General features: G+C 61.8%; 44 protein-coding genes and 3 pseudogenes (2 of these 47 running past the window's edge). 14 read left to right on the top strand and 33 right to left on the bottom strand.

Translation table 11 applies throughout. The annotated features are described in order from the left end of the window. Positions 1 to 186: pseudogene (locus O2K97_RS15720) on the bottom strand (mechanosensitive ion channel family protein) (its annotated part extends 60 nt beyond the left edge of the window); the annotation flags it as partial. Between the two features lie 314 nt (positions 187 to 500). Here O2K97_RS15720 and O2K97_RS08285 point away from each other — a divergent pair. Both O2K97_RS08285 and O2K97_RS08280 read left to right on the top strand, forming a co-directional pair. Then, complete coding sequence (locus tag O2K97_RS08285; protein WP_419466059.1) at positions 501 to 1,712, top strand: mechanosensitive ion channel; 1,212 nt, start codon at positions 501 to 503, stop codon at positions 1,710 to 1,712. Between the two features lie 942 nt (positions 1,713 to 2,654). After that, positions 2,655 to 3,682, top strand: a pseudogene (locus tag O2K97_RS08280) (IS3 family transposase); the annotation flags it as partial. A 423-nt stretch (positions 3,683 to 4,105) separates the two neighbouring features. Here O2K97_RS08280 and O2K97_RS08275 read toward each other — a convergent pair. From O2K97_RS08275 to O2K97_RS08260, 4 genes are all read right to left on the bottom strand, one after another. Beyond that, positions 4,106 to 4,429: a helix-turn-helix domain-containing protein gene (locus O2K97_RS08275; protein WP_269218891.1), complete on the bottom strand. Its 324-nt coding sequence runs from the start codon at positions 4,427 to 4,429 to the stop codon at positions 4,106 to 4,108. 220 nt (positions 4,430 to 4,649) lie between these two features. Continuing rightward, a complete protein-coding gene (locus tag O2K97_RS08270) occupies positions 4,650 to 7,181 on the bottom strand; it encodes a hypothetical protein (protein WP_269218890.1) in 2,532 nt (843 codons plus the stop codon). A gap of 302 nt (positions 7,182 to 7,483) precedes the next feature. Next, the gene (locus O2K97_RS08265) at positions 7,484 to 8,755 is read right to left on the bottom strand and encodes a DUF2130 domain-containing protein (RefSeq protein ID WP_269218889.1); all 1,272 of its coding nucleotides are present in this window, start codon (positions 8,753 to 8,755) and stop codon (positions 7,484 to 7,486) included. 103 nt (positions 8,756 to 8,858) lie between these two features. Beyond that, positions 8,859 to 9,647 carry a thermonuclease family protein gene (locus O2K97_RS08260; protein WP_269218888.1) on the bottom strand — a complete coding sequence of 263 codons (789 nt, stop codon included), beginning with the start codon at positions 9,645 to 9,647 and terminating at the stop codon, positions 8,859 to 8,861. A 135-nt stretch (positions 9,648 to 9,782) separates the two neighbouring features. On the opposite strand from O2K97_RS08260, the gene O2K97_RS08255 reads away from it, so the two are divergent. From O2K97_RS08255 to O2K97_RS08235, 5 genes are all read left to right on the top strand, one after another. Then, the gene (locus O2K97_RS08255) at positions 9,783 to 10,460 is read left to right on the top strand and encodes a vWA domain-containing protein (protein WP_269218887.1); all 678 of its coding nucleotides are present in this window, start codon (positions 9,783 to 9,785) and stop codon (positions 10,458 to 10,460) included. 86 nt (positions 10,461 to 10,546) lie between these two features. Next, positions 10,547 to 11,215 (top strand): PP2C family serine/threonine-protein phosphatase, encoded by a 669-nt coding sequence (locus O2K97_RS08250; protein WP_419466058.1) that lies wholly within the window; start codon positions 10,547 to 10,549, stop codon positions 11,213 to 11,215. Then, positions 11,212 to 13,413, top strand: a complete 2,202-nt coding sequence (locus O2K97_RS08245; protein WP_269218885.1) for a helix-hairpin-helix domain-containing protein — start codon at positions 11,212 to 11,214, stop codon at positions 13,411 to 13,413. Before O2K97_RS08250 ends, O2K97_RS08245 begins: the two co-directional genes overlap by 4 nt. A gap of 1,611 nt (positions 13,414 to 15,024) precedes the next feature. Continuing rightward, entirely contained in the window at positions 15,025 to 15,525 is a 501-nt protein-coding gene (locus tag O2K97_RS08240; RefSeq protein ID WP_165116550.1) for a hypothetical protein, read from the top strand. Between the two features lie 112 nt (positions 15,526 to 15,637). Further along, positions 15,638 to 16,111 (top strand): hypothetical protein, encoded by a 474-nt coding sequence (locus tag O2K97_RS08235; RefSeq protein WP_269218884.1) that lies wholly within the window; start codon positions 15,638 to 15,640, stop codon positions 16,109 to 16,111. Positions 16,112 to 16,359: 248 nt separating this feature from the next. Here the strand turns inward: O2K97_RS08235 and O2K97_RS08230 are convergent, their stop codons facing one another. After that, positions 16,360 to 17,007, bottom strand: a complete 648-nt coding sequence (locus O2K97_RS08230; protein ID WP_269218883.1) for a hypothetical protein — start codon at positions 17,005 to 17,007, stop codon at positions 16,360 to 16,362. 426 nt (positions 17,008 to 17,433) lie between these two features. Here O2K97_RS08230 and O2K97_RS08225 point away from each other — a divergent pair, with 426 nt between their 5' ends. Next, positions 17,434 to 17,835 carry a hypothetical protein gene (locus O2K97_RS08225; protein ID WP_269218882.1) on the top strand — a complete coding sequence of 134 codons (402 nt, stop codon included), beginning with the start codon at positions 17,434 to 17,436 and terminating at the stop codon, positions 17,833 to 17,835. A gap of 98 nt (positions 17,836 to 17,933) precedes the next feature. Here the strand turns inward: O2K97_RS08225 and O2K97_RS08220 are convergent, their stop codons facing one another. The 16 genes from O2K97_RS08220 to O2K97_RS08155 all read right to left on the bottom strand — a co-directional run bounded on the left by O2K97_RS08220 (position 17,934) and on the right by O2K97_RS08155 (position 36,356). Continuing rightward, entirely contained in the window at positions 17,934 to 19,721 is a 1,788-nt protein-coding gene (locus tag O2K97_RS08220; RefSeq protein WP_269218881.1) for an ABC-three component system protein, read from the bottom strand. Continuing rightward, positions 19,718 to 19,963 carry an ABC-three component system middle component 6 gene (locus O2K97_RS15655; RefSeq protein WP_331276127.1) on the bottom strand — a complete coding sequence of 82 codons (246 nt, stop codon included), beginning with the start codon at positions 19,961 to 19,963 and terminating at the stop codon, positions 19,718 to 19,720. Before O2K97_RS15655 ends, O2K97_RS08220 begins: the two co-directional genes overlap by 4 nt. After that, positions 19,960 to 20,856, bottom strand: a complete 897-nt coding sequence (locus O2K97_RS08215; RefSeq protein WP_269218880.1) for an ABC-three component system protein — start codon at positions 20,854 to 20,856, stop codon at positions 19,960 to 19,962. The genes O2K97_RS15655 and O2K97_RS08215 overlap by 4 nt, the downstream gene beginning before the upstream one ends. Before the next feature lie 857 nt (positions 20,857 to 21,713). Continuing rightward, on the bottom strand, positions 21,714 to 22,157 hold the full coding sequence (gene gspM, locus O2K97_RS15715; protein ID WP_419466113.1) for a type II secretion system protein GspM: 444 nt from the start codon (positions 22,155 to 22,157) through the stop codon (positions 21,714 to 21,716). Positions 22,158 to 22,228: 71 nt separating this feature from the next. Continuing rightward, positions 22,229 to 23,263, bottom strand: a complete 1,035-nt coding sequence (gspL, locus tag O2K97_RS08210) for a type II secretion system protein GspL (protein ID WP_269218879.1) — start codon at positions 23,261 to 23,263, stop codon at positions 22,229 to 22,231. A gap of 56 nt (positions 23,264 to 23,319) precedes the next feature. After that, complete coding sequence (gene gspK / locus O2K97_RS08205; RefSeq protein WP_165116536.1) at positions 23,320 to 24,276, bottom strand: type II secretion system minor pseudopilin GspK; 957 nt, start codon at positions 24,274 to 24,276, stop codon at positions 23,320 to 23,322. Positions 24,277 to 24,317: 41 nt separating this feature from the next. Continuing rightward, the gene (gene gspJ / locus O2K97_RS08200; protein WP_240893512.1) at positions 24,318 to 24,869 is read right to left on the bottom strand and encodes a type II secretion system minor pseudopilin GspJ; all 552 of its coding nucleotides are present in this window, start codon (positions 24,867 to 24,869) and stop codon (positions 24,318 to 24,320) included. Positions 24,870 to 24,910: 41 nt separating this feature from the next. After that, a complete protein-coding gene (gene gspI, locus O2K97_RS08195; RefSeq protein ID WP_165116532.1) occupies positions 24,911 to 25,279 on the bottom strand; it encodes a type II secretion system minor pseudopilin GspI in 369 nt (122 codons plus the stop codon). Continuing rightward, on the bottom strand, positions 25,272 to 25,673 hold the full coding sequence (locus tag O2K97_RS08190) for a GspH/FimT family protein (protein ID WP_241004619.1): 402 nt from the start codon (positions 25,671 to 25,673) through the stop codon (positions 25,272 to 25,274). Before O2K97_RS08190 ends, gspI begins: the two co-directional genes overlap by 8 nt. A 43-nt stretch (positions 25,674 to 25,716) precedes the next feature. Further along, positions 25,717 to 26,169 carry a type II secretion system major pseudopilin GspG gene (gene gspG, locus O2K97_RS08185; protein WP_269218877.1) on the bottom strand — a complete coding sequence of 151 codons (453 nt, stop codon included), beginning with the start codon at positions 26,167 to 26,169 and terminating at the stop codon, positions 25,717 to 25,719. 13 nt (positions 26,170 to 26,182) lie between these two features. Continuing rightward, positions 26,183 to 27,400: a type II secretion system inner membrane protein GspF gene (gspF, locus tag O2K97_RS08180; protein ID WP_165116528.1), complete on the bottom strand. Its 1,218-nt coding sequence runs from the start codon at positions 27,398 to 27,400 to the stop codon at positions 26,183 to 26,185. Then, positions 27,400 to 28,953 (bottom strand): type II secretion system ATPase GspE, encoded by a 1,554-nt coding sequence (gene gspE / locus O2K97_RS08175; protein WP_269218876.1) that lies wholly within the window; start codon positions 28,951 to 28,953, stop codon positions 27,400 to 27,402. Before gspE ends, gspF begins: the two co-directional genes overlap by 1 nt. Beyond that, complete coding sequence (gene gspD, locus O2K97_RS08170; protein WP_269218875.1) at positions 28,950 to 31,067, bottom strand: type II secretion system secretin GspD; 2,118 nt, start codon at positions 31,065 to 31,067, stop codon at positions 28,950 to 28,952. The genes gspE and gspD overlap by 4 nt, the downstream gene beginning before the upstream one ends. Further along, positions 31,064 to 31,819, bottom strand: a complete 756-nt coding sequence (locus O2K97_RS08165; RefSeq protein WP_269218874.1) for a type II secretion system protein N — start codon at positions 31,817 to 31,819, stop codon at positions 31,064 to 31,066. Before O2K97_RS08165 ends, gspD begins: the two co-directional genes overlap by 4 nt. Positions 31,820 to 32,106: 287 nt before the next feature. Next, positions 32,107 to 34,689, bottom strand: coding sequence for a TonB-dependent receptor domain-containing protein (locus O2K97_RS08160; RefSeq protein ID WP_269218873.1), 2,583 nt, complete (start codon positions 34,687 to 34,689; stop codon positions 32,107 to 32,109). A 149-nt stretch (positions 34,690 to 34,838) separates the two neighbouring features. Continuing rightward, positions 34,839 to 36,356 (bottom strand): hypothetical protein, encoded by a 1,518-nt coding sequence (locus tag O2K97_RS08155; protein ID WP_165116520.1) that lies wholly within the window; start codon positions 36,354 to 36,356, stop codon positions 34,839 to 34,841. 343 nt (positions 36,357 to 36,699) lie between these two features. On the opposite strand from O2K97_RS08155, the gene O2K97_RS15710 reads away from it, so the two are divergent. Next, the gene (locus O2K97_RS15710) at positions 36,700 to 37,527 is read left to right on the top strand and encodes a recombinase family protein (protein ID WP_370458444.1); all 828 of its coding nucleotides are present in this window, start codon (positions 36,700 to 36,702) and stop codon (positions 37,525 to 37,527) included. A 114-nt stretch (positions 37,528 to 37,641) separates the two neighbouring features. Here O2K97_RS15710 and arsH read toward each other — a convergent pair whose 3' ends face one another. From arsH to O2K97_RS08125, 6 genes and pseudogenes are all read right to left on the bottom strand, one after another. Further along, on the bottom strand, positions 37,642 to 38,388 hold the full coding sequence (arsH, locus tag O2K97_RS08150) for an arsenical resistance protein ArsH (RefSeq protein WP_165116516.1): 747 nt from the start codon (positions 38,386 to 38,388) through the stop codon (positions 37,642 to 37,644). Continuing rightward, positions 38,385 to 38,636: pseudogene (locus O2K97_RS08145) on the bottom strand (ArsC/Spx/MgsR family protein); the annotation flags it as partial. The gene arsH and the pseudogene O2K97_RS08145, both read right to left, overlap by 4 nt. After that, a complete protein-coding gene (locus tag O2K97_RS08140) occupies positions 38,600 to 38,800 on the bottom strand; it encodes a recombinase XerD (protein ID WP_165118647.1) in 201 nt (66 codons plus the stop codon). The pseudogene O2K97_RS08145 and the gene O2K97_RS08140, both read right to left, overlap by 37 nt. A 193-nt stretch (positions 38,801 to 38,993) precedes the next feature. Further along, on the bottom strand, positions 38,994 to 40,664 hold the full coding sequence (locus tag O2K97_RS08135) for an alkaline phosphatase D family protein (RefSeq protein WP_269218872.1): 1,671 nt from the start codon (positions 40,662 to 40,664) through the stop codon (positions 38,994 to 38,996). A 10-nt stretch (positions 40,665 to 40,674) separates the two neighbouring features. Continuing rightward, positions 40,675 to 43,188, bottom strand: a complete 2,514-nt coding sequence (locus O2K97_RS08130; RefSeq protein WP_269218871.1) for a TonB-dependent receptor — start codon at positions 43,186 to 43,188, stop codon at positions 40,675 to 40,677. Between the two features lie 513 nt (positions 43,189 to 43,701). Beyond that, a complete protein-coding gene (locus tag O2K97_RS08125) occupies positions 43,702 to 45,141 on the bottom strand; it encodes an IS1182 family transposase (RefSeq protein WP_217431904.1) in 1,440 nt (479 codons plus the stop codon). 346 nt (positions 45,142 to 45,487) lie between these two features. Here O2K97_RS08125 and O2K97_RS08120 point away from each other — a divergent pair, with 346 nt between their 5' ends. Then, entirely contained in the window at positions 45,488 to 46,138 is a 651-nt protein-coding gene (locus tag O2K97_RS08120) for a hypothetical protein (RefSeq protein ID WP_269218870.1), read from the top strand. A gap of 29 nt (positions 46,139 to 46,167) precedes the next feature. Here O2K97_RS08120 and O2K97_RS08115 read toward each other — a convergent pair whose 3' ends face one another. Then, positions 46,168 to 50,232 (bottom strand): Eco57I restriction-modification methylase domain-containing protein, encoded by a 4,065-nt coding sequence (locus tag O2K97_RS08115; protein WP_269218869.1) that lies wholly within the window; start codon positions 50,230 to 50,232, stop codon positions 46,168 to 46,170. Between the two features lie 469 nt (positions 50,233 to 50,701). On the opposite strand from O2K97_RS08115, the gene O2K97_RS08110 reads away from it, so the two are divergent. The 3 genes from O2K97_RS08110 to O2K97_RS08100 all read left to right on the top strand — a co-directional run bounded on the left by O2K97_RS08110 (position 50,702) and on the right by O2K97_RS08100 (position 52,889). Continuing rightward, on the top strand, positions 50,702 to 51,439 hold the full coding sequence (locus O2K97_RS08110; RefSeq protein ID WP_269218868.1) for a hypothetical protein: 738 nt from the start codon (positions 50,702 to 50,704) through the stop codon (positions 51,437 to 51,439). Between the two features lie 194 nt (positions 51,440 to 51,633). Further along, positions 51,634 to 52,386: a TIGR02391 family protein gene (locus tag O2K97_RS08105; RefSeq protein WP_269218867.1), complete on the top strand. Its 753-nt coding sequence runs from the start codon at positions 51,634 to 51,636 to the stop codon at positions 52,384 to 52,386. Positions 52,387 to 52,643: 257 nt separating this feature from the next. Then, positions 52,644 to 52,889 carry a hypothetical protein gene (locus O2K97_RS08100; protein WP_265151394.1) on the top strand — a complete coding sequence of 82 codons (246 nt, stop codon included), beginning with the start codon at positions 52,644 to 52,646 and terminating at the stop codon, positions 52,887 to 52,889. Positions 52,890 to 53,375: 486 nt separating this feature from the next. Here the strand turns inward: O2K97_RS08100 and O2K97_RS08095 are convergent, their stop codons facing one another. The 3 genes from O2K97_RS08095 to O2K97_RS08085 all read right to left on the bottom strand — a co-directional run bounded on the left by O2K97_RS08095 (position 53,376) and on the right by O2K97_RS08085 (position 54,616). Next, the gene (locus O2K97_RS08095; protein WP_269218866.1) at positions 53,376 to 53,774 is read right to left on the bottom strand and encodes a hypothetical protein; all 399 of its coding nucleotides are present in this window, start codon (positions 53,772 to 53,774) and stop codon (positions 53,376 to 53,378) included. A 114-nt stretch (positions 53,775 to 53,888) separates the two neighbouring features. After that, positions 53,889 to 54,101 (bottom strand): hypothetical protein, encoded by a 213-nt coding sequence (locus tag O2K97_RS08090; RefSeq protein WP_265151396.1) that lies wholly within the window; start codon positions 54,099 to 54,101, stop codon positions 53,889 to 53,891. Positions 54,102 to 54,424: 323 nt separating this feature from the next. Next, positions 54,425 to 54,616: a hypothetical protein gene (locus O2K97_RS08085; protein ID WP_265151399.1), complete on the bottom strand. Its 192-nt coding sequence runs from the start codon at positions 54,614 to 54,616 to the stop codon at positions 54,425 to 54,427. 1,628 nt (positions 54,617 to 56,244) lie between these two features. On the opposite strand from O2K97_RS08085, the gene O2K97_RS08080 reads away from it, so the two are divergent. Next, positions 56,245 to 57,066, top strand: coding sequence for a hypothetical protein (locus O2K97_RS08080; protein WP_269218865.1), 822 nt, complete (start codon positions 56,245 to 56,247; stop codon positions 57,064 to 57,066). A gap of 92 nt (positions 57,067 to 57,158) precedes the next feature. Here O2K97_RS08080 and O2K97_RS08075 read toward each other — a convergent pair whose 3' ends face one another. After that, positions 57,159 to 57,671, bottom strand: the 3' portion of a protein-coding gene (locus O2K97_RS08075; RefSeq protein WP_269218864.1) for a hypothetical protein. The gene runs 255 nt beyond the window's last position; the window shows 513 of its 768 coding nt (coding positions 256–768); its start codon lies beyond the right edge, outside the window; it ends in the stop codon at positions 57,159 to 57,161.

Raw genomic sequence — 57,671 nt, 5'->3', positions numbered from 1 at the left:
GACCAGGGCGGAAACGAAGTCAGCCAGGGTCTCGTCAGCGGTGTGGTGGTAGGGCAGTCGGTCGACAGCTCTGTGCACTAGACGGGCCAGACGCTTTGATGCCCATAGCGTCACCGCCAGGATGAGGAGAGCGACGAGGAGGCGAACGGAATAGACGCCGACGGCGCCGGCCAGTTCACGCGCCATGGTCGCGTCACCGGAAAAGGCGCTTTGCACGGTCCCCACAAGACCCGGGTCGCCGGCAGCGACTGTCGTCATGCAAGGCTCCCTAGGTTGCCCACCGGTCAAGCCTGACGAAGGTTCTCGACGGCGGATCAGGGCTGTGTCCCGGACGCGACGGAACTTGCGGCGAGCTCACAGGTTTTACCGAATGGAACACCCCGCGAAGGCGCCGGGTTTGAGAGGGCTCTATGCAAACGACAGACTACGATTTCATCAGCTGGAACGCGCTCGTTTATGAGTGGGCGCCCAAGGCGATCGGCGCCGTCCTGATCCTCTTCGTGGCCTGGTTCATCGGCAAGGCGGTCAAGTGGGCCCTGGCCAAGGTAATCAACCGCATTCCCGGCGCCGCGACGGCTACGGCGAGCGACAATCCCAAACACTCCATCGGCGCCAGCCTCGGCGATGTGGCCTTCTGGCTGATCCTGCTCTTCGGCGTCGTCGCCGCCCTCGGCGTCCTCAATCTGGGCCAGGTCGTCACCCCTCTCAACTCGCTGCTGAATCAAGTCGCCTCGTTCGTTCCGAGCGTTCTCGGCGCGGTGCTCATCTTCTTCATCGGCTTCGTGGTCGCAACCTTGGCCAAGCGCGTCGTTGAGGCGGCGCTGCAAGCCGCCAATGCCGACCGCTGGCTTGAGAAGTCTGGATTGACTAAGGCGACCGGATCGACGGGCGTAAGCTCGGCGATCGGCACCCTCGTTTTCGTCCTAATCCTCATCCCGATCACCATTGCCGCCCTCGAGCAGTTGGGCATCGAATCCCTGACCATCCCGGCGGTCGCCGTTCTCTCGACCGTCCTCGCAGCCATTCCTCACGTGCTCGCCGCCGCGATCGTTCTGGCCGTCGGCTGGTTCATCGGCCGCTGGGTCGCTCAGCTGATCGAGCGCGTCCTCCCTGCGACCGGGTTCGACCGCAGCATCTCGAGTCTGACCTCGCTGACAGCTTCGACTTCAACACCCGCGGCGCCGAATCCGGCCACGGCTCCCTATGCCGGTGACGTCACTCCTGCGACTGCGCGGGCTCTTGGCGGCGAGGTGTCGAATCCGATGACCCCATCCGGCATCGTCGGCAAGATCGCCATGGTCGCCATTGTCGCCTTCACGGCGGTGGAGGCGGCCAAGCTGCTGCAGTTCGGCACAATCGCCGTCACCCTCCAGGAAATCTTGGCGCTTGCCGGCCATGTCATCGTCGGCGGGATCATCATCACCGCCGGCGTGCTGATCGGGGGCGTTCTGGCAAACCTGATTAACAAGGGCACGGGCGGCGCGGACGGGTTCGCCTCCACCTTGGTGCGCTGGGCGACGATCGCTCTGGCTACCGCCATGGGCCTGCGGTTCATGGGGATCGCAGACGACATCGTGCTTCTGGCGTTTGGCCTGATCCTGGGGGCCGCCGCTATCGCCGCGGCTCTTGCCTTCGGGCTTGGTGGACGGGAAGCTGCGGGCAAGGTGGCCCAGATGTGGGCGGACAAGGTCACCAAGACGCCACTCCAATAACATTCCGTGTTATCGCCTACAGCGGGGCGGGCGCCAGCCGGCGTCCCGCCCCCCCGCCCCACCCTCGGCATCTTTTGGGAGGAAAGTCGTCCCTGGTGTCCAGCCTGACGTGTAGAGACCTTGAGCGCGCAGCGCTTGATCTTCTTCTTCAACATCTCAGCCTGAGCAGCGCAGGCTCTCCTGGGGGCGACCGGGATTGTGTTCTCGTTTTTGCCCGGTCTTTGAATGGCAGCCAGCTGGATGCCTCGATCCGCTATTTCGGACAGGCAGGCTCACCGGCAACATCGCTTGCGACCGAAATTCTGACCGAAGTTCTAATTGAGCGGCTGGCCCTCGACGGAATCGAGGCTGCAACAGGCGCGCCGAGAGCCGAACTAACAGACAACCGCGCCGGGTCGCCGGGCAGGCCGCGGGCTAGCTCCGCGGGAGCGACGCGATCAGATTTGTGATCATATCAAGATGGTAAGGCTTGGCGATGAATTGGCCATCGTCGGGGATGTCGGCGGGGGCCGTCGCCGAGCCGACACAGGAACGAGTAGAGGCACGCGCAGTTGGCCTGCCATCCCTATGTACGAACTTCGCTATCGCTACGGCGCCTCCTCCGAACCGGCGATCGAGCACGCCGACCTGAACGACGACGGACAGGCGGCGGTACGCGCCGTGCGAGAGTTGTTGGGAATGCCGAGCCGTCACGCAGTTGAGGTCCGGCGCGAGGGGGTCCTTATATTCTGCCGGACTCGAACCCGCCTCGTCCAGGAGACGACGGATTCCGTCTCAAGTGCAAAGTCACGCAATCGGCGGGAACCGACGCAATAGTCCAGGGGCCAGTGAGTTGAGCTAAACCTTGCCGAGCCGCTTTATCGCGGCGACAACAGGCCGCTCTCCTTCGCAATAGTCGTCCCAGGCGGAGAGTTTCTTAACCAGGCCCGGGACCGTGCGAACGGGGTGCTAGCGACGGGGACGTCGCGGCGCCCCACAACGCAGGCGTCGTCCCCGTCGCCGTCGGATCTGGCGGCTGAGGTGGCCCGGTTGCGGCGGGAGAACGGTCAGCTTCGGATGGAGCGGGACATCCTAAAAAAAGCCGCGCTCATCTTCGGAGCGACCTCCCGATGAAGTTCGGGTTCGTCGATGGGCATCGTCAGGTCTGGCCGGTCCGCGTGATGTGCGCGGTCCTCGGCTTGTCGTCCAGCGGATACTACGCCTGGCGCGGTCGCCCTGAGAGCCCAAGATCTGTCGCCAATCGCGAGCTGACCGAGAACATTCGCCTGATCCATGCCGAAAGCAGCGGCTGTTACGGCTCACCGCGTGTCCACGCCACCCTGCGGCGGCATGGGCGTCGGGTCGGTCGATCCCGCGTGGAGCGGCTGATGCGCCGCGCCGGCCTGCGGGGACTGGCGGCCCTGCCGCGTCGCGCCCGGACGACGAACAGCCGTCACGGCTATCCCATCGCGCCCAACAGGCTGGCCCGGAACATCGAGGCGGCGGCTCCCAACCAGGTCTGGCTCGCCGACCTGACCTACATCCCGACCGGCGAAGGCTGGCTCTACCTCGCCGCCATCCTCGACATGCACACCCGCAAGATTGTCGGCTGGTCGATGCGCCAAACCCTGCACACCGAGATCGCCCTCGACGCACTCAACCTGGCTGTCGAACGCCAGCGGCCCGCGACTGGGCTGATCCATCATTCGGATCGCGGGATCCAATATGCAGCAGAACCTTACCGCTTGGCTCTCGCCCGATCCGGCATCACCCCGTCGATGAGTCGCAAGGGCGACTGCTGGGACAATGCCCCGATGGAGAGCTTCTTCCACACCCTCAAAGCAGAGCGTGTCCATCACCGCGTCTACGCAACCCGAGACTAGGCCCGGCGAGATCTGTTCGGATACATCGAGGGCTTCTACAATCCCCGTCGCCTGCACTCGTCACTGGGCTATATCAGCCCCGCCGAGGCCGAACGCAGAGCGGCTTAACCCCGTCCACTTTGCGGGGGAAGATCAAACATCTGAAGGCGCGCCTTGAGATGCGTCTGGCTGACTTCGCCACCTTGCGGATCATCAAGCACCAAGGCCGCGGCGACCAGCTTCCAAGGCACAGCCACCGTATTAAGGCTTTGAAGTTCAAAGCTCCGAAATCATGCTGAGCAAAGACTTCTGCGTCGGTTTGAGGCCCCTCGTCGCGCGAGGCGCACCCGGTCAAAACCGTGAGGCACAGAGCGAGGGTGAGGTGGGCTCTCATCGACTATCACCCTGACTGAGGAGCAGGCCGACCGCCATCTTAAAAACTGCTCATCGTATGTCGACGACTGCCAGCCCCCTCTTGATCGGGCTCCTCCGTTTTTCCGTATTTGGTCTACCGCTCGTCGCGGATGTGAACTGCAACCGCTGCTCCCTCGCCTACTCGAAAGCCTCAATCATCGAGGTCACCGCATCTCGCTGATGCGCATTCAGTTTCGACCACGCCCTGATCAATCGGGCAGTTCCAGGAAGATCCTCACGCTCTTCCCCAACCAGCTCAGCGACATCACAACGCAACGCTTTCGCTGCGAGTACGAGCTTCGATGCGGCGACGCGGTTTTTACCAATCTCGTATTTCTGAACTTGCTGGAACGTCACCCCCATCGCTTCGCCCAAACGGCGCTGCGTCATTCCAACAGCTTCACGGCGATCGGTAATCGCTTTGCCAATGGCGACGTCCAGTCGCTTTTCATAGTCGCTCATGACCACAAATAGTCTCCAAATTCGGAGCCTCCGCAAGAGCCGATCTCCGTACGGCAATGGCGCTTTGCACCGGCGGCACGACCTGTGATCGAAAGCCGCGTCGCCGCTCTCAGTGCCTTTTTCTACATGTGCACTGAGAGAGCCTGACGTGTCGCTGCCGAGCTTTCTTCAGGAGATCGACCGTTCCCCAAAGCATCGGTCATCGCACACTCTGTCTGCGCTATTCGCGCTCGGACTGCTCCAAATCCAAATCGTAACCGTCTCGCAGCTCCACCATGCGCGCCACACGTCCGCTCGCGTCGACCTCAGCGCCCGGCAGTCCGCCCAGCGCCCGCAATGCAGCTTGCATCATCGGCCGATAAGGTCGGGCCAGCGCCTCGTCGAGCACCGTCCTTCCCCCATCATCCAGCTCATTGATGGGCGCGAGCCCGGCCTCAACAAGCACCGCTGCACTGTCGGGATTGCGGCACCCTGCAGCGACGATCTTCTGCGGCAACCAGCCGTTCAGCTGCGGATCAAGCGGATAGCGCGCATTCACCCCGTATCGAACGAGCAGCCGTCCGGTTGAAGGTTTGCAGGCGTTCCCCAACCCTGACCAGGCCTGCCAAAACCGATCAGGCCGGACAGCGCGACTGGGGTCGAATCCACTGGTGACAATCAGCTCAAGCACATCGTCAAAGCCAAACCCGATGGCGTGCCAGAACAGCTCTTCCAGAGACGCCATGCCGTTAGCCTCTTTGGCCAGCACAGGAATGACGAGTTGCAGGGTCTCAAACTGCTCAGAAGACGGCCGACTTGGGAACATGGAGACGTCGCGGCTCTCGTCAGTCAGACCGACAGACAGACTTCCCGACATCCCCTGCGACGTTGCGATGCCCTTGAGACCAACCGCACCGCGAGCGGACAACTCAGAAAGCAGTCCGGCATCGCGTCGCTGGATTGCCGTCTGCAGCGTCGTCAACTGACCACTGCTGACAGAGGCCGTCGCATAGTCGGACACCATCGCTTGCGCGTGAGCTTGGGCTTTCAGCGAGCCTTGATAGGGTTGCGGATCGGTTTGACCGTTAAGAAGAAAACGCGTGGTCTGCGGTCGAGCGCCCAAATCGAGAAGACGTCGCACCGTGGCCGAATCCGCCTTAGTCACCGCCCGCTCTAGAAGCGTAGGTTTCGCATCTTCGACCAGGTCTGAAGCGTTTGACGCACCCCTGACAAAGCCTGTGAAATCGCCCTTCTCAAGCTGGTCGACGAGCGCCAATCGGCGTCGACCGGCTTCCTCGACACAGCCTAGCAGCGCAGCGTCGTCACCTCTCGCTGCAGCGTTCACACAGCTTGCTGCGCGATCGGCGGTCAGGAGGTTTAGGTCAGCGCCATATTGGAAAACGAAAGCCAGGGACTCGGCATGCTGGTTTTCGGCAGCAGCACGCCATACGCGCTCTTCGGTCTGTGAACGCGCCGCCGAACCGCCCTTGCCAACGACCATCGCCATCGCGAGATCGCTTCGCCCCAAGCTCCATACCTTCATCAAACCCTGCGCTGCGGCGGGTCCGTCCACCATCGGCGCTAGTCGTCGTGCGAGCCCGTCATCGCCTTGCTCAATCGCTCTAAGAAATGCTGGAAACAGACCGCCCCCGCCACCGTCGGCGACCGCTTGCCCAATGAGATCCTCACGTCCCGTCGAGATGAGCAGCCCGACCCAATCGCATTCGGCTGCCGGTGCGGGATCATCAACAAAGGCGTAGAAGGGCTGCTCACACAACTGGGTTTGCCCCGTCATCTTCGCGCCATTTGCAATCAGGGCAGCGATCAAATCCGGGCGACGGCGCTTCAGAGCGAGCGCCAAGGCCGACGGGGCACGCGCGTCTTGTGGCTGGTTGGGTTTTGCGCCCGCAGCCAGCAAGCGCAACATCATTGGCTCGTCATCGGCGTCGGACGCCCACTCGAGGGCGGTTCGATTGAAGACATCCGTGGAGTTGACATCGCCGTTCGGCGGGGTCGACTGCGCATCTCTAGCGCGCGCGTATTCAGACCAGTTGGTGATCGGTCCGACGTATCGCGCAGCAGGTTTGCCAAGACCCACCGCGCAGATGTCGCGATAGGGAAACGAGGGGGCTTGAACGACGGCGCGGTTGTAGGCTGCAATAAAGCCGATAGCGGCTTGGCTATGCTCGCTATCACCCGGACGAATGACGTCTTGATTGACGTGCCAAGCTCCAATCATGTCGCGCGACCATGATCGACATTCTACGCCAGGCAGTCGCCACCCTTGCGGCATAGGGCCGATGGAGTTGAAGACGCCTAGGCGAAAATCGCCACGCGCCGCAGCGGTCATCGCCTCAGCGACGGGATCTCGGCCGTTCAGCCGGTCGATTTTCCTCGACAGCGCAGCACACCGGTCGTCGGATCCTTCCCCGCAGTCTGGCAGCGGCATGAAATGCCAAGTCTTGGCTTCGGACCACGCTTGAGACAGCTCATAAAACGGTGTGTCACCACCACAGGCCGAAACGGCTGACGGTGAAGTTTCCCCAACTCCATTGCTCCAAACCATCAGCGCGGGATCGCCATCGAGCGCGCGTCCGCAAAGCTCGGCCTGCTGCATGATTTGCTTCAGAGGGTTTTGCTGCTGGATCACCAATGGGACCACACGACCCGGCGCGCCGTTCAGGCCTGGAATATATTGGGTGAGCACAAGCGGCTGCGCACCGCCGACTGAAGCGGCACGCAGTGCATCAGCACGATCGACATCGATCGGCATCCCCATCAGTCCAAACCGGTACTGCAGCGATTGAACGGCGCTAGCGATCGATGAGTCGGCAGCGGACATCTCAGAAGGCGCGGGGGCAAGAGCCGCACGCACGAGCGAAACCACGCCGGCGCCGTCATCCTGTGAAGACGCACCCGTGCTCGCACAGCCGCTCACGAATAAGCAGAGCCCGATAACGAGCCCCTCGCCAAACCTTACGCTCATTAATTTCACCCCCTCAGGCGCACTTTCGTCCGATCGTAGCTCGGAGAGCTCGGCCTTGTTCGCCAGCTGCGCCTATCTCCGTTTCTACCTCAATCTTCGTCGTCCGGACCTTCGAGCAATGGCGCTTCCAGAGCTTCGATCTCCAGCATCGACCGGCCAGCGATCCCCTGCAAATCGCCGTAGAGCCCAGCCGTCGAGTCCAGCACCGTATGCAGCTGTTGCTCGCGTTTAGCCCATCGTTTCATCGTCGCTTTGCGCTCGCTAGCGAGGTCATCCTGCATCTCTGAAAACTTCTCGACGACCGCTTCGATACGGTGCCGAAAACGAGGGCCGGTGAGATAGTCATACATCAGCGCTGACTTGGTCTGTTGCCCCTCCCCGGCCGCCCGCACCCCGTTCATGAGCACGAGACTTTCTCGCAAGCTCATCGCGACGGGCATGGCGCACTTAGGCCCGGTGATCCAAACCCCCTCCATCTGCCCAAACGTCTCGATGTCCTTTGGCAACGCGTGAGAGACGATCAGCGCGAGGTCGGCCTTCGCCGCCCGCAGGTCACCCTTCAATTTGCTGAGCCAGCCATCGCTCCACGTGCGCGTGCGCTTGGTTTCCCACAGGATGGACCCGCAAACCTGGCCGGCTGGATTGACCACGCGCTGAAGGACATCGCCCCCGAACTCACCCTTTCCGACCGGTTCGATCTGATCGAAAGGGAAGCGCGCGCGCAGCATGTCCTCGAGCATCAACTCCTGCGCTTCCCCCTGAAGCTGCTGAGACCCCTGCTCTGCCTTCTTTTTCAGCTCTTCGATCTTCTGCTGCATCGACGCGATCTGCGTGTCGCGCTCTTTGACCTTCAACGAAAGCGCGTCTTCGGCTTCCTGCTTAGCCGTCACTCGAACAGCCTCCAGCCCCTCATTGACCTGTCGCTGCACCGCGAGATCCATCTCTCGCAGCTTGTCATCGAGCTCGCGCTGCTTCTTCAGCATTTCAGCCTCCGCAGCCTGTGACAGCCTCAGCTTCTCTTCGCGACTGGCCAGCATTTCCTGGAGCTCCGCGAATTTGCGATCACGCTCTTCGATGTCCGCCGCCACGATCCGTTTCGCCCGCTCAGCCTCATCCGTCGCAATCTGCTTGCGCGCATCGTCCATGCGCGCAGCCACCGTCGCCTCGATAGCCTGACGCTCCAGCTCCACACGCTTCTTCTCAGCTGCGATGTCGGCCTGGACCTTTTCAACCAGCCGATCTTTTTCGTTCAGCTGTTCGACAAACTGACGACGCGTTTGTTCAACGAGAGGACCGGCTAGGGATTCCGTCAGCTTGATGTCTGACTTGCAACTGGGGCACGTAATCGTGGGTTCGTTCATCGTCGTATTCCTCCCGTCGGCCTTCGACCGTTAACGTTTCGAATCGAGGGCTAGCGCGACGATACGTCAGAAGCGGTCGGAGCGGTTGTGCTCTTCGCGCGGTCTAATGGGCGGTCCCACACAGCATTTCGCATGGTTCGCCGTCACTGTTTCCGTCCAGCGATGCCACCCCGCACTGCGTGAGATAGAAGTAGGCTTCCGCACATGAGCTCATTTGGCGACAATAGCGTTTGCCAGAGCAGCTGAAGCTTTCATTCGCCCGCTCAGTGACGATGCTTTGGCGTGGGGCAAGCAGTGAGCGAACCTCACGCGAGCCGTCGGTTGGAATATTATCGTCACCCTCGCGTTTGCCCTTTCGCCATTCCCATGGCTCAACCGTCTCAGTATCGCTGAGCGACCACAGCCCCAGCCGATCCTGGCGAGCCCTCGCTTCAACAGCGATCAGTGTCTGATCATTCAGATACCTTCTGTAAGCCCACGCGGCGCCCTGCCCGACCATCGCGCGATTGACGTCTTCACCGTCGGCAAAGACGCGCGCCACGATACGATCATAGCGATCAGTGTCGGTCTGCTGCAGCGAAACCGCTTTGCCGAACACGAGCGATGATAACGTCTGCTTCGCGCGCGCACCCCATGGCTGCCCACGTTCGGGCGCGTCGATTTCGGCAAGTCTGATTGTGTGCTGCTGATTGCCTTCATCAAGCACCGTCAGCGTGTCGCCGTCGGTTACGCCGACAACGCGCGCGCGAAAGGTCACGGCGGGCTCGGAACGCGGAGTGATGCCGATGACGTCTGTGGTTTTCTGCGCCAAGCCCCCAATCTGGTCGCATGCGGAACCGGCGAGCGACGCCAGTGCGAGCAGCAGTATCAGGGTGTTTGTCGTGATCTGCACTGAAGGCTCGCACCTGCGAAAGAATTCCAGCCGTTCATCCTAGCGAGCAATGAAACGCAACCAGGCGACGATTCCGCCCTAGCTACCCCAAACGCTGACCGCTACAAATCTCGTCCGATTGTAGGGGGTTTCATAATGACCGATTTCGAACAGCAACCGTTCGCCGACGCAGAGTTTGCTGAGAACCCCGAACAACGGTGCCCCTGCCTGCTCCTGCTGGATACCTCTTACTCGATGACGGGTGAGCCGATTCAGCAGCTCAACGAGGGCCTCCTTTCGTTCAAACAAGAGCTGCTCGAAGATAGCCTAGCCGCCAAGCGCGTCGAGTTGGCAATTGTGACGTTTGGCCCGGTGAACACCGTGTCCGACTTCTCGACAGTCGACGCTTTCTATCCACAGAACCTTATAGCATCAGGAGCGACCCCCATCGGGGAAGCAGTTGCACACGGTCTCCAGATGCTTCGCGACCGCAAGGACAGGTACAAACAGAACGGGGTCAAATACTACCGTCCTTGGGTGTTCCTTATCACTGACGGCGCACCGACCGACAGCTGGCATGAGGCCAAACGGTTGGTGCACGAGGGCGAGGAGAAAAAGGAATTCATGTTCTACGCGGCGGCTGTCGAAGGCGCTGATATGTCCATCCTCTCCGAGATCGCTACGCGTCAACCCCTCAAGCTCAAAGGTCTAGCGTTCCGCGAGTTGTTCGCATGGCTCTCAAGCTCACTGAGCGCAATGTCTCGCTCGAACCCTGGTGATCAGGTCCCCCTTGAGAATCCGACAGCGCCTGACGGCTGGGCAGTGGCCGGCTAACCGTGTCGGCATGGCGTTGGGCGGCAGCCTCTACCATCGGCACGTCGCATCTAAGAACGGGATCGCCTCGACAGGACGCGTACGGCGTGCGCCGCACGGCTGACGGTCGCATTTGCGCCGTCGTCTCCGACGGCGCAGGCAGCGCCACGTACGGCGGCCCCGGTGCTTGGATTGTTTGCCGAGAGTTCCTTGCGCAAGCTCAAAGCTGGTCAACAAATTCACCAGGCCTTCCCGAAGATCAGATTATCTCCGACTGGGTCGACGCCATCCGCGATCGGATCTCACGAGCCGCAGAACGTCGTGCGTCCGCGCCACGCCAATTCGCAGCGACCCTAGCGGCGGTCTTTGCGACCGATAGCGAAGCGCTGGTCATTCAAGTGGGGGATAGCGTTGTCGCCGGCAGAGCTGATGGAAACTGGACAGTCCCTCTTTGGCCGGAGTCTGGCGAGTACGCCTCCACAACCTACTTCGTGACCGACAGCCCGTCTCCTCGCCTCAATCTCGCACGAGAAGCCGTCAGCTTCGATGGATTCGCGTTATTCTCAGATGGCATCGAGACGATTGCGCTCGACCATAGTGAGCAACAGGCGCACCGGCCGTTTCTCGACCCCATGATCAAGGCGATCGACAACGCACCAGGCAGCGGACGCCTCGCTCCCTTGTCAGGGCAATTGGCCAGCTATCTAGACAGCGATCGCGTGAATGATCGCACGGACGACGACAAGACGCTTATCCTGCTGTCTCGTCGGCCATGACCAAGACCATTCGCGTCGGGAATACGACGTACCAGTTAGATAAGAGGATCGGCAAAGGCGGCGAGGGCGAGGTCTACGCGGTCGCTGGAAAACCTGATCAGGCCGCCAAGCTCTACAATGCCGCGCTTGCCGGAACGCGGGAGGAGAAGGTGCGTGCGATGGTCACGCACGCGCTCGCAAGATCGACGGAGCTGGTCGCGTTTCCCTCTGACGTAGTGACAGATCACAAAGGTCGCTTCCTAGGGTTCATCATGCGCCTCGTGAGCGGGTACCGCCCGCTCCACGAACTCTACAGTCCGAAGTCTCGCCGCTCACATTTTCCAAGCGCCGACTATCGTTTCGTCGTTCGAGCAGCGGTGAACCTAGCGAGCGCTGTCGGGAAGATACACACGACCGACTGCGTCATCGGAGACTTCAATCACTCCGGTGTGCTCGTGTCGACGGACGCGACGGTGGCGCTGATCGACGCTGATAGCTTTCAGTTCACGGCGGCAGGAACATCCTATCCCTGTGTCGTCGGCGTTCCCGATTTCACCCCACCAGAGCTGCACGGTCGAAGCTTAGCAACAGTCGCTCGGACCCACGCGCACGATCGTTTTGGACTAGCCGTCGCCATCTTCCATTTGCTCGCGATGGGTCGACATCCGTATGCTGGTAGGTCTACCGGTTCTGAGTTGGGCATCGGCGAAGCGATCGCGCAGAACAAGTTCGCCTTCTCAAGAGTCCGCTCAGCGCAGACGCAGATGGTTCCGCCACCTGCCACTATAACCCTTGCGGACTTGCCTGCGCCGTTATCGGATGCATTCGAGCGCGCATTCGGCTTGAACCCTAACGATCGCCCTGACGCTTCAACATGGGTCTCGGCGCTTAAAGGCCTCGAGACCTCGCTGAGTCATTGCAGTAGGGTTCGCTCTCACTACTACCCGAGCGCCGCCGGTCAGTGCTCTTGGTGTCGGATCGCAGAGCAGTCCGGGGTGGACATGTTCCCGGAACCTCTAGGTGCCGGTCGAACCCATGCGACTGGAGGCCCATTCGACGTCGAACAAATCGCCGCAGCTCTGCGCCAGTTTTCCCTGCCCGCTTTAGAGACGCTTCTTCCGCAATGGGCTGGTTCGATCGACCCTGCGAGCGACCGACTTAAACAGGCGAAGGCCTCCCAGTCCACGAACAGGATGTTCGGCGCTGGTATCTTTGCTGCGGCCATTGCTGGCTTCTACTATTTCCCCGCCCTATTTCTTCTTTGGTTTCCCGTGCTCCTGTGGGGCGTGCGGATGGCGTGGACGGGCGCCAAACCCCGGTCCTCGACCTTCACGGCCGCCTTTAATACAGCCGAAACCCAGATGCTCCAGGCCGCTCAGGCCTTTCTTCAAGGGCTGGGTGCAGGTGAACTCTATAAGGTTCACGAACAGGCCGACCGGGATCTATCAGAGTATCGGGCGCTCAACACGAATCTCACGAGCGAGCTTGCAAAACTTGAGAGCAGCAGGGAGGCACGCCAGCGGAACGCCTACCTCGACCGTTTTCATCTGAGACATGCCGACATCGCCGGCATCGGCCCAGCGAAAAAGGCCACGCTGATGTCCTACGGCGTCGAGACCGCAGCGGACCTAGTAAGAACCAAGATCGTTTCAGTCCCAGGTTTTGGCGACGCTACAGCCCAGCGATTGCTGGCCTGGCGGAGCTCACACGAGATGCGCTTTCGGTACAATCCAGACGCTTCGGACGCTCAGGCCGAACAGGCGCTTCGTGGCAAGTTCGCTGCCCGAAAAGCAGACCTTCAGCTTCGGCTCCTTTCCGCGACCTCCGCGCTGAAGACGGGGAAGCCGCAGCTTCTAGAAAGGGCAAAACGTCCTGACCATCGCTTGTCGAGCGCCCAAAGAGAGCTAGCGCGTGCTGAACACGAGCTTCGTGAGATCGGCGCTTCAGTTCCGGCCAGGCGGCCGATCCAAAGCTTTGTCACCCCACCAAGCGCGTCTCGACCTGCGAGCTACGGCACGCCTACTTCCCCTGGCGCGACGATCCGAACCACGCACGCACGTCCGGCTCAGACGCCTTCTAATTCGAATAGCAAAAGTGGCGTGAGCTGCCCCAAGTGCGGCTCGCGCATGATACGTCGAACGGCTCGGCGGGGACGAAATGCGGGTGGGCCGTTCTGGGGCTGCTCGCGCTACCCCCGATGCCGTGGCACTCGGAACTGATCCGAATAGTGCATTTGTCTTCATCTGCACTGTGAGGTCACCACAGCATGCGACCGGTCGACCTTGGGGCCGGCGCTATCCTCCACATCCCAATAGGGCCGCCTTTCGCGATAGCGGCTGCGGCCCTAGGGTAACGGCGGTTAGGGTACTGGGAGAAGAACGTTGGGAAGAGACAGCTATCGCGGTGGATCCACGCTTCTGAAAATCTGGCCTACCGCTCGCAGCAAGCCGAAAGCCGACGGTCTTCTAACGCGCGAGGTCAGCTTCGAGAGGTACGGGACCGAGCCGGCGACTCCCCTCCTCCCTCCGAAGACAAGTTCTAAGAAGCGAAAACCTAAGACCGTCCAGCCCAACTCAGCACCCACGCCAGCCTCGCTGACCTCGCAACGCCCAAACGCGCGTCCAGTCGATCGCAGCGTCACGCGCGCTAACGAGACGACCAAGCGAGAGTATGGCGCAGAAGAGGTAATGAGCTATTTGATGGACAGGCACCCAGCCTGTCCCAAGATCGTGCGAAAACGTATCGTAAAGATAGCTACGCAGGGACGCTGGACAGGCCTCACCCTGGCCCAAGCGGTATTTCGTTCGGCAGACCACTACGTACTAACTGAAGTCTGCGGGGTTCATAAACTCATCGAATGCGGCATTGATCACGTCGCAGCCAATCGGTTAGCCGAGCCGCAGCGTCGAATTGTCCTGAGTCTTTGGGGCTTCTAGAGCGGCTTGCAGGCCTGCACGCGCGCCCTATTACCGGGGATGTGCGCTTCAAACCACCAACTGATCGTATTGCAAACGCGGCCCTCGTAACGTCAGTAGTCGTCAAATGCGCCGAGCGTTCGGGCGCATCGGTCCGCCGCTGTCGCAGCAGCATCCTCCCCTGAGCTCAAGCGGGGCCAGGCGTCGATCTCTCGGAAGTACTCCTCTCCCATCGTGACGCACTCCCTAAAGCTGCCAGCCTTTCTCAGGATCGTGGCCGCTGGAGCGTCGCGGCTAGGTGGCTCCAGGCTTTCCGATTGCGGCGCCACAACGGGTCGGACAGACGCTGGAGACGTTTCAGAGCTCGTCGTGGTCGCGCCGGCCAAGAAAGACACAACCGCGACGGTAAGCATTGCGGCCCCGATGAAAGTTCGTCGCAGCCACTTCCCCCACTCGCTGCGCTGAAGCACCTTCACACGACGGTTGAGGTCAGCTTCCCGTCGCTCCAAAATGCCTTCCCGTTGAGCTATCTCCCGCTCCCGAGATGTCAGATTTTCATCACGCCAGGATTTCTGAGCATCCCCCAAAGCGTCGTTCGCTCTTTTCAGCGTCCCCCCAATCTTCGGCAACATAAGCTCCCCCTATCAACGCGCGAAGCGCACTGACTAGTGCGCGTTTCTAGTCCCTCCAATAGCGCTGACGCTCGGGCACCGTCGAAGCTACTGGTTCGTTCGCGACAACTCGGTGCACTTTTCAAGATCTGCACTAAGGCCGACCGCTGCTCCATTTCTTCCCATCCCTAAACCCCCGGATTGGTCCATCCATCGTATTCCCGATTCGTGGAGCTGGAGCCGCAATCACCGGGACACGCAGGCCGTGCCCGCTTAAGCTGCGGAATCAGTTAGGTGGTAGGACATGGCGCTGTCGATGTTTGAGCGGGCGAAGAGATCATTAGCCCAAGCGGTATTGGTGGCGACAGCGTTCGGCTGCGCCGCGACTACGCTGCCAACGCGGGCGAACGCTCAGGAGACACAGGTGTACCGAGGTGCCCCTCGTCTGCCCGACTTCCAAGGTGCGGACCGCAGGTTCGGGACTTACAGGACCCGCATCAGCAATGAGATGCGAACTGGCCCGAACTTCGCATGGCGGTACGCTGTCGTCGAAATCGGATGCGGCACGTCTTGTCGCTTCGTGTTCGTCGGAGACGTCTCGACAGGGCGGGTTTACGATTTTCCGTACGGCGGGGAAGAATTCTACATGCTCAACCTCCGCTACAATGTGAAAGAAAACTACGTGACCGCCCGTTGGATTTCCGACGGCGTGTGCATGGAAGATTTTCTCGAGTGGGACGGTGCGCGCTTTACGTCGGCAAATAAGCGCGTTGTCGGACCGCGTACGATTTGCGAAGCGCTCTAACAGTCGGGCTCTCAGGGTAGGTCGTGGGCTCGACCGCCGCAGTAGCCATGCACATTCGGTTGCGCACTCCCGGCGCGTTGACCGGCCCACATCTGTCTAAGGAGCGACCATCATGAAGCTGACTTTGCTGATAGCTTTCCTCCTCTGCGCTCCCACCCTAGCGTTGGCGCAGTCCAGTTCTGCTCCCATCATTGCAAGCGGAGCGTGCGATGAGCAGTCGGGCGTCACTATCGATGAGGGCGACCTAAGCCGGCTGTACTGCGACACGGTGGTGATCATGCGCAGCGAACGGGGGACCGTGCTGATCCAGTTCACAGACAAGCAAGGTGATGACGGACGAATTCTCGGCTTCGCCGGGACCATCGAGGGCAGGCAAGGTTTTGGTGCCGACGCTACGCAAATGATGGCGGTGGAGAGAGTTTACCTCGGCGGAGCCGATCCGGTCCCGACCGAACGTGGCAGCTGCATCATGAACTGGACAGGTCTGCATAGAACTGGCGGACGTTTGACCAGCGTCGTATGCGGCGGGCGAGGCGAGGCCGAGGGCTCAGACATCATGGCCATGGCTGCGCTAGAAACCCGGTAACCTTCACACGCGCACGATCGAAACGCAGCCGGCGGCAGTCGATAGCCACTTCGAGTTCGCCTGGGCCTTGAGCAGAACGCCAAAGCCGAGGGCCCCTCTTCTCCTCCACCTCAGTGCACTTTTGGTATTCTGCACTGAAGGACGAGCGGCAGCTTTGCGCCAGCAACGGACATTCGCACCGGCCCCGAAAGCGGACGCTAAGTGGGCCGTTTGCGAAGGTGGCCGGTTCCAATGGATGCGCTCCGCGATCAAGCGGACAGCCGCGATATCAGCAACGCGTACTCGCCATTGGACAGCAACAAGGCACCATCTCCGGCCTTTTCGACCAGTGGATTGGCGTGAAGAAGACGTATCGCGTCGGAAGCCTTGGGCAACGCGGGGCCATCCGCAGTGTCGCTCAAGCCCGGACAGTCGAGACGCCCGGCCGGGAGCGCCGCCCCACCGCTTTTTCGGAGCTGACCCTCTCCCGTGTATTGGAATGTCAGGTCGACCTCAGGGCAATCCCGAACCCGGAGCCGATTTCCCTCGATGACTATGCGGGTGGGCACTTCTGAAAGGCCGATCCCGGCCGCGCCCCCGCCCGGGGGAAACCAAGAAACTTCGAGCATTTTCCACGAGCCCTGAAGCTCGGCCATCGAAGCTAGGTAGGAGAGGCGACGCACGGACGGGCGCTCGAGGATCAATTCGTCTTGCCCCGCGCGCAAGCGCAAGCGATCGACACTGACGAAGTCGACACTCGGGTTCCGGTCGAAGAAGCCGAAGTAGCGCACCTCCCGCGGGCCACGCTCCGGTCCGCACCCGATCTGCGTCTGAACGCGGTCGCCAACCGGCTCCGCAATAAAGCGCCCGTCGGTGACGCGACCCAGTCGGCCAGTGTAGTTGCACTCGATCCTCAAGGCGACGCCGTCCCTCCCAAAATCGGCGTAGGCGGCGCGCCCAGTTCCGGAGAGCCGTCTGGGCCGATAGCCTTCGAAACTGACGACGTCCCATTGGCCAGTGACATCTGTTGTGGCCGCAATCGACGCGGGGGGCGGAACCGGAGGCGTCGGTGCGTCTTCGGGGCGACCTGCTGCCTCACTCACTGACTCTGAGTTCGGGGCGCACGCGGCGAGAGCGAGGACCATAGCTAAGACCGTCGGACCCAATCCTTTATGCGCTCTGTCGCTCATGACAATCCTTTCGCTGCCGCACTACCGATGGGCAGTATGTCGGCCTTCTCAGATTACTCTGTTTCCTTGGTCCCGCAAACCTTCGCCTGCCGGCATATGCTGCCTTTCCCTCGCCACAACCGCTGTCCTTTATGAGGCCAAAGGAGACTGCTCATGTCCTTGCGTCTGCTCGCCGCCCCCACCGCCTTGATCGCCGCAGCCGCGGGCGGCGCGGCCTTGGCCTGCAGCTGCATCGGCTATCCTGACGCCGCGACCCAGCTGGCCGAAGCCAGGCTGATGGTAGTGGCCCGCGCTGAATGGACGAAGCCGGAGCGTGGCGCGGCCCATGCGGGCCAAAAGGTCACTCGCTTCCGTGTCGTGCGTACCATTAAGGGCGAGACGCGCCGGGCTTGGCAGATCGCACATCATGTCGATGGCGCGACGTGCGGCGTCACCTTCGAACCGGGCGAGGAGTACGTCGTCATCGCCGGCGCTTGGGAGGGCCGCATGAGTACTGGCCTATGTCAGCAGGCCCGGTTCCCGCTCGCTCACTATGAGGCGGCCGCTCGCCGCTGAAGGCCGCATAGCGCCAACAGTCGACGTTGCCATGTCGCCAGCTAGCCGACGTTCTGGATACGGATGGCGGGCGGACTTTGGCGGCACCTACGACGAAATTATTCGTCGGCTTCGTCCTCCGCTTCCACATCAGTCGCGAACTTGAAGCCAAACAGCCCGCCCTTTTCAGAGTCGTCGAGTTCGGGCTTCACAACGAAGTTGCGGAAGGACGTTTCGCCTTCCCGTTCAGCTTTCTCAAGATCGTCAGAATTTATCGTGATGATGTACTGGCCGCCCACGGCCGCTAGGCGATCGTGAGCCGTTTGAAGCGCAGTCGCGACTTGGCGGCCGTCAACGCCGTCGAAGATGTGGCTGTCATGGATGAGGAAACCGGGCCATTCACCCCGCTCTGAACAGACCGTCGCGAGCATCAGGTCGAAGGTGAATATCTGCATCTTCCCAACGCCGTCACTGGCAATGTCCGGGCGGTGGATGAAGACGCCCAAGCCGTCGGCAGTGGCCTTGATCTCCAGACTTGCCGGCTGGTCGTAAAGGCTGCCGGAAATCTCGTCGAAGACGGTGATTGCTCGGTCGACGGCCGACGCGCGTTCCGCCAGATCGTGGGTGATTTTTCGTTCGGCCTCAGCGCGTTTGACCTTCAGATCGGAGCGCAACAGGTCAATCTTGCTATGGAGCTCAAGCTGAGCTGTCAGCTGCTGATGCTCCGAGCGCAGCTGTATAAGCTGAGCATCCATCTGGCGGTAATGCGATAGCGCCCCACCGCTGTTGATCGTCGTAAGCAGTTCATTCCGACGCCGCTGCGCGACGGCGATCGTCTGGCGCCTCTGGGTTGACCGCGCCCGCGCATCATCAAGTTCCGTTTGGAGGTGGAGGTGCCTGTTCCTGAGGATCGCCCGGTGAAATTCCTCGACCTTCTCGTACTTCGCCAAGCTGACGCCGGGCAGAACGACGCCCGCCTCGGCATAAACCCGCTGGAGATCGGTAAGCTCAGGCGGTCGTTCGTCGGCCAGTGCGCGTTCCAGATTCGAGATAATCTCCTGGTCTAGGAAGTTCGCGTTGGTGAGGTCCTCGATCTCCGCCTGGAGTCGGTTGGCATCGGCAACGAGCTCGTCATAAGCAGAGACGATTTGGAAGCCTTGCAGATCCGCTTCCAGCTTATCGATCTGGCGAGCGATCCTCGCAGCTCTGGTGCGAAGCTTGCCGGGGGTTCCTAGGCTTTCTTGGATGAGATTAGACTTTAGCAGCCGCGTGAGGTTCGCCTTCTCGCGCTCAGCGTCCTTGACCTTGTGAAGCTCGACAATGCCTTCACGGTCTAGCCCCAGCAGAAACGCCAGTGGCACCTGCCAACCAACGGCTCGTTGGCTGCCGACGTTCTTACGCCAGTCGATGTAGCCGTCGTTGCGCTGCCGACGGGCGAAATAGGGGAAGCATGCTCTGAAGCTGAGCCAAGCCGCACGCTCTTGCGAGACCGGAGGCAAGCCGAAGGTCATGCGGCCCAGCAAATCCTTCCAGTTGTCATCGGAGATTGTGACAGTGCCGTCCTCGGCGATGTCAGGCTGGACCGGCCAATGCTTGAAGTCACCGACAAGATCGATCGTGCCCGGGCTTGCTAGCGATCTGGTGGCGCTGATCGGATGCGCGCCGAGAGTAAGGTCCAATGCGAAGGAGGCATCAGCGAGCTCTGCCGCAGACAGCGGTGAGCTCGACTCCTTCGAACCTCCTAGGACGAAGTGAATGACGTCCAACAGGCTGGACTTGCCCGCACCGTTCCGCTTTCCGCTTGCACCAGCGGCCGTGGTCCGATTGACCAGGACGATGTTGAGTCCGGTGCGAAACCGGAGATTTTTGAAGCTTGGAATCGTCGGGCTTCGAACGCCGGTGATCATTGCGTCGACCTTCGAACCACGCCCCGATTGAGCGAGACCGCACCCATCATGAACAAGAGGTCGAGGGCAAGTATGAACCAGTCGTAGCTGATCGGCGCGCGAGGATCATCGGTTTCTCGCCTTGCCCTCACGGAGTCCCACAGACTGGAGACCGTCTGGGGGGCGTCCAGCTGTTCAAGCAGGTGTCCACCGACCGAAAGAAGGGCGCGTTCCGTAGAAAGATGCTTTGCAGGAAGGATCATTGGATTGTCGGCGCGTCTTCGAAGATGTCGCAGCGCTCGAACAGATAGGAGAGCACGGCCAATCCAGCCGCTTGCTGCTGCGGAGTGCCGGACGTTCCGACGAGCCGGTGCAAGTAGCCGAAGATCGTGTCAGGCGGTAGGCGCAGCGCGTTCAGCTCCGCGTATCTTTCGCGGAATGTCTGCGCAATTCGCTCCCCCTGCTGGGGATTGAATTGGCTGTCGATGAATGACTCAACGAGCCGCTCCTTGCGCCGACCGGCGCGAAGTAGGTCGGCGGCTTCGACGGACAGACGGTTGTGCTCAAGCTTGGTGGGAGACGGAGCTCTTGGTTCTATTCCAATGTCCGGCTGCCCGAGGGCGATCGCGTCAATGACTGGCTGCAGATCACTGTAGCCCAATCGCTCAAATATCATCGCCGTGGGCGCTGGGCCGAACAGCGCGGCGGCATGGGCGCGGCTTAACAGCGGCACGAGCGCTAGCAACTCTGGCTCGGACCAAGGAGCGAGGCGGACATTTGGGTTGGCGGTCCGAAGCGTCTGAAACAGGTTCGTCACTTGAGGGGGGAGGCCGTCTCCGTCGTTGTGGACGAAGTGCCAAGATTGCATCCGCGGCCAATGCTTCACGGCACCCGCGAAGTCGGCGTTGACCTTTTTCAACGCCTCGGGCGCGCTCATTTCACGAGGTGCGTAACACTGGAATACGCTGCCGGTGCTGATCCGCCAACCGTCACATTTCCAATCGCCTACATTGCCATAAGGACGGACTTCTTCGAAGTCGTCGCCCCATGCATAGCCGGCGAGCTTGACGAACCAATCTTGGAACTCAGTCCCACGCTTCTCGAGGAAGTGGGTGCGGAAGATGACCCCGTACCAGAGACGCTCCAATTCATCCACTTCGCGCTCCCCCGATTTTTATTACGCAGAGCGTACAGGAGGAATGCCCGCCACCTCAATACGACCCGCGAAAGGCCCCCCCGCGCGCAAATAGGAAGCCTGAATGCGCCGGCCATCGCCTAAGTGCATATCCCGGAAGAGGACGTCCCGGACGTCAGCAATGAGTCACAAGCGGCCGATCCCCCTCCCCTACCCTCAGTGGACTATTCGCAATCCACACTGAGCGACGGCTTTGCGCCAGAAGCGGACATGCACTGACCGCCAGAAACGCGACACTCAGCATTGCCTACTCGGCTCGACAACGTCCGCTTTCCGGTCGGAACCATTTGGACACTCCAACCGGTGGATGACATATTGGGGGGCAATCGTTCTGGATCTCTCAAGTCCAACTTGAACTGTGGAATTCATGCTTCGACAACCCGGTTCGGAGTTATTTTGCTACCTAGTCGAAGTAGATTTAGCCTCAGTGCTTGATGATATACTCATCAAATGAGGAAACGTTCCCTGCCGTAATGGCCCGAATAGACCCTCGTCTGACAGTCATGTGTCCGCAAGCTAGGGGCTTTTGACGTGTTCTCTCGCGCTTCCCAGCGAATTTTGAGGTAAGACCCACGCTTACGTTTTGGCTAGAGCTTTTCAGACACGCGAACCGCGACAAGCCTTCTCGATCTGCACAATGGAGAATTAGGTGAGAAACATGCGGTAGGGAGAAGTCCCTAGCCGATGTTGGTGGGACGCGTCGGGGAGCTTTCGGGAAGAAGCACACTATCGGCTTCTGCAGTACTTGCCGTGAGGCTAACAAGGGCTGCAGCCATTGCTCAGCCGGAGGGCTGGCGGATCAATTCTCCGCAGCTCACTTAATGCAAAAGTTTAGCTTTCGTTGGATTTAGAGTGATTTCTCTAGATCGTCTCGCGTTCGAGACGGCGCAAATCCGCCATCGACTTGCAAGGTTGCGTCCGCATTCTCGACTACTGCCAAGCGCGACACTTCCAGCCCATGCTCGTCCTTCAGCGCTGCAAGCCACGGAAAAATCTGCGCGCTGGTCGTCGAGGGGGTCCATTCCGGTCGTGACCACGAGCCCGGCAACTTCTGCGCTTTGGCGGATCACAGGCTCAATGTCGGCCGAAGACCCCTTTGAGCCTTCCCGACCCAGATCGCGGGACAGCCGCCTTACGCCAGCGTCAACCTTCAGCAAAGTGATGCGCGCCTCCTCACGCCGCTCCGCTGCAGCCTCGCGCCAGGACCACATTGGGCGCACGACAACCAACCAAATCAAAACTCCAGCGATCAGAAGGACCATGACAGCCAGCATCTGCCGCTCACGGTCCGTACGAGACCACCACCAGCGCGTGGCTGGATCAAACACGGCGCTCATATCGCAGTTCCTATCTGGACTTCGCTGACGACGCGGCCCGCATCATCGACCGTGCTTTGGTCGCTCATCACAAGGCCGACGCTCGCAACTGCCCGCTTCATCGTATCGAGGTCTTCGTACGCGGGATAGCTCACAGTGGCTCGCCCACCCCCTTCGGGATCGGCGGTAAAACTGTCGAGTTCAGCGCCGTCGACAGCTTCTACAGCCGCAAAGAGCGCCGCCGCAACGCCGGTTATTCCGCCTGGGGGCGATGACATGAGGCGACGCTCCAGAGCCGCCCTGGGGTCGGACGACGCCGCGAGATCAGCGTCCGTCCGCATCAGTGTCGCACGGGTCTGATCCTGCATTCGCTTCGCCATCAGGTCGTCACGCGCCGCCATGGCCAGGGTCAGGATCAACGGCGTCAACACCAGGACGCCTGCAAGCGCCGCAACCCGCCTCCAACCGCCACCCACCGAAGCGCTGCGGCGTTCAATCAGATTGACGATAGGCCGCAGCGACGCCTGGATCGTCAGCCGTTCGACGTCTTCATGAATGTTCGGAACGACAAGCCGGCGCTCCCCGGTAAGGAGTTCGACCATATCGGGCTGAACCGTCGCGGCAAGGCCCTGACCACGCAGCGCCACATTGGGCGGGAACGACACCGCCACGACCTCCTCGTCCGATAGCGGCGCGGGAACGGCGAGCATGTCCGGCAACAGCACGTCGGCGGTGACACCGAGCGCATCGCAATAGTCCAGCCAAACCCGGCGCAAGGCCGGGTCGAACATGACGGCCATCTGGGCCTCGCCCTGAACGGCTTCGCCTAGAGCGACCTCAAGGCTTTCTGGCGGCGACCCGAGTTGGTCCCGTAAAGCCCAAAGGACTGCTGCGCGTTTCTGGACGTCGCTACCAGCCGGCACAACCACCCACCGGACGAGGACATCGGCGCCCGGCGCAATGACGACCGTTCGCATGGCCAAGGGCTTCTCGACCGGATCGACCGTCATCAGGCCGCGCTGCAAGACCGCGCCGTCCGGCGCAACGACCATGAACGGAGCCGGTTCGGACGCCAGGGCCGGGATCAGGATTAGGCGCGTATTGGAACTCATTCGTCGAGGGTCCAGCGTTGGATGACGGTTTTGGCCCCGCCCTCGGGGGGGGCGTATAGAAGGGCGGTGCGCACGGCGCGAGAGCCGCCGTAGTCGACATCGATCCGCAGATCGAAATAGCGTGTGAGAAGGCTCGTCTGTTCACGCGCGTGCGGAGAGGCCGCAGAGCCGAGAAGCGCAGGCTGGCTCCAGAAAGCGTCGACGCTTGGCCAGCCGTTCCGGGGCCGCGCCTCGATCGCGGCGCGCGCTGCCGTAAGGCCGATCTTGCCGTCCAACACCATCACCAGCAGGGGCGCCGCCTCCGGCTGCAGTGTGTTGACGTTGAGCACACTGGGCCGAGCAACCGGCAGAGCGCAGACGAAAGGTCGCAGACGGCGGTAGGTTTCGGCGTCGAACCCGCGGATCGCGCGAAGTTCGCTGACCTCGGCCAGCATCACGCCGCCGGTTCGATAAGGGACGGCCGAACCGGCGTATGCGCCGTCCTCTGCGCCCGCCGCTCGTGTCGCCGGATCGACGTCCAGCCAGTCCACCAGACCGTCCGCAGCGGCGAGCGCCGACCCTTCCGTCAAACCGAGGCTTCGTCCGAGGGCGATGAACTGCGCGATCCCGGCAGGGCTCGCCGTGAGATCCTCCCCCTGACCCTCAACCACGCTGTTAAGATTGAAACAGTTCTGACCGTCGCGCACGACAGCACTCAGATTTCCACCATCGATCGGAAAGCTCAGGAGGCGACCGTTCCATTCAGGCTCCAACGGCGTCCTGGTCGGCCCTGCCGCGATGAGTTGCTCAATCTGACGCAATGCGAGCAACTCGGCGCCGTCGGCATACAGCTGGGCTTGGGCTTGGCCCTCGGCGTTTGAGGCGCGCCTGACCGAAAAACGCACGTCATCTAGGACGGCGACAGCCACGACCGACATCACCGCCACCAGCAGCAGCACGGTGAGCAAGGCCATGCCTTCGCGACGTCCTGGCGCCTTGGTTACACCTCGTGAGCTCATCGACCGCCCACCAGAAACAGCTGCTCGACCTCGCCCAGACCCTTCAGCGTCATCACCAGACGCACCGCGTCCGGCATCGGCTTGTCTGCACTGGAGATAAAGGCCGGCGCCTCGACCCCGTCCCTGATGAAGCTGATCTTGAGAGCCGATACGCCGCGATACAGCACCTGAGCCGATCCGGCGCGCGAGCCGTCTAGGCGCGGCGCAACCCTGCGCTCCAAGCGGTCGTCGACAAGGTTGTATTCGACCCGTTGAAGCGAGGCGCGCGGCTGTTCGCCAGGATTGGACCAGCCCGCTCTCACCAGGATCAGGACCGGGGCGCCCGGCCCCGTTGCACCGACGATGGGCTGTTGTTGCGGTCGCCCCGTCGTGCCCCGCGTGCGACGGGCGGCGGCCTGGCCGATATCCGATCTCAGAAGCGCCCGCATACGCTGCAGGTCGCCTGTACGGTCCGTTTCAGTTTTGATAGCGAAACGGTTGTCGATGGTCTGTGTCAGCACCGTCGCCCCTGCTGCGGCGATCAACGCGAAAATCAGCAGCGAGATCATGACTTCGACCAGACTGAAACCGGCCCGTTCTGAAGTCCGCCTCATGAGGCCCGCGCGCGCAAGGCCGTGCGGTCCGCTGCCTGGCCTTCATCACTTGCAACGCGTACCTCGACCCGCTGCAGATCTGCGACATCGGTCGGCGTCACGGTCCGTGTCCAAGTCCAGTCGCGGCCGGCCAGATGGGTGCGTCCGTTAGATACGCCATCGCTGAGCGAAGGCGCGATCAACGCCTCAATAACCAAGTTGTCCGCCACAACGCCGCCGAGAGTTCGGCTTTCGACCCTCGCCGCCGAGCGCGTGTTCTCCCCCGCCAGGTTTAACAGAGCCATGGCGGACAGCCCGAAGACCGCCAGTGCGACCAGCATCTCGACCAGGGTGAAACCACCACGCAGGGCATGTCGATCAGTCATCGATACTGACCTCGCCGGCGCCGTCCACGATCACGACGCGCTGTCGGCCCTCGCGTCTGAGCGTCAGTCGATAGGGCTCCGCCACGCCTGTCGGATCGAAGACGATCCTCAATGTATTCTGGCCCGGCTCAGCGATGGTGCCCGTTTCCCAAGATACCGATTTGAACGGACCCTCTTGGAGCCGCGTCCATTCCCGACCATCGAAGGATTGGAATCCATAGCCTGACGTCGTCGTCTCTACGGCGATCGGTCGGTTAGTGAGCACGGCCTCGTCGCGCGCGCTCATCAGCCGCGCGGCATAGCGCTCGGCTTCTGCGCTGACGGCGGGCCTTGGATCGGGCGCCACCATCACGACGGCGGCGCCGGCCATCGCGATGATGGCGACCGTCATCATCAGCTCGACCAGGGTGAAGCCACCGCGCGACCTGCGACCTGGTCTAGCTCTGCCAGTTGCCAAGGTCCGAATCCTCACCCTCGCCGCCCTCCTTGCCGTCCGCGCCCCAGGAGAAGACGTCAAATTGACCGCCATGCGTGCTGGGGCGGCGATACTGATAGTCGCGGCCCCAGGGATCCTTCGGCAGGCGGCGTACATAGCCGCCTTGTCGGTAGCGGTCGGGCTGCGACAAGCCTTGGGGCGCTGTCACGAGGGCCTGCAGGCCCTGGGCGTTATCCGGGAAGGTGAGGTTGTCGAGCCGATAGGTTTCGATCGCCTGTTCCAGCGTCGAGATATCGGCTTTGGCCTTTCCAACCATGGCCTTGCCTTGGGCCGGCAGGACATTGATGGCGACAACTGTCGCCAAAAGACCGATGATCACGATCACCACCATCAGCTCCACTAAGGTGAAACCGGCGCGTCGGCGGCGTTGCGCCTGTTTTTGGTCCTGGGTCATATCAAGCAACTCCTCACCCCATCGCCAGGGTATTGATCTGAAGAATGGGCAGCAGGATCGACAACACGATCAAACAGACGATCCCGCCCATGACGACGATGATCGCCGGCTCCAGCAGGCTCAGCATCACGGCCGTGAACGTCGCGAATTCGCGCTCGAGATAGTCGGCGGCGCGGTCCAGCATCGGCTCCAGACGCCCGCTGCTCTCGCCGGAGGCTGTCATGTAAACAAGAATGGGCGGAAAAACGTCGGCTCGGCGCATAGCGCTGGACAGGCCGCCGCCTTCGCGCACCGTATCCGCCATCGTCTCGGTCGCGCACCTCAGCGCCCGGTTGGACACGGTGCGGGCGGTAATGGTCAGACCCTCCAAAACCGGAAGCCCAGCGGCGATCATCGTCGACAGTGTCCGCGCCATCTTTGCGCCATGCAGATCGCGGGTCAGTCGCCCCACCAGGGGCAAGCGCAGTTGAAGGCTGTCGATCGTCAGTCGGAAGGACGGGTTCCGCCATAGCGCCGCAACACCGAGCGCCCCGATGGCGATCACGAGCGCGAACAACCAGCTCCAGTTCTGCATCAGTTCCGATACCCCGATAACCAGGCGCGTCAGCAGCGGCAGGGTCTGACCCATGCTTTCGAACTGATCGACGACCTTCGGAACGACGAAGGTCATCAGGGCCCCGATGACGCCCAGCGCGACGACGGCCAGTACGAGAGGATAGACCAGGGCCGTGATCACCTTGCCCCGAACCTGTTCATCCATTTCGAGCCTGTCGGCTAGGCGCTCAAGGATCGACTGAAGCGCGCCGGACGTTTCGCCCGCCGAAACCATCGCGCGATAGAGCGGCGGAAAGGCCCTGGGTTCTAGGGCCATCGCATCCGACAGACGCCGCCCGCTCATCACTCCGCCGTGCACGGTCTCCAGGATCATTCGCACCATGGGCCGATCCGCCTGAAGCGCGATCGTGCGCAAGGCTTCTTCGATGGGCGCGACCGAAACCAGGGTCGCCAGTTGCCGTGTCGTCAGCGCGAGGGCTTTGGAACCCAATCGCCCGGGCTTGCCGGAAGGCGCGCGTTCGACGCGGGACGATGCGCTGGTCGAAGGCGTGATGCTCAGGGGAACAAGTCGCTTTCGATCCAAGGTCTTTCGGACAGCGGCATCGTCCGTCGCCGCCACAGCGCCCGTGACGGTTCGGCCCGCCGTGTCGACAGCCACGTAGTCGAATAAGGCCATCAGGCCGCGACTCCTTGTGGCGACGCTGGAATCTCAAGGTGTGCGGCGTCCTGCGGGGTTTCCTGCCGGGCGACACGGACGGCTTCCTCGACAGAAGTGACGCCGGCGACGACAAGTTCACGGGCGCTCTGGCTCAAGGTGCGCCCTCCCCCGTCCGTCGCCGCGAACGCGACCGCGGCGATCTCCTCTTCTCCAGCCTCGGAGGCGATCAAACGCCGGACGCGATCGTCCACGCGGACCAGCTCGTAGAGACCTGTGCGTCCGACATAGCCCGTTTGGTTGCAACGCGCGCAGCCATGCGGTCGCCACACCATCTGGCCGACGGCGACTCCCGCTAGTTTGGCGGTTGCGACATCTGCTGGTTCCGGACGTCGACACTCGTCGCACAGTCGTCGCACCAGCCGTTGGGCGACGATCAGCCGAAGAGTCGAGGCCAATAGGAAGGGTTCCACGCCCATGTCGCGCAGGCGCGTGATGGCGCCCGCCGCGTCGTTCGTATGGACGGTTGTCAGGACAAGGTGTCCCGTCAACGCCGCCTGAACGGCGATGCTGGCCGTCTCGGCGTCCCGAATTTCACCCACCATGACCACGTCCGGATCTTGGCGCAGGATGGCGCGAAGTCCGGCGGCGAAAGTCATCCCCACCTTGGTGTTGACTTGGGTTTGGCCCACGCCGTCGATCGCATATTCGACCGGATCCTCCACGGTCAGAATGTTGCGGGTCGCATCATTGAGCAGGGAAAGACCCGCATAGAGGCTGGTCGTTTTGCCCGATCCCGTGGGTCCGGTCACCAATATGATGCCATTGGGCTCTGTCAGCGCCGCCCGAAAAGCCTCAAGCACTGGCGGATCCATGCCGAGTCGATTCAGATCCAGATCGGCCTGCGCCTTATCGAGAATGCGCAGCACGACACGTTCTCCGCCCCTTGAAGGCAGTGTCGAGACACGAACGTCCAAGGTCTTGCCCCCTAGGGCGAGCGGAATCCTTCCATCCTGCGGCACGCGTTTTTCGGCGATGTCCAAACGCGCCATGACCTTGATGCGCGATACCAGAAGCGGCGTGATCCGCGGGTTTAGACTGAGAGCCCCGCGCAGCACGCCGTCCACCCTCATCCGGATCGTCAGCTCGTTTTCAAACGGCTCCAGATGGATGTCGGAGGCTCCCGCCCGGACCGCTTCGGCAATCACGCCGTTGATCAGCCGGATCACGGGGGCGTCGTCGGCGGTGTCCAGAAGATCGGCGGCGGCCGGCATGTCGTCGATCAGACTATCCAGACCGCCGGGCATGCCGCCGCCCGGCAGACCCAGATCATCGCCGTCGCCGGTCACTAATGGGTCGCCCGCATAGATCTGCGACAGATAACGATCGAACGTCGCCTGATCCATGTGTTCAATCTTGAGCGGACGCCCGAGCACACGGCGAGCCTCTATGAGACACGCCGGGTCGGCCCCTTCCCTCAAGCCCACCGAGGCGACTTCGCCGGCCTCGAGCAGGACCACGCCGCTGCACTTGGCGAAACCATAAGGCAGCGTCGGATTGATCCGCGTAATCATGGGCGACCGCCAGGGGGCGGAGCGCCATCCGCGACAGGTTGCAGGGGCGCCCCTGCAACCGATGCGACAGGGGGGGCGCCGACTGGAAGCTGTTCAGGCGGCGTTGCGCGCATATACTCACGCAACATTTCGTCCAGGCTGGGCTCAACACCTGGCGTGGCGTTCATTTGCTGCCGGCGCATATAACCCCAACGATCAGCGGCCAGCCTTTGGGCGTCCGCCTCCGACCTCACGATCGTCGGACGGATGAAGATCATCAGGTTGGTTCGGCCTCGCTGACGGCTGGAGGACCGGAACAGAGCTCCGATGCCGGGCAGGTCGCCTAGCCCCGGGACCTTGTCGATCGACAGCCTGTCATTCTGGTCGAGCAGGCCGCCGGCGACCGCAATCGCCCCGTCATCGACGACCATGGTGTTCTCCAACTCTCGCTTGTTGAGGACGAGATCGGACGAAGAATTCGTCAGGACGCCATTGATGCTCGACACCTCTTGACGCACGTGGAGTGTGATCGAGCCGCCTGCATTGATCTGAGGTCGAACGGTCAACTTAACGCCGATGTCCTGGCGCTGAGTCGTTCGGAAGGGATTGGAGTTGCCGTCGAGCAGCGTCTCCCCCGTCGTGATCGGCACCTCCTGTCCCACCAGGATTGTGGCCTCCTCATTGTCGAGGGTCATCAGCGACGGCGTCTGCAGCAGGTTGGAGCCTTCGTCAGTCTTCGCCGCATTGATGATAAAGCCGAACAGGCCGTCGCCGATGCGGCCGCCACCGCCGCCGACAAAACCGTTCGCACCCAGCAGACTGTTAAGCGCCAACCTCTGTAGCTGATCACGGACGGTCGCATCCTTAGGATCGTCCAATTGACCGGCGACCGCGCCGCCTGCGATCGGCGCCAGAGGGGTCGACCGATTGGGATAGTTTGTCAGCCCTGCGGGATTGCCGTCTTCCCCCGCTAATACCCATTGCACGCCAAGCTCGCGGACCGCCGCATCGCTCAGTTCCACAACGATCGCCTCAATCAACACTTGCTGGCGACGAGCGTCGAGCTGGCGGATCACTTCGGCGAGCATCCGTTGCGTATCTGCTGAGGCCGAAATCACCAGGGCATTTGCACCGGGGAAACGCGCGATCGTGGCTTTTTGACCAGGCAATACGGTGGTCGGCGCCGATGCTGTCGTGTCCACAGCCGCCGCCTGACCGACTCCGCCCGACCGGGCCTGGCTTGCAGGCGCGGCATTGGCGCTGGCTGCCGTGACTTGCTGACCCACGATCTGCTGCAGGACGGGCAGAAGCTGTTCTGCGTTGGCGTGTTCGAGGAAGACCACCTTGACGTCGTCCGCCGATTGGGCGCGCCGGTCCAGGTCTTCGATCAGCGGGCGAACGCGCGCGACGGCTGCAGGATCTCCGCGCAGGATAACGGAGTTGGAGCTCTCGACCGGCGTCACGGACACCATGCCTTGTCCGGGCTGTCCGCCCGGCGGTGCAAGAACCGTCTGAAGGACGGCCGCAATCTCACGCGCCGAGGAGTTCTGCAGCGTCAAGACATCGAATGTCCCACGATCCACGTCGATGCGGCCAATCAGGGCGCGAATACGCGTCAGATTGTCGGCAAAGTCCGCAACGACCACGCTGTTGCCGGCGGGGTTCGGCAAGACCTGTCCCTGGGCCCCCACCAATGGTCGAATGGTTTCCGCCGCCGAGGCAGCGTCGATGTTGCGAAGCTGGAATACCTCGGTCGAGAACCGCTCGGTTCCGACGGTCGACGGGCCTTGCGCCGCACCGGCCGCTGGACTGATGCGGTATGCGCCTGACCCTGTCGGCGTCACGACCAGACCGTTGGCGCGCAGTGTCGACAGGAAGACTTCGAACAGCTCGGCGCGACTTAGTGGCTTGTCACTGGTCACCGTGACGGTCCCTGTCACCGCGGGGTCGACGATAAAGGTCCGCCCGGTCATTCGGGCGACATCTTGAATGAACGCGCGGATGTCTGCGCCTTGAACGTTCATGGTCTGCCGGCTGGCGGATTGGGCGATGGCGGGCGAGGCTGCGATCGGCCCCTGTACGAGCAATATCGCCGACAAAACGCCGACAAGAAGGTTGGAACTGCGTCGGTTCACCGAGTTGTCCTTATGGTGGTCGTCTGCACTTGGCCGGCTCGCTCGAAACGGACTTCGGCATTTGCGCTATTGGCAAGCTGGCCCCGGAGGGCGGCGATCCGGTCGAGGCCGGTCAGTTCATTTCCGTTGACGGACAAAATCACGTCCCCCGACTGGAGACCCGCTGCGGCCAGATGGTCGCCGGAACCCGAAACCGTGAAGCCCTTGATGGCCATTCCCTGCATCCGGGGACGCAGCGAGGCCTGGGCCATCAGTCTAGACGGATCAACGACAGCCACGGGGGCAGAGGGCGCGGAAGCGGGCGCTATAGGACCGACCACCTGTTCGCCGGCTGGCGGCGGAGGCGGAGGCGGCGCCCCAACGGGCACTTCAGAGAAGATCAGGCGGCTGACAGACTGCCCCCGCGCCAGGGTCACATAGTTCTGACCGACTTCCTTGAGCACCAAACCGGGTTCGACTTCCTCGCCAACCCCTACGGAAATCTGCCGGCCATCAGCCAGGCCGATAATCGCGGATCCGTCCCCTGAGCCGCCACTGCGCACGCCGAACAGGCGAAGCTGGGTCGCGTCAGTGTTCGTCACATCAGCCAGGCTGCTTACATCGCCTGTGCGGAAAAAGGCATCGAAGCGTTGAAATATGCTGGTGTCGGCAGGCTTGATCGGCGGCTGCGGCAGCGGGGCCATGGATGGCGCCCGGGGATCGACCACGATCCACACCAAACGCCCGGCTTGAACTAAAAGCAAGGCGACCAAGACAGCCTCAGCCGCCAATCGTAGACGCGAGCCGCGGTTAAGAACGCGCGCAGACTGCGCAGTCGCGGATGTCCACTGGCGAAGTTTAGAGATCACGTTTGCGCGCCCGACACATGCCGTCGCGTCCAATGCGCGCGGCAAGTTCACGCTCCTAGACCAATCGGCGAGAGGCGGCTTCACTGGTATGCGACATCCGCGAGAACGTCGTGTGACACTTACGGTGCATGCGGATAGATTGTCGTAAAAACGCCAGGGGCCGACTGGATCGACCCCTGACGCTCTATGCCTTAGAAACGCGCCGTCAGGCTGACCGAAGCGCTGGATCCGAGATCGTAGTTGTTGATACGGATCTTGCGGCCCTGTTCCTGATACTCGTCGTAGTCGGTGCCGAGGAGATTGCGCAGCTCAATAGCAAATCCGAGATCTTGACCGATCACGCTGAAGTCCTTGCGGTACACCAGATCGAGAAACACGCCAGGATCCTGAATCAAGTCCGGCTCGCCAGGACGGCCACGCGCCGAGGTCCTTTTGGAGACGTAGTTCACGATGATCGTGGCTTGCGACCTCGCCGTATCGTCTTCCCAGCCGAACTGCAGGTTCGCGACATGGTCCGACTGGCCTTGAAGGCGGCTGCCGTCAATGACGTAGAAGGAAGCCGGCTGAGCGACGCCGAGGCTGGACTGGGTCGTGACGGTATCCCCGTCTTCGACCTTCACCTCAGAGTTGGAATAGGTGTAGTTGCCGGAAACAAGCCAGCGTTTGCTGGAAATGAAGGACAGGCCGTTGTCCGGGAACTCCCAGAACTTCTTCGCCTCCAGTTCGACCCCCTTAACGATCGCCTTCGGGGCGTTGATGAACGTCTGGGATATGCTGGCGCCCTGATCGACGACGCTGGATTCAACCGGCTTGTCCAAATCCTTGTAGAAGAGCCCGAACGTCACATACTGGTTGCGAGCGAAATACCATTCGTACCGCGCGTCCAGGTTCAGGAACTCGGTGTTCACCAAATACGGGTTCCCGATGAAGGTCCTGTCGCTCTCTACGTCGGTGTATTGCTGCGGCGCCAGTTCGCGGAACTGGGGCCGCCCGATGGTCTTAGACGCACCGAACCGCAACTGCATGTCTTCGGCGAAGTTCCAGGTCACAGTCGCCGCCGGCAACACATAGCTTTCGTTGATTTCAGTCGGAAGAAAGCCGGTCGCCCCACCGAAGAGGTCGAACGGATTGACGCTTTGCTTGCCGTCTTCGAACCGGACGCCGAGGTTTAGGTTGACCAGAGGTATGACCTCGGCCTCGACCTGACCGTAGACGGCGTTGACACGCAGTTTCGCATCATATGCCGAAGCGCCGTTCGAACCCGTGATTTCTTCCAGCTGAAGCGTCGACCCGATGTTGAAATCAGAAAACAGGTAATCGACGCGCGAAAGCTGTTGTTCCGGGGTCAAGCCGTTGGGGGCGATGAAGTGAAGCAGACGCTGCTGCGACGAACGGTCATTGTCGCTGCTCGCCACGCCTAGGGTGAACTTGGCTTCACGCGCATCCGAAAGCGGCAGAGTATAGCTGACGTCCGCGCCGCCCGAGATGATGGTGTCGTCCAGGTTGCTGAACGAAATACGGTTGGTCTGGATGTTGTGGATAATATCGCCAGTTGCGTTCTTGCCGTAGCCGAACTGGGTCTCATACGGCGCATCACGCGAGGTCTTCGCATAGGCCACACGCCAGGTGAAATCCCACGCGCCTAGCGTGTGATCGCCGGACAACTGTGTGGTGAACAGCTGACGGGCGAACCATTCGGTGTAGTCGGTACGGCGATAGGCGCCGCCGCCCAAGTCGTCAAATCCAGCGACCGAGCGGGCTTCCTTTGTCGTGGTTCGGACGTAGAAGTTGGTCCACTTAATCTCGTTGTCGTCGTCGGCGAGGCTGAGCGAGCCGAACAGATTGAGACCGATATTGTTCTCGTTGGAGCGGAACACGTAGTCGTCAGCCAGCACTAGCTGACCGCTGTCGATACGACCGGATTGTCGCACGCCCTGGCGACCCTTCCAGCTGTTGTCATAGCCCGCGACGAAAACGGCGCCCAGCGTCCCCCACGGGGTCTGCATGGCGTTGCCGCCCGTCAGGCTGAAGCCAAGGTTCGCAGGTGTCTGCTCTTTCTGGAGAAGTCGCAGTGGAGCGTTCTCGAGCGACTGACCAAGGGTCCGAAGCTGAGCAGCCGTGTAGTTTGGCCCGACCTGAATCCGATTCCCCGATTGGAACGCGAGGTCGATGCCGCCGGGCAGACTGCGGGTGCCGTCGTCGAAGCCGGTGAAGTCCGTGCGCGATCCGAAATAGATCAGGTTGTTTCGGCCGGTGAACTCCGTATCCGCGCCGACAGACGCCTTCATCGTGAAGAAGGCTTCGGTCGGCGCTGAAAGAGTCTGAAGATCTATGACGCCGCCGCCGAACTCACCAGGGAAGCTGGCCGAGTAGGTTTTTTGAACAGTAACGCCCTTCAGAATGTCGGACGGGAACAGGTCCAGCGGAATCACGCGTTGAAGCGGCTCAGGGCTGGGCAGAGGTGAGCCGTTGAGCAGGGCGGACGAGTAGCGCTCACCCAGACCGCGGACATACACGAACCGGCCTTCGACGACCGACAGGCCGGTCACGCGCGTCAAGGCTGCGGCGGCGGAAGAATCGCCGGTGCGTTGCAGGTCTTCGGCCGTCAGGAAGGCGGCCACTTCCGGGCTGGCGCGGTTCGGCTCAGGGATGAAACGGCCAAGAACCACAATCTCATCGACGGTGGACGGCGTCTGATCGATGTCGGTTTGCGACTGAGCCGCCGGGGTCTGCTCGACCGGAGCCGAAGGGTTTTCGGTTTGTGCGAGTGTCATGCCAGGCGCGACCATCGCGCTTGTGGCTAGCAGGACCCCTGTCAGGGTCAGAGTAAGTGTCTTCATGATCTGCGCCTTGAAGGGGGGTGTGACGAAAGCAGGCGAAATGGGACGGGGACCCGACTGGGTCCCCGTCCGCCTTTTCGTCATCAGCAGGTCGAACCGGCAGCCAAACCGCAGGTCCAGCCGAGGTACCAGGTGTCGGCAGCGTTTCTGACGGCGCCGATGTAGGTGACCGAGGTGAAGAACGGATACAGCGCAGGCGCATTGGCGGCCGTGACCGCTGTCTCATTGGCGCCGTTGATGAAGGTCAGACCGTTGTTCGTCATGGTCGCCCCCGCCGGGGCCGTCATGGTCGACGTGCCGGTTGCGGTGTTGTTGACGTTGGTGGCGTTAATGAACACCGCCTCCGTCGCAGCCGCGTTCACGTTGCTGTCGTTCTCATAAGGACGCGAGCACGCGAAATAGACCGAGCGGAAGATCGGCGCATTCGTCACCGTCTGCGCGTCGTCGATGTCGAGGCAAGCCGCCGCCGAGGTGGTCGGGTTGGTGAAGACCGAGTTGATGATCGACGGCGACGTGCCGGTGTTCAGTGTAATGATCGCGTCGGCCGCCACAGCGGCGTTACGTCCCACGATGGTGAAGTTCGAAACCTTCGGCTGGGCGAAGTAGGTCGTACCCGACGGCGCGGCCGACCATTCGAAACCACGGCTGCCGTTGGTCACGGCCGTTGGCTTCTGGGTGATGATGCCGAACTGCGCGCCACCGCGCCAGCCGGTGTCGGTATCCAGACCATCATCGTCCGCGCCGTTGATGACCAGATACCTGAGGTTGACGTTGCCGCCGAAGATTTCGATGCCGTCGTCCGACGAGTTGTAGGACTGGAAGTGATCGACAGTGGTGCCCGATCCGACGCCGGCCAGTGTTAGGGCCTGCAGCTCGTTATTCGGCGAGATCTCGAAGCCAGAATAGTTGACCTGAACATAGCGAAGGCGGCCCGAGTTGTCGGCCGGGCTGTTGCCGCCGTAGTTGGCGCTGGTGCCTTCGATCTGACCGACGCAGGCTGCGTTCGGCGCCGTGACGCCCACGGGGCAGACGGCAGTCGGCGCGCGACCGGCGATGACAAGGCCACCCCACTGCCCTTGCGACGTCGGGGTCGTGGCGCCTTCGACATTCTGCCGACTCGTAAAGATGATCGGGCTGGTCGCGGTGCCTTCAGCGAAGATTTGCGAGCCGCGATTGACCAACAGATAGTCGGTTCCGCCAGAAGCGAAGACTTTGACGCCGGCTTCGATGGTCAAGATGCCTTGCGTCGAACCTGGAGTCGGGGCGGCGGCGTCAGGTCCTCGGTCAGTGCCGACTTCCGTGCGACCCGAGATCGAATAGATGGTTCCCGCGCGCAGCGGTACGGTCAGCGAGCCGAGAATCTGTTGCGGTAGTTGGCAAACCCGCAGCGTGCCGTTGGCGATCAGGCCGACATTGGCAAATCCCGTGGGGCAATCGCTCGCCGGAGTACCGTTGCCAGGAGGCGGGTTGGTCGTTCCGCCGCCGCCGCCGCTCCCGCCGCCGAAATCGCCTTCGCCCGGCGAGGCGACCTCTGCGGAGCCGCATGCAGCAAGAGCCAGAACGCAGGTTCCAGCCAAAAGGATATTGGTCAAGCGAAGCATAGAGATCCCCTAGGATTGTCCGCGGGTCACTGCGCATCGGTTTGACGCAGTCCAGCACCCCTCCTTATCGACCTATGCTTTTATTGTAATAGACTCATGACACGATGTTGACAGATTCTATTTTCCGTCTTGGGCCTGATCATTTTAATTTGTAATCGTTGCCACCATTGGCACCGTAAACCACAATAAGGCTTGCCTCAATTTCCGAATATTCCGTCTACTGTGGAATCTTTTCATATTTGTCACAAGATTATTTTTAGCAGCATGTCGGTGCGACAATATTGATCAGGATCAATCGGTCGTTCCCTGTTGTAAGCTGAAAATCCACTTATCGAACGCGGCGATGATTGACCCGATAACGTTTTCTGCGACGCCAGTTCTCTTGAGATGCTGTGTGTGGTTTACATCCGACGAAAAAGATCGGTCTTTTATACCCCTTCCGCTCAAACAGGCTGCGGCGAATAATAATTTCGTTATTGTTCGAGAGTACGGTTGTTTAGACATCCCTACAGACCGAAATATAGTTCGCAAACGGGTGATAAGCGATCTCAAACGGAGCGTTATAGGCGCGATTATTGCTCCCAGTCTTTCGACCGTCGCGCGCTCGCACTCTGAACTTCAAGACTTAGCGAGCGCTATTGGCCTTGCTGGCGGGCGCCTAATTTTGACTGACGATAACCTGGATACTGATCGTTCCGGCGCTCAGGCGTTTGCGAACGTCTTGCTGGCGACTGCGATGTGGCGTGCGTCAATCAACGGCAGCGACGCCAGAAATCAACTTATCTCTTACTCTCCCGCCCCGGTTCAGCGCGTTGCGGCAGCACCATTTGGGTTTTGGTGGAGCGACGGCCGTTTAGAGCCTCACCCCCTTGAGGCGCCCATCCGCCTTGAGATGTACACCCTTTTCGCCTCCCTCCGGGACTTGGCCGAAGTCACGACGTCTTTGAACAGTCGAGGTCGACGACTACGCAGGAAGAAGCGCTTCACCCCTGCGGAGGTCAAACGGATAATTCAAGATCCAGTGTCTATGGGGTTGTACCGAGGGAACTGTAAACACCACCATAACGTGGATGCTCAAGCAGCTGCCAGCTCAGTTTCCGTCCATCCAATCGTCACAAAAGAACTCTGGTCGGAATGCAATAATCTCATCGATTCTATCAGCCGCGCTTAAGACCAAATAGTGTTACATCCATCCAGCTATTACACTGATTTGTTCGGAACAGGTCTTTAGTAGAGTACGTGCTGGTTCAGCTTTTAGGCGCTACAAAATTGCTGGGGAAGGCGCTCATTTTTCTGCGACCGCGATTGCTGAAAGATCCGCAGCGGCATCAGCCGGTAATCCGCCAGCCTTTCGCTCGGAATAGCGGTCAACGAGCATGTGGGCATGAGGTCGGGTCAGGACCGTGAACCGCACCAGTTCCTCCATGACATCGACGATGCGGTCGTAATAGGCCGACGGCTTCATCCGGCCTGCATCGTCGAACTCCGTGAAAGCCTTGGCGACGCTGGATTGATTGGGGATGGTGATCATCCGCATCCAGCGCCCGAGCAGGCGCAGGGTGTTGACGGCGTTGAAGCTCTGGGAGCCACCAGACACCTGCATGACGGCTAGGGTGCGGCCCTGGGTGGGGCGCATGCCGCCGATGTTGAGCGGCAGATGGTCGATCTGAAGTTTCATGATCCCGGATACCTGGCCGTGGCGTTCGGGGCTGCACCAGACCATGCCCTCGGACCACGAGGCGTGCTCACGCAGCTCGTGCACGGCGGGATGATCGTCGCCCGCCACCTGATCGGTCAGGGGCAGGTCGGACGGATCGAAGATGCGGGTCTCGCACCCCATGTGGCGAAGCAGGCGGGCCGCCTCCTCGACGCAGAGGCGTGAGAAGGACCGCTCACGCAGCGAGCCATAAAGCAGCAGGATGCGGGGCGGGGGATCACCGGCTTCGAGACCCAGCGCCGGCGTATTCGAAAGATAGGCCGCATCGAGCGCCGGCAGATGGCTGGCATCAGGCAGATCGCGAAGGCGGTTCATCTGCGCACACGGCGCCCGTCGGCGTCGATAACGACTTCGCCATCCTCCTTGGTAAAGGGTTTCAGTCCCTCCTGGGGCAGCAGGTCCAGCACCGTCTCGGACGGGCGGCAAAGTTTGACGCTTAGGGGCGAGACGACAATGGGGCGGTTCATCAGGATCGGATGCGCCGCGATGGCGTCCAGCAGCTGGTCGTCCGACAAGCTTGTGTCGCTCAGGCCGCGGTCGGCGTAGGGCGTGCCCTTTTGGCGTCCAATGCGATGTTGAACATCGCAAGATCCCGTATCGATCCAACGGACTTCAGGTGCTGACGGATCGCCCAGATGTGCTTTGGCTTGAGTGGGGCCTTCGCACCGGTCATTCGACCAGCGTTCCAGGGTTTGCGGGGTAAACGAAACAGATCGGGCTGGCTCATGGCCACCTCCCACGATCAACACCCCCCTCCTCAAAATACGCTCCAAACAACCTAGATGCGCCAGCAGCGGACATTGGCGCCTTCTCGAGACGCAGACGTCAGCTGCGTTGCTCCAGGGCAGGCTGCAATCTTCGCGGCCTCCAGACGGGCCCGCTACAACAGAGGCGCGCTGCGTTGTTGCACACTGGAGCGCTCAGAGTTCTGTCAGGCCGCCCGTCGGCGAGACAGCAAAGGCCTTCGCCCTCTTCAGCTCATAGGGTTTGGCCGCGATGGTGGACACGGCGCACAGCTCGCCCACGACCCGATCCTGCGTGATATTCAGCATCACATAACCCTTCGATGTCTGGTCGCAGAACCTCACCTCGGGATTGGCCGCCGACAGCGCGGCACCCAGCGGCAGGCCGCCCACATGGTCCCCCGGCGAAGGGCTGGAGATTGAGGATGTGCCGAACTCCACCGCCCGGCGCGCGCCGTCCTTGTCGTGGAGTTCGTTGACCCAGAAGGCGTGACTGTCGCCCGACAGGACGATGGGCGCGACGTCCGCCGCCGCAAACGTCTCGTACAGACGCTCGCGCCCGGCCGGATAGCCGTCCCAGCTGTCCAGATTGAACGGCAAGCCCAGCTTGAACAGCTGTATCGCCGCCGCGACCTGCGGCCGAGCGTCTTCCGGCAAGGAGGCGACCATCTGCTGGAGCTGCTCCGGCGGCATCATGCGCGAGATGTCCGGTCCCTTGACCTTGGCCATCACCACCTGATTGCCGATGATCTGCCACGGACGACCGGCCGCCTTGGAGCGGCTTAGCGTCTCGCCGATCCATTGACGCTGGCGCTCGCCTAGGAGATCGCGATCCGGCGCCTGACGCAGAGCTTCGAACGCCGCGACGTCCGGCCCGCCCGCCGCCGTCTTGGGCATGTCTGCGAAGGTCATCTGCTCGCCGCGCGCCAGCAGCCGCGTCTCGACCATCGCCAAGGTGGCCAAGTCGCCGAAATCGAAGCTGCGGTTGATCGCCGCGTTGAGCGCGCCCGACTTGGGCTCGCGGATCGGCATCCATTCGTAATAGGCGCGAAGGGCGGCCGCCTTGCGGGTCGCGAAGTCGCCCTCGGTCTCGGGCTGGTGGTTCTCCGCGCCCGTCATCCAGGCGTCGTTGGCCACCTCGTGGTCGTCCCATACGCAGATGAAGGCGGCGCGGGCGTGGGCGGCCTGAAGGTCGGGATCGGTCTTGTATTGGGCGTGCCGCGTCCGATAGTCGGCCAGGCTGACGATCTCGTGCGCCGGCTGCGGAATCCGGTTCAGGGCCGCGCCCGTACTCATGCCATAGTCGGACGGCTCGGCCCCGTATTCGTAGATGTAGTCGCCCAGGTGGATGACGGCGTCCAGCCGGTCCCGCTTAGACAGGGCGTCATAGGCGTTGAACAGGCCGCCGGGATAAAGCTGACACGACACGACGGCCAAGGCCAGATCGGCGGTCGCCCCCTCCGGCAGGGTCCGCACCCGGCCGACCGGCGAGATCACGCCATTGGCGACGAAGCGATAGAAATAGTCGCGTCCCGGCTCCAGGCCCTGGCCGTCCAGATCGTGTTTGACGGTGAAATCCCGCTCGGCCCGCGCGCGAAGACCGGTCGAGCGACGAACGATGTCGCCGAACCCGGCGTCATTTGCGACTTCCAGCACGACGGCGACCTCCCCGACCGACGGATCGGCCGGGGTGACGCGGGTCCAGAAGACGGCCGAGCGCGTGTCGGGATCGCCGCTGGCCACCCCGTGCAGGAAGGCGACCGATCCGGTGTTGGCGTCCTGCGCAACGGCGGGCGACGCCGCCCCCGCGCCGAGCAACCCAAGAAGACTGCGGCGATCCATGTTCATCGTCGAACCCTTACAGCTTGAGCTTGAATATGAGGCCGTACGACGCGGGCCGTCCGGCGATGAAGGTCGGCATGCCCAGGCCGTCGCCGGTGTTGCCGGCGTCCTTGATGTAGTCCTCGTCCAGCACGTTCTCGCCGAAGGCCTCGACGCCCCAGGCGCCCGAGTCGGGCGTGTAGCGAACGCGCAGATTCAGCAGGCCGTAGGCGTCCTGATACTCGTCCTGGATCAGGTCGCGCACGATGTTGCGGCTCTGAAGCGCCGGGATGTCATTGTCGTCGCTGAAGAAGACCTTGGACTGCCAGGTGTAGGTCGGCTGGACCACGATCGCGCCGCCGGACACCGGCAGACGCCAGGTCGCGCCGATCGAGACGGCATTGTCCGGCGACAGGCGGAACTGGTTGCCGTCATAGATGCCGTTCTCGAACCGCGAGTGGTTGTAGGCATAGGTGGCGAACAGGTCGAAGTCCGGCGTGACGGCGAAGTTGGCCTGGGTTTCGAAACCATACGACTTGGCCTCGCCGGCGTTGGTGACGATGAACGTCGTGCCTTGCTGCACCGTCGTCTGGAAGTTTTCGTAGTTGTACAGGAAGACCGCGCCGTCGATCCGCAGGCGGCCGCCCAGGAACGACGACTTGGCCCCGATCTCATAGCTGTCGACCGTCTCCGCCTCGACCGGAGCGAACCGGGGCGAACCTAGCGGCGCCGACGGCGCCGAGGCGCTGATGACCTCCGGGCGACGACCGCGTGCATAGTTGGCGTAGACGTTGGTGTCGTCCGTCAAGGCGTAGCGCGCCGTCAGACGCCAGGTCACGCCGTCGTCCTTGGAGTCGAAATCGGCGAAGTCGCCGTTGTTGGCGGTCGGCTGCGAGATCAGGCCGAACAGGGGGAAGGCGCTGGCGGGAATGGCGAGATAGGCCGGGTTCGCCAGGGCGCCGAGGAAGGTCGGAACCTGCGCCGCCGGAATGGCGCCGGCCTGAAGCGCCAGCAGGGCTCCAAGGGCTGAGCGGCTCTGAACCGAACTGGCGAAGCCGGTGGTTTTGTCGTCGCGGGTGTAACGTAGGCCTGCCGACACCTCGAACCGGTCGGTGAAGGCGTAGGTCGCGTCGGCGAAGAGGTCGTAGGACGTCAGCTCCGAACGGTTGGTCGGGGTCTCGATGTGCGCCGACTTCAGATTGGCGGCGATGGGCGCGGCGAACGCTCCGGCGCCCAGCGGCGTCAAAAGACCGCCGAGCGCAGCCTGGGCGATGGCGGGATAGGCGGCCAGCGGCAACGTCCTGTCCCCGACCGTCGCAGGCGAACCGTCCAGCAGGCCCGACAGCTGCGCCAGGATCAGGCGTTCATCGAACTGGGTCGGAGTGCGCTGATAACCCTCTTCCTGGAACCAGCCGGCGCCGACGAAACCGGTCAGCCGACCCCCGTTGTCGAAGCCCAGACGCAGGTCCTGGCTCCACTGTTCGCCATGCGTGTCCTCGGCGGCGGTCAAAAGCGGGAGGGACACGCCATCGGCGTCGAAGGTCTCGTAGTTGGTAAACGCGCGATAGGCCGTGGTCGCGTTCAGCGTCCAGGCGGCGTTCAGGTCGATGCGCGCCAGACCCGTCACGCCCCAGACTTCGCGGTCCAGACCCAGCGCCTTGCCGCCGTCGAACGCCGCACCGCGTGTCAGGGCCGCACCCTCCCACGGTTCCTTGCCGCCCAGGACGGCGCCGGTGTTCGGATCGGCCGGCGCATAGGCGACGGACTTGAACGACGTCCCCGAGGCGTTGTCCTTCTGATAGTTGCCGATCACGTCGAACCGCATCGCGTCCGACGGCGTCCAGGCGCCGGACGGGCGGAAGGCGCGGGTCTCGATCGCGTTGAAATCGTCGCCGCCCAGCAGGTTCTCGACGGAACCATCGCGGGTCTTCAGGCGTGTCGCCAGGCGCAGCCCTGCGGTCTCGCCCACCGGCAGGTTCAGCGCGCCCTCGACCATGCGATAGCCTTCGTTGCCGGCCTCGATATTCGCATAGGCGTCGGTCGCGCCGGGACGCGCGCGGTTCTGCACCAGATTAACCGCGCCGATCAGGGCGCCGCGCCCGTACAGGGTCGATTGCGGCCCCTTGGCGACCTCCACCCGCTCGAGGTCGAACAGTTCGACATAGGAACCGCGCGACTTGGAGATCGATACCCCGTCCTGGAACACAGACACGCGGGCCTCGGAGGTCGCCGCGCCGGACTCGGAGGTGATGCCGCGCATCACGAAGCCTGGATTGTTTGGCGACTGGTTCTGCACCAGGAAGCCCGGCACGAAGGCAGACAGCTGTTCGAACTCCTGAATGCCCAAGTCTTCCAGGAACTGGCCGGAATAGGCCGTCAAGGCGAAGGGCACGTCGATGGTTTTCTGCTCACGCAGCTGCGCGGTGACGATGACGTCGTCCACGTTGTTGACCGGCGCCGGCTCCTGCGCCCAGGCGGCCGATCCTGCCGTCATGGCGCTCGTCAGGGTCGCTGCGGCCAGCAGTCGCGTCTTCAATGTGGTCGTGGACATCTGATCCCCCAGATTCGGCTAAGTTGGGGAGGTGCCTACGATGGCGCGATGTCGAGGCGACGACATTGCCGCATCGCTTTGACGACGAGGTCTGCACAGTCTCGCGACTGTTCATCCGACCTCGGATCTGATGGGGCTGGGCACGGATGGTCGCGCAGGAGTGCTCGCCGCTCCGGAAAGCTATCCGACTTGCCGACGCCTGACACCGCGATTTCATCTTGCCAGCCTTCTCTCGCGAAGCAGCTCCAAGCGCGCCGTAGCGAAGTTTGCCTGGAACGTCGGGTCCGCCTTCAGGGCGGCGAACAGCGCGGCGCCCACGATGCGACCGGCCTCGACATCGCTGGCGTAATGGACGCCGCAGATCGTCCGGCTATCACTATAGGCCGCCTCGTCGGCCGGTAGAGCCCTTACCCTTAGCAGACGCTGTGAAGGTCTCTATTGAGTCGAGGCCGTGTAAAAACGTACTGAGCTGCTGCGGTGCGCGAGCGGCATTGAGGCCGGAGCGCCTCCTTCTCAGGCCCTGATCGCTTCCATGAGGGGCTTGGTTCCGAGCACCGCCATCGCCCGCTTCATGTTGTAGGCGAGGATGTGGAGGCTGATCTCAGTCTTCACGTTGGGCAGGCGCTTCGTCAGGAAGTGGGTGTGGCCCATCCATGCCTTGATCGTGCCGAAGGGGTGTTCAACCAGCCGTCGTCTGGTGCGCATGGCGCGCGGGGCGAGGTCCATCCGGGCCTGCAGCGCATCGATCACGGCTTCATGCTCCCAGCGGGTGATCCGACGCTCGACGCTGGGCGTGCACTGAGGCTTCAGGCGGCAGCCGGTGCAACTGGCTCGATCCCAGTAGCGGTGCAACGTCAGCCCCTTTTCGACGGTCGTCATGTGATGCGCGAGCAGTGCTCCGGCCGGGCAGCGATAGACGTCCTGATCGGGTAGGTAGACGAAGTCCTGCTTGCCGAAGCGGCCCGCCGCTTTGGCGCCTGAAGTCAGCGGCTTCGGAACGTAGGGCGTCACGCCCATGGCTTCGCAGGCCAGGATCGCCTCGCCAGAGAAGTAGCCGCGGTCCGCCAGCACATCGAGCGCCTCGACGCCCATCGCGTCCTTGGCCTTGCCCGCTATCGACGCCAGCTGCTCGCGATCACTGCCGGTCATCACCACCTCGTGGGTGACGATCAGGTGATGCTCACCTTCGACGGCGGATTGGACGTTGTAGCCGACGATGCCGCTGCCTCGACCCGACGTCGCCATGGCCCGCGCGTCGGGATCGGTCAGGGAGACCTGGCCGTCGGGTGACGCCTCGACCTCGGCCTCCATGGCCTTGAGCATCGCCATCTGGTCGCGCAGCCGATCGATCTTCTCGACCAGTCTTCCAGACCGCGCCTCTGCCGCTTCGCCCTCGTGACGATCCGCCGTGTCCAAGTCCTGAAGATAACCGGCGATGTGCTCGGCAACTTGTTCGATCCGCCGCTTGACCTTGTAGGCGGTGAAGTTCTTGTCGCGGGTGTTCACCGCCTTGAACTTCGACCCGTCGATGGCGACCAGCGCCGCGCCGAACAGGCCCAGCTGGCGGCACAGCACCACGAACTGCGCGCACGCCGCCTGGATGGCGGCGCCGTTCTCGCGGCGGAAGTCGGCGATGGTCTTGTGATCCGGCGCCAGCCGCCCCGTCAGCCACATCAGCTCGACGTTGCGCTGCGCCTCGCGCTCCAGCCGCCGGCTCGACTGCACCTTGTTCAGATAACCGTAGACGTAGAGCTTCAGCAGCGTCGCGGGATGATAGGCCGGACGCCCCGTCGCCGCCGGCGTCATGCCCTCAAACCCCAAGCCCTTCAGATCCAGTTCGTCGACGAACACATCGACCACCCGGACCGGATTATCCTCGGCCACATAGTCGTCGAGACACTCGGGAAGCAGCGTCGGCTGCCGGCGATCTGCACCTTGAACGAAGCGGCTCATACCCACCTCCTGCTGACTTCAGAAGGCTAACCTAATTCGCTCGATCCGGACGCGTTTTCACACAGCCTCAGTCAGAAGCGGACGCCCCTCCCCTGGCCGTCAGTGCGTTTCTCTTAATGTGCACTGAGAGCGATGGGGGGGCGGGATCGATGCAGAACGAGTGAACGATCCACCGAGGCCCAGCGAGAGCAAAAACAAGATGGCAAAGCATCATGAACTTGTAGATGGCGTCATCCAGCTTCCATGGGCGAGCATGAGCACCTTTCTGGTCGAAATGCAGTTCAGAGGCACGCCCCTATAGCGCGGCACATGTCTGACGGTCAGCCACTGGGGCCATTGGTTCGTCGTGACTAACCGGCACAACGTCACAGGGCGTGACCAGTATACCAACACCCCCCTGCACGGCATGGGAGGCGTCCCTGACCAACTCGCAGTTTTGCTGCCGACGGCCGGTTTAGGCAATGAATGGTGGGTTCACGGCATCCCTCTCTACGACGACGAAGGTAAGCCAACCTGGTCCGAACATCCAATGATCGGCGCTGCAGTCGACGTTGTCGCCCTGCCCTTCAAGAAGCCGCCACAAGGACGGTGCTTTGGCATCCACGTCATCGAGCAGGACGATTTCGCAGTGGATGTCGGTGACCCGGTGAACTGCGTTGGCTATCGCGACGGCCAACCTATGTTTAGCGCTTTCCCGCAGTGGATCGACTGCACGCTTGAGAGCCCTTTGACCGATAGTTGGGACGGCAAACCCGCGTTTCTCATCCGTGGCCCGACGGCGAAGGGATCGTCGGGGTCACCCGTAATTGCATATCGGGAAGATGCGCAGGGGCTGCGGCGATCGGATGGCTCCCTTGTAGGGTCCAACTGGGCGACGCGCCTGATTGGCCTCTACAGTGGTCGGACGCCCACTGGGGCGGGCGTGGTCTGGAACCTCGCGTGTATGCGGGACGTCGTGGAAAGCGCTGCTCAAAAGCTCGGCGCGACCAAAAAATGAGGTCGAGGTTAGGTCTCAGTGCGATTGTCTCAATTTGCACTGACGGCCGCATCGGGCTGCCCTGCCATCAGGGCGTTAATCCAGGCCAGGGCCAGGTCTCGACTGCGGTAGGAACCCCACTCGGCGACCTCATCGCGCTCGACGATGGGGAAGGTCGAGTAAATGTAGCGGATGTCGTCGCGGCTCTGGGCCGGGTCGGCCGGGTCGAAGACGCCGTAGAGGATAAAGTAGAGCGCATCCAGCTTGGCCCGCAGCCCAAGGCGCCGCTCGTCGTTCCAGATGAACGGTGGCAGGACGTCGCCGGCGTTGTCGACATGGCCCAGGTCGCGCGCGAACGGGGCAAGATCGTGGGCCGTGTAGCTGAGTTCAAGGACGGCCTCGCGGACAATGTCGCGGGCGGATTTGGCACCGAAGACGCGGTCGTAGGCGGCCGGCGGGACGACGGGCAGTTGCTCGACGATGAACCAGTTCAGATTTTGACCTTGAACCTTCTGGCGGAGGACAAAATCGAATGGCACGGAATTCATCGAGCCGATGACTAGGGACGCTGCCTCTGCATCACCGTTCATATCAATGACGGGGAGCGAGTTGCCGGCTCCACTCCTGGGTATAATGCCCACGATCATAGACCGGACATTTGTTGCCGCCGTCACGTGCTTCATGCCGACATGCCAGTCACCGGATGGTGAAACACCGCTGTCAAGAACCCAGAACTGCGGGTCAGGGACCCAACTTGGATCGCGATGCTGCTCAGGCGTGGTCTCAAATGGTTGCGCTGGCCTTTTTACGTTTTCAGCATTGATCACCACGCTAGCTGCGCGATGATCATAGGCCTGGACCATTTTACCTTCATACAACGGGACCCATTTTCCGATGCTAGACTGAAATACATTTCCGCCGATGCTCCAGGCTCCCTCACGATCTTCCAGTTCATTCCTGGTTCGAAAAAGAGAACTGTCGTTAGTCATGTCGAACATTCTGACGTATCGAGCTGGCCAAGTAGTCCCTTCTACACCCCGGGCACGATCCACAAGGATAGGCAGCCTTGCATATATCGATGTAGTCAACGCCATGTCTCGGCGAGTGCGGAATATTGGCGCCGTGCCCGTATTTGGATTCACGCGACCGAAATCTTCAGCAGTGATTGGGAATGCTCGATCTGGGTCTCTTAGCGTCTCCACACTGTGCAAGAAAAAGGCGCAGTTGGCGGCATCAAACACCCTACTGCTACCGAACGACAGTACGCAGAACTTGAAGCTGGCATGGACGTCGGGGAAAAAGACCTTTCGATTCTCAAAGTCGTAGAGCGCTTTCAGCCGTCCCTCCGTCGCCACGCTCCGGAAGAAGGCGCTGGCCGACAGGTCGGACGCGATCCCGCTTGGGGTCAGCAAGCCAACCATCCCGCCGGGCTTCACCAAGGTCTGCGCGCGCTCAACGAACAGACTGTAGAGATTGATGTCGCCTCGGCTGAGCAGCGGGTAGTGGCCCGATGTCCGCGCCATCCGAGTCGTGCCTGCCGCCCGCGCGTCAGCCTTCTTGAAGTCCTCGAACAGCGGATCGCTGTCCGCCTTCAGTTTGGCGATCATCTTGGCGCGATCCGACGCGCGTTGGGCCAAGGCGATTTGGGGCCGGCGGGCCGCGAACCACTCGACCTGTTGCAGCTTGATCCGGTCCCAGGGTGGGTTACCGACGACGGCGTCGAAGCCACCGACCCGGTTTTTGCCCGCCCAGTCGTCCCAGACACCGGGGAAGCTGATCTGCCAGTTCAGGAAGCGCTCCTCGGCGATCAGATCGCGCGCGCGCCGCCAGATGTCCATGAAGCCTTCGATCTCATCGACCTTGGTCCGGCCCTGCGCGGGCGTTGCTTTGCCCCGCGCGATGAGCAGAGGCTCGCCGAACTGGCCGTCCAGCCACAGCCGCACGAGCCGCTTCTGGTCTTTGCCCAGGTCCAGCCAGTCCAGCGCGTGCATGAAGCTGACGAAGCTGTCGAGCGGCCCGACCTGGAACTCGACGTCGGTCCACATCTCGGCGGACCGGTGGGCCTCTGCGATCTCGGCGTCCGTCGCCATCTCGATCGTCTTCATGGCCAGGGCCTGGCGCTGGGCGTTGGCCAGAGCCTCATTCCACAGCAGTTCGCCGCCAAGCTTGCCCGCCTTGTCGATGGCGTCACGCACCCACAGACCGAACAGGCTGTCACCAGCGTGCAGGTGGTGATCAATGAAGGACAGAGGCGCGCCGACGGTGAACGTGTGCAGCCACAGCGCAACCTTGGCTAGTTCGACGGCCATCGGGTTCTTGTCGACGCCATAGACGCAGCGCTTCAGCACCATACGGCGGACGATATGCCGATCGTCCAAGTGCGACTCGTCGATCGTCCACTTCGCCGCCCGAGCATTCCTCAGTATGGTGGCGCGGATTTTCTCGATCTCCCCAGCGAGAGACGACGTGTAATCGGCCTCGGCACCCAGGGCTGCGGCCTCGGCCATGGCCTCCAGGACGTGGTCGGCGAGGGTGTCAACCAGGCTGACCAGGAAATGCCCCGATCCCATCGCCGGGTCGCAGACGCGCAGCGATAGGATGGCCTCGGCTGCGTCGACCTCGCGCAGCGCGCCCCGCTGCATCTCGGGCGTGTCGTTCGAGTCCAGCGCCTCCAGCGCGGCGTGGAAGGCCGCGCGTCGTTCACCGATCAACGGCTCCAGCGTCTCGTCCAGGATCAGGCCGACCAGTTCGTCGGGCGTGTAGTAGCTGCCGGAGTTTTTGCGGGCGAACAGGTTGGGCCGGACGGTCAAGGGCTCCGCCGCCCCAACGGCACCCTCGCGCACGATCTCGTACTCCAGCAGACGTTCGTAGATGGAGCCCAACTGCTGCACCGACAGATCGCGGTAGTTGATGTAGCGGCGCTGACCCGATGACCGCTCGTAGGACAGGGCGTCCAGCGCCGGGGCCATGACGTCGTCGGCGATCCGCGCCGTAGACAACAGAGGCGCGCCCGCGCCCGCGAACAAGCCGCCGTTATAGGGCGGGATGCCCACGGAGGCGTCGCCCTTGTCGATGATCCGCGACAGGTCCGAGACGTGAGACCAGACCTTGGCCGCCGTGCCAGAGAAGGTGTCGCCGTTCGAGACGCGGTCGCCGATCTCGATCCGAAGCGGCCGCAGGGCGTAGTCGTCGTAGCGGTGATCGCTGACTGGCAGCAGGTCGCGGTCTTCGGCATAGAGCAAGAACAGCAGCCTGTAGAGAAGGATCAGGGCGGCGTCGCGGATGTCATCCAGCGGGGCCTCAGGCGCGGAGGCGGCCAGCGCGCGGGCTAGGGCCGGGAAGACGTCGTCGAACACCAGCCGCGAAAGGCTGGCGGCGACCCGCTCCTCATAGAAGGCGGCCTCGGCTCGTGCCCGATCGTGGAAGGACTTCTGATCGACGCCAGTGCGCAGGAAAGCCTCTCGGCCGAACATGCAGGCGAAGACGCGCAGCCAGTGATCGCGAGCCTCGTCTTCGATGAACAGGTCGGGCGTGCCGTCCAGGGCGAGCACGCGTCCAAGATCGATCTCCAGGAACTCTTCCGAGATCGACCGGGCTCCAGCCCAGTAGAGACGCCAGCGCGTCCCGTTGGTCAGGATGCCCCAGCGCAGCTTGCCCTGACTGGTGTCGTCGATGCGGCGTAGGTAGCGGAGCATCTGGGTCGAGGGCGCGGTCGTCTCGTCCCGGCCCGAGGCTCGATCCAGCGGACGAGCCCATCGTTTGCTCTCAACCACAGCCAAGCCGTGACCATACCGACGCCACTGCTCGTCCTGGGCGTTGGCGGTGGCCTTGGCGTCGGCGTCGGCGAACAGCAGGCCGTCGGGGACGTCGTCCCGGCCCGTCACCGTCAGGTTCTGCTGGCGCAGCGAGTCCTTCCAGCCGAGCGCATCTAGGACTGGCCAGATGAAGTCGTCCTCAGTCTGGCTCTCGTTCGTCTTGGCGTTCTTGGGGAAGGCGTCGGCGATCTCTACGAACCGCGCCCGCAAGGTTCCGGCGTCGACGGCTTTGTAGGCTGGCTCCGCCTTGATCGCCCCGACCAGGTAGTCAGTGCTGAAGAGCGACCCAGCGTGGAACAAATTCGAATCAGTCGAAGCACCCATACCCGACCTTACTGCAGCGGCTCTGGTCTTCGCTACAGATACCGGTCGACCTGGAATAGGCCGAGCTTTAGAATTGGCCCCCGCCCCGCCCAGTGCATTTTTCCGGATGTACCCTGAGCGCCGAATATCGATGGTCGACTTGCAAATCGAGCCGGGAGCAATCCATATTCGCGTCATGATTGAATACTGCGAGCTCTGGGCCAACAAGACTTGGCACTCCATCACCGTCGAACAAGCGCTGACCAGCTATGCTGAACGACAGCTGCGATGCCCGGAATGCCACGGCGCAGTCAGACCGCATCGGGCCAGCTCAGATGGAGCGATGCAAGCTCACTTCGAGCATCGCATCGGCCACACAGGCTGCTCGGGGGCACATAAGTTCGATGGGTCTCCTCGCCCGCACCCCAAGCCGCTAGACCTACGATAGTCAGCCAGGAGCGCCTCAATGGCCCTACTCGAAAAGTACGACGCGCTGCCTGCTGAGGACATCAAGGCGGCCCTGCGGCCGCTTCTGATGGTTGCGACCTCCCCTGCGTTCGGCGCGGTCTCCAAGCGAGAACTCGAACTTGCTGTCTTCGAGATGTTTCGCGAGCTGGGCGTTATCGAACGAAAGGCGTCGCTTTTCTCGCTCATGACGGAGCTTCGGGTCACCCGCGCGAAAGCGTCTCAGCTGCTTTTCGATATCGAGGTTCGATCGCGTGGAAGCGACACGGATGCCCTTGATGAAGAGATCCGGCTCGCATTGGCCGAGACCAAATTTTTGAAAGACGGCGATCTGTTCGTCCTCGAAATTGAGAACCCACTGGTCCAAGCGCATCTGCGTAACCGTCTGCGAGAGCTCGGTCATGTCAGCGACACTTCGTTTAATAGCGCGATAGTCCGGATGTCGCTCGACGCCGCGACCGACCTCACGGTTGAGTTGATCCCGGCCGATCGGCGCGAAGCGGTGAAGAATGCTCTCGTTGCTGCTGGCGCGCCCGATGGCTCTGTCAAAGGTGTCCTCAAGGGTGCGTTGAAGACCCTTGGAAAGAAGTTTGCGGGCGAAGCTGGCGATCAACTGGCAGAAGGCGCGGTCGATAAGGCCGAAGCATTTGTGTTGCCTCTTTTCGCGATGGCCGGCCGCGGCGTCACCGACGTCTGGACTGGACTGTGGAATCGACCGGCCGCGGACGCGCAAGGCTAGCCGATACGACCGGCTTCGCGTTCAGTGGATTTTTCCAGATGTACCCCCAGAGCTCGAAACGCTCAGAGAGCTTTTTTGAACAGTTTTTAAACGCACAACCAAAGTTGACTCGACACGAGACGCCGGAGGTCGGCCGGACAGGTTGAGATCGGCACCCTAATAGCTCTAGTTTGAATGCATATCGGAGCGATGACGTGCAAGAGCTGATAACCAGCATCCCTGACGAGGAAACATTCCTGGCGTTAGAGCCAGAGGAACTAGGTGAGCGCGTACTCTTACATCTCGCAGCTCGGTCTAATGGCGATCCGAAGTTCTCCATCCATAATGAGGTGAACAACATCCGGGCCGACCACCGAGAGACATACACAAACGACGTCGCTGTCATGCGAGCCCTAACAGAGGCCTTTGCCTGGCTGCTCAGCGAAGGCCTCATCGTCGCCGATCCTGAGCAGAACGGCACTTGGAACTGGATTTCACGTCGCGGCAAGAGGGCTGCTCAAGGCGGTTCATTAGTCGATATGAAGGCGGCACGACTGCTGCCGAAAAGCAGCTTGCACAGCCGCATCCGCGACATCGCTTGGAAAAACTTTCTGCGCGGCGATTACGACGTGGCGGTCTTTCAGTCGATGAAGGCGCTGGAGATCGCTGTCCGCGAAGCAGCAGGCCTGGATGCCGGAATGCTGGGTGTGAAGCTCGCCCGGGCTGCTTTCAACCCACAGAATGGCCCCTTGACCGATCCAGAGGTCGAGGACGGTGAGAAACAGGCTCGGATGGATCTTTTCGCTGGGGCGCTCGGCTCTTACAAAAATCCGCAGAGTCACCGCCACGTTGCGCTGGATGATCCATCCGAGGCAGCTGAGCAGATCATATTGGCGAGCCACCTGCTCAGAATCGTCGATGGCCGGAAGATGAAAACGCAGTTCGACAGCCGGAAGACGCTCCCGTAAGCTGAGGTGCCATCTGGGCCCGTTGAGTTTTCTGCAATCCAGCACCCACAAGGCTCAGTGCATTTTTCCCGATCTACCCTGCGCGACCGGAACGACCCTTTTGCGCTATCATTAGAAATCAGCTGGCCAACGGGTAATGACCGTCTATTCACACCAAGTGGGATTCTTGATGCGCCATTATCGGCACCCATCGGCTTCGAACGCAAATGTGGCACAGCTCCCCATCTGCGCGGCGGTCGCGCTTGCATGGGGACACGTTGCACCACACCTTCAGTGCTGACAGTTCGCTCGCGCATCGGAGTGGGCATCGGCAGTTAGCCGACAACAGCGAGTCCATGCAGGCACTCCGCGTCATCGGAAACCTAAGCTCACACGGCGATGTGCTGTTCGACGCTATCGACGTTCATGAAGACGCTCTGTTTGAGATCTACAAAGGGAAGACTGCCAAGCTCAAAGCCACAAAACTAAAGCTCAAGGCGATGGAGCAGGCAGTCGCGGCGTGAGAGGAACGAGTTGGCGACCCCCTATTTGTGGTCGTCCCCAAACTACTTAAACATGCTGCAGCAGTGGGATCCACTCAGCGGCGGCTCCGCTCCGCATAGGGATTGAGCGCACTGGCCGATCTCCAGTTCGGATATCGCTTGACGCAGTTTGATTTTTATTACCGCGGCGAAGGCGAGCGCCTTCAACGTTGGCTCATTGCCCATGTCAGGCAGTGCGGACGAGCCTCGGTGCAGGTCACCCACAGCATGCCAATCGTCTCGCCGGTCGAGACTGTTGAAGGCGCTCCAGCATAGACGCAAATCCACTCCGGCCCGTCGCCACCGGATTGCTGATCAGTGACACCCCTGAATGTTACCCTGAGGCGTGACAGAGATCATCATGGCCCTGAGTGAGCTTGGGGCCGATAGGACGCCATCAGCTGGCGCTTGAACAACTCTAGGAGAAAGAGCGGCTAAGGGCTCCGTCCGACGCAGCGAGATGAACCTTCACATAAGACGCCTGCGCCATTGCTTTTCAAGCAGGCGAAGTGTCACGAGAAGCTCATCGTCAGAATAGGGTTTGGACAGAAACCGGGTCTCCGGCGGAAGATCATCGCCGGAGATCATCCGGCTACCCGACGCCACCACGATGCGCACGGGCGGCCAGCCGTTACTGACTTGCTGTGCGAGCCTTACCCCGTCGATACCGCCCGGCACGTCGGCTGTGGTAAAAAGAATAGCGATGTCGGGAATTTCGCTGAGACGCGCGATCGCATCGCCAGTGTTCCACGCCTCTATGATTTCGAAGCCGGCATCCTCCAGTACACTGCGCGCATACAGGCTCACGATCGTGTCGGATTCAACGAGCAAGACTTTCGTCCGGTTATCGACATCAGGGGCGGTCACGGCGCTACGGGCCTCAGGGGTTACGCGTCTCGCGTGAAACGCATGTCATCTACAGCCCGGCTATAGCGGCGGCGAGTGCGCCCTCGCAAGATTGTTGCCGCAAAAACAGTCCCTTCATTTAGGCCGGTCAGGCGAGCCGGTCGGGCGACGAAACCCGGCCGAAACCGCCGACTTCACGTCATTCCGTGCAATCGGCTGGATCCGGCTGGCGAGGAGCAGGACTGTGGGGGCGAAGATGTCCGGCGCGGCCGCGTTGGCCTCAGCCGTGTCGACATTGACCGGGTCAGGCCCGACCGGATCGTCGGGCGCCGCGATCGGCGCCTTCACCTCGGCAATTTGAACGATCGGCTCCGGCGCCGGTCCCGGCGCCGGCGTGCCGCTGGTCAGCAGCAGGGCGGACAGAATCAGGAGACGGTTGATCGGACTTACCCCAGAATGAGGCGCTCGGCGGCTTTCTGAGGCGTCTCGCCAGGTTAGTTTGTTCCAAATAGCACCTCCTGCGCTAGGGTGGTGCGAGCCTGAGCGGTGTCGGCGGCGGCTTGGGCGTGGAGGGTGGCGGCGTCATTGGCGGCCTTCCGCCCATCAACCGCCTCGCTTTGTGTCGCCAACGCGGCCTGGACGCCGGACAAGTTCGCCTGCGCCATGGTCCGTCAATCTTTATATCCGACGCCGGGCGCATTGATCGGCAAATAGAGCTGGGCCAAGCGGCCTTGCTCTTGGACCGGGTCATGATGGCCCACGCCCCAGCGATAAAATGAGAAGATCGCCAGCGGGATGAAGATGGCGCAGCCAACGCCGGCGGCCATCGTCGTCCGCGACGGAAACATGTCGCCGATCTTCATCAGGCGAACTCAAAGTAGGGACTCGCGTTTTCGCTGCGCGGGCGGCTTGCCGTCCTGATCCCAATCTCCACCCCCAGCGGGTCTTCGCACCTGGCCGCCGAGATCGCATCGAACATCGCGCAAGCGAGCTGCGTGGGGACGCCCTTCACGCGCGCAAGGTAGTACACACCCAAGCGATACTTAGAGATTGGGTGTATCTACTGGCCCGAACGCGCAAATCGCACGCATTGCGCATGGCCTGCAGTGACGACAGAGGGGTTGAAGGCGGTCGAGCAGAGCGTCGCGGTGTGCCGAAACCAAGACGGCGATCTGGTCAGCAGCAAAGTTGTCAACCGGGTCGCCCAACGTCCTGAGCTGCGATTAGGCAAGCCCATCATCATTTAATGAAGGAATGTGGTGACGTGGGGAGCCTGCTAGCGCCGGGAGCGTTAGTGGCGGTCACGAAGCGCGTTGATTAGTGAAGACCATGTCCCCTGAAGATGCTGCCTTGGATCGCCTATGGCGACGTCAATTCAAACAACCCCTACCTATCCTCGGAGCGCATGATACGGTCCGCTCAATCCTGAGGGAGTACGGGGTGGGCGATGATGAGATGGCGCCAACCCCCTCGCGAATGCGGGCTAACAATAGCTCGAAGCGGGGGCGTCAGTCGGCGCTTCGTTGACAGCTGGTCTTGGTCCAGAGGGCCACGACCGGGGTGCGTTGCAGGCTTCGCGCCATACTGTTCGAAGATGGCGGCGCGGAGCATTGCTAGCGTCCGATCAATCAGGAGCCGGCGACAAACGCGAGGTCAACTGGTTAAAACTGTCGTGAGATGCGGCCCCGGCCCAGGCGATGCGCGTTCGCGCCCCAGCGTGCCCGGCCGCATTTATGCCAGTAGCGCTGACCGTTGCGAGCCATCCCGATCAGCCGGTTTCTTTTAAGCTATCAGTCGCGAACCAGGTTCGACATTTGGGCGTTGTCGCGTCATGAAAGACGCCGAGGAATGCAGAATACACGCCGAAGCCTTGGAAGCCTTGGCGGAAGGCGAGTCCGAAATCTTCCGTCAAAAGGCTTACCGGCAGATGGCCGCGTACTGGAGAGCGTCTCAGAGGCTTCGCTCGGGCGACGCTTCGTCAGCCAAGACGGAATCCACCCGAACATCACCGACGAAGATATGAACTGCGATAGCGCTGCTATGTTGGCGCATGAGCGCGATCGCCTCTTTTCGGGCATCCTGCGTCGATTGAGCCGCCAAAGGTTCCATGTGGGGAACGGACACGATTGAAGACTCGATGAAACAGAAATAAGTCACGGAACGCTCCGGGGCCAGACAGGCGGCAGTGTGGGGCGCGCGTCACCGATCTCTTCCAGCCGCGAGCGCCCTATCATCTTGTCCCGCGATAAGGTCACGATACCCCACGCAATCGGAAATGGCGAGCGTGCAGCCTTTCGGGAAGGATAACGGATGATCGCTTTCTTTGCTTCAGTGGGCTTAATCGCCCCCTCCCCGCGAAGAAGACAGCAGTGTGGAAGTTCGTGCGCTGCCCGTGTTCACCGGCGTTTCGGGTTTGGCGAGTAAGCTCGAGGTAGCCTCAATGATCTCGCAGGCGGACAAACAGGCCGCCAGCGCCTGAAGGAGAATGGGGATGAAGACGCTCTATCAATGGATCCTCCCTGGGCTGGCTTTGACACTGGCGTTGTGCGCGCCAACGCTAGCCAGCGCGCAGGATCAGGAGTGCGGAGATGTCGTCGAGCTTGTGCGTCAAGCCTACCCGGGCGCTGTGGCGGAAGGCGAGCGTAGCCTACGGATAGGCAGTCGTACCCTCACCCTTCCCTCTCCGTCATCAATCAACCCTCACGCCATAGTCTGCCGACGCTGGCGAGGTCAGCCTGGGCTGGTGCTCGTAGCCGTTCCGCTGATCGCCGAGGTGCGCGTGGACGGAACGTCGGGCGATCTGGATGTGCTCATTGTCGACGAAGCCACGGGCATGCCCCGCCAACGGCTTCGTCTTCCCCACGCCATGGATGACGACGCCATTCGGCTCTCCGCCATTTCGTTTGACACCGCGCCATACCGGCTCGGCACGGATCGACTTGCTTTCGGGGTCAAACGTGACTGGGCCGGGAGTTCGCGCCCCAATCCCTTCTCGGACACGACACTGTCTCTCTACGAAGTGCGCAACGGTGCAATCTCGCCTGTCATTGAAAATCTGGTTGTCTATCGTCGTGTCGGGGAATGGGATTTGTCCTGCGCCGGAAACACCGTCGCGACAGAGCGAATTCTAAGAATGGTTCCCGGTCCGCACGGGCAAGACATTTCGGTTCTTGAGCGCACGACCCGCAGAAGCTCCAAAGAAGGGAAAAACGGGGAATGCGCAACAACAGATCGAACCGAGCTTCCGCGTACGATCGGCCTACCCTTCGACGGCAAACGATACGACGTTCCCCGATTGATAAGGCGAGACTGACAGGGATGCTGCGGAGCGCCACTGATCGATCTCAGACCGTTCGTGCCGGGAGTGCTCAGTGCATTTCTACCCTAAGACAGTGGTTCGGAGACTCAGCAGCTCAGCAGCTCGGGCAGATTGACCGGGTCGTAGCTCTCGCCGACCTTCGCGTAGACGACGGTCGCATCCACGTCGCCGGTGTAGCGAACGCGCATCGACTTGCCCTTCTGACCGGGGATCAAGACCCCCTCCATGCTCTTGGTCTCCCCCTCTTCGCGCGCCCCGCCGTCGCTATAGGAGGTCGGGATCTGATCGATCCGCACGACGGGCTTATCCGGGGCGAGTTCAATCACGTGTGCCCAAGTGCAGGTGTAGCCCTGCCAGGTCCCGCCAGCCTCGGCGACCAGCGTCGGTGACGGGGTCAGATCGGTTCTTATCTTCCATGTCGGCGGCGCACCCCACGTCCCTGAAACGAGAAACCCAGGCCAGCTGCCGATGCGCGTGAAGCTGTCTCCGGTGCGCTGCAAATAGTGGATGGAGAGCGAGCCCGAACTGACGTGTCCTTCCCCTCCCTGCCCGTCAGAGATGAGAGCGTATCGGTCGCCCTCAAGCGCAATGAGCTTGCC

This window comes from Brevundimonas vesicularis, from assembly GCF_027105095.1.
Lineage (GTDB): Bacteria > Pseudomonadota > Alphaproteobacteria > Caulobacterales > Caulobacteraceae > Brevundimonas > Brevundimonas vesicularis_E.
This window is presented reverse-complemented; position numbering and strand designations above follow the sequence as displayed.

Excerpts from the sequence above, each read along its gene's own strand:
- O2K97_RS08275 (WP_269218891.1), bottom strand. The coding sequence starts at position 4,429 with ATGAGCGACTATGAAAAGCGACTGGACGTCGCCATTGGCAAAGCGATT.
- O2K97_RS08270 (WP_269218890.1), bottom strand. The coding sequence starts at position 7,181 with ATGCCGATCGATGTCGATCGTGCTGATGCACTGCGTGCCGCTTCAGTC.
- O2K97_RS08265 (WP_269218889.1), bottom strand. The coding sequence starts at position 8,755 with ATGAACGAACCCACGATTACGTGCCCCAGTTGCAAGTCAGACATCAAG.
- O2K97_RS08255 (WP_269218887.1), top strand. The coding sequence starts at position 9,783 with ATGACCGATTTCGAACAGCAACCGTTCGCCGACGCAGAGTTTGCTGAG.
- O2K97_RS08245 (WP_269218885.1), top strand. The coding sequence starts at position 11,212 with ATGACCAAGACCATTCGCGTCGGGAATACGACGTACCAGTTAGATAAG.
- O2K97_RS08240 (WP_165116550.1), top strand. The coding sequence starts at position 15,025 with ATGGCGCTGTCGATGTTTGAGCGGGCGAAGAGATCATTAGCCCAAGCG.
- O2K97_RS08235 (WP_269218884.1), top strand. The coding sequence starts at position 15,638 with ATGAAGCTGACTTTGCTGATAGCTTTCCTCCTCTGCGCTCCCACCCTA.
- O2K97_RS08225 (WP_269218882.1), top strand. The coding sequence starts at position 17,434 with ATGTCCTTGCGTCTGCTCGCCGCCCCCACCGCCTTGATCGCCGCAGCC.
- O2K97_RS08220 (WP_269218881.1), bottom strand. The coding sequence starts at position 19,721 with ATGATCACCGGCGTTCGAAGCCCGACGATTCCAAGCTTCAAAAATCTC.
- O2K97_RS15655 (WP_331276127.1), bottom strand. The coding sequence starts at position 19,963 with ATGATCCTTCCTGCAAAGCATCTTTCTACGGAACGCGCCCTTCTTTCG.
- gspM (WP_419466113.1), bottom strand. The coding sequence starts at position 22,157 with ATGGTCCTTCTGATCGCTGGAGTTTTGATTTGGTTGGTTGTCGTGCGC.
- gspL (WP_269218879.1), bottom strand. The coding sequence starts at position 23,263 with ATGGTCGTTGCGCCGGACGGCGCGGTCTTGCAGCGCGGCCTGATGACG.
- gspK (WP_165116536.1), bottom strand. The coding sequence starts at position 24,276 with ATGGCCTTGCTCACCGTGCTGCTGCTGGTGGCGGTGATGTCGGTCGTG.
- gspJ (WP_240893512.1), bottom strand. The coding sequence starts at position 24,869 with ATGATCTCGCTGCTGATTTTCGCGTTGATCGCCGCAGCAGGGGCGACG.
- gspI (WP_165116532.1), bottom strand. The coding sequence starts at position 25,279 with ATGACTGATCGACATGCCCTGCGTGGTGGTTTCACCCTGGTCGAGATG.
- O2K97_RS08190 (WP_241004619.1), bottom strand. The coding sequence starts at position 25,673 with ATGATGACGGTCGCCATCATCGCGATGGCCGGCGCCGCCGTCGTGATG.
- gspG (WP_269218877.1), bottom strand. The coding sequence starts at position 26,169 with ATGACCCAGGACCAAAAACAGGCGCAACGCCGCCGACGCGCCGGTTTC.
- gspF (WP_165116528.1), bottom strand. The coding sequence starts at position 27,400 with ATGGCCTTATTCGACTACGTGGCTGTCGACACGGCGGGCCGAACCGTC.
- gspE (WP_269218876.1), bottom strand. The coding sequence starts at position 28,953 with ATGATTACGCGGATCAATCCGACGCTGCCTTATGGTTTCGCCAAGTGC.
- O2K97_RS08160 (WP_269218873.1), bottom strand. The coding sequence starts at position 34,689 with ATGACACTCGCACAAACCGAAAACCCTTCGGCTCCGGTCGAGCAGACC.
- O2K97_RS08155 (WP_165116520.1), bottom strand. The coding sequence starts at position 36,356 with ATGCTTCGCTTGACCAATATCCTTTTGGCTGGAACCTGCGTTCTGGCT.
- O2K97_RS15710 (WP_370458444.1), top strand. The coding sequence starts at position 36,700 with ATGATTGACCCGATAACGTTTTCTGCGACGCCAGTTCTCTTGAGATGC.
- arsH (WP_165116516.1), bottom strand. The coding sequence starts at position 38,388 with ATGAACCGCCTTCGCGATCTGCCTGATGCCAGCCATCTGCCGGCGCTC.
- O2K97_RS08140 (WP_165118647.1), bottom strand. The coding sequence starts at position 38,800 with ATGAGCCAGCCCGATCTGTTTCGTTTACCCCGCAAACCCTGGAACGCT.
- O2K97_RS08135 (WP_269218872.1), bottom strand. The coding sequence starts at position 40,664 with ATGAACATGGATCGCCGCAGTCTTCTTGGGTTGCTCGGCGCGGGGGCG.
- O2K97_RS08130 (WP_269218871.1), bottom strand. The coding sequence starts at position 43,188 with ATGTCCACGACCACATTGAAGACGCGACTGCTGGCCGCAGCGACCCTG.
- O2K97_RS08125 (WP_217431904.1), bottom strand. The coding sequence starts at position 45,141 with ATGAGCCGCTTCGTTCAAGGTGCAGATCGCCGGCAGCCGACGCTGCTT.
- O2K97_RS08110 (WP_269218868.1), top strand. The coding sequence starts at position 50,702 with ATGGCCCTACTCGAAAAGTACGACGCGCTGCCTGCTGAGGACATCAAG.
- O2K97_RS08085 (WP_265151399.1), bottom strand. The coding sequence starts at position 54,616 with ATGAAGATCGGCGACATGTTTCCGTCGCGGACGACGATGGCCGCCGGC.
- O2K97_RS08080 (WP_269218865.1), top strand. The coding sequence starts at position 56,245 with ATGAAGACGCTCTATCAATGGATCCTCCCTGGGCTGGCTTTGACACTG.